The following is a 56,101-nucleotide window of genomic DNA, read 5'->3' as shown; positions in this document are numbered from 1 at the left end:
CCGCGGCCACCTCGTCCGGGAGCCCGCCCAGGGCGAGCGCCGTGCCGATCACCGCGTTCGCCTCGTTGGCGTCCGCGTAGGCGGAGATCCGCAGATCGGTCTTGGCGACCCGGCTCATGTCCCCGAGATGGGTGGTGCCCTTGTCGCCGGTCCGCGTGTAGATGCGTGTCAGGTTGACCATGAGGTCAGCCTAGTGACGCACCGGCGGCTTCAGGGCGCCCGTGTGCGCACTGTCACGGCGCGGGCGGCGGAGTGAGCAGCAGCACCATCAGGCCCTGGACGCGGGTGCCGTCCGCCGCCTCCCACGCCCCGGCGACGTGGCCCGCCGCCCCCGGCTCCGCCTGCGGGACGCCGTCCGGGGCGGGGTGCGGGGTGCGCAGCACGCGCAGCACCGTGCCGTCCGGCGCGGTGAGCTCGGTGTGCTCCTCGGTGTCCACGACCGTGGGGAACTCCGCCGGCACCGGTCCCTCGCCCGCCAGGGCACGGGTCACCTCATGGTCCGGGGTGTCGCTCACGCTCTGCGCCTGCGGCTGGGCGCGGCCCTCCACCAGCGCCGCCAACTCGGCGACGGCCACCGGGTCGTGGCAGGCGTCGTAGATCCAGCGGCGGCCCAGCACACCGTGCTCGGCGGTGCCGAGAAGGGCCGCGTCCGCCCCGTCGAGCGGCGCGCCGCGGTAGGTGAGCGGCACCAGGTAGACGGCCGGGGCGTCGCCGGAGTCGTCCCGGACCACCATGAGCTCGATGCCGACCTCGCCCTTGGGGTCGTCGAGCCGGAAGCCGCCCGCCCTGCTCAGCCGCGGCCCGCGCGGACCGCCGTGGTACCAGGGCCGGGTGGGCAGCCAGTCGGCCAGCAGCTCCAGCTTGGCCGGCCGGAGGGTGGTGCGGTGGATCACGGACATGCCGGGGTTCTCCTTCGACGGGCGGACACCGGGTCCCACCCTCGCACCGGCGGCGCCCCGGCGCGACGGCTTTCCGCCAGGCCCGGGCCCCCTCCGCCGTACGGGGCCCGGAGGCGGCGGGCGTACGTGACCTGACGGTCCGTCGGCTCCCGCCGCGTCTGCCGCCGGTGTGATGTCCGTCATGTGAGACGTGACGCGCGTTACTTACCGGTCACAGGGCCCCTCACGCCCGCTAATGTCCGCTCCTGGAGAACATGGACAGCGCGTATCAGGGGAGTCGCACAGTGGCACGCAAGCTCGCCGTCATCGGGGCCGGACTCATGGGGTCCGGTATCGCCCAGGTCTCCGCACAGGCGGGCTGGGACGTCGTCCTGCGCGACGTCACCGACGAGGCGCTGGCGCGGGGCACGGACGGGATCAAGGCGTCGTACGACAAGTTCGTCGCCAAGGGCAGGCTCGAGGCGCGGGACGCCGAGGCCGCCCTCGCCCGGATCACCACGACCACCGACCTCGACGCCTGCGCCGACGCGGACGTCGTGGTCGAGGCCGTGTTCGAGAAGCTCGAGGTCAAGCACGAGATCTTCCGCACGCTCGACAAGCTCGTGCGCGAGGACACCGTCCTCGCCTCCAACACCTCCGCCATCCCGATCACCAAGATCGCGGCCGTGACGGAGCGTCCCGAGCGGGTCGTCGGCACGCACTTCTTCTCGCCGGTGCCGATGATGCAGCTCTGCGAGCTGGTCCGCGGCCACAAGACCAGCGACGAAACCCTCGCCAAGGCGCGGGAGTTCGCCGAGTCGGTCGGCAAGACCTGCGTCGTCGTCAACCGCGACGTGGCCGGCTTCGTCACCACCCGCCTCATTTGCGCCCTCGTCGTCGAGGCCGCCAAGCTGTACGAGTCGGGCGTGGCGAGCGCCGAGGACATCGACCTCGCCTGCAAGCTGGGCTTCGGCCACGCCATGGGCCCGCTGGCCACCGCCGACCTCACCGGCGTGGACATCCTGCTGCACGCCACCGACAACATCTACACCGAGTCCCAGGACGAGAAGTTCGCGGCTCCCGAGCTGATGCGCCGGATGGTTGACGCCGGTGACATCGGGCGCAAGAGCGGGCAGGGCTTCTACGAGCACTGAGACCGCGCACCCCCCGGCGTGCATCACACGCCGGGGTGAATTCGGTATCGGTTCGCTCACAGCCGGCAACTTCCGCGGCCGTCACGCAGTCAGAGGGTGCGACACCGGCCGACAGGACACCGCGGAGCACACCACGCATCACGGGGAGCGCATATGCACATCAGGGGCGACCACGCCGAGCTGGTCGTCGGGGGCCGCCTCGACGTCCGCAGCGCGGCGGACGCCCGTACGGTCCTTCACTCGGCCGTCGACGACGGAGCCGGCGACCTGGTGCTGGACCTGTCCGAACTGGAGTCCTGGGACGCCACCGGACTCGGGGTGATCATGGGGGCCCACCGGCGGGCCGGCCGCTGCGGCCGGCGCCTGGTGCTGCGCGACGTACCACCGCAGATGCAGCGCCTCCTGGTGGCCACCCGGCTGCACCGCATCCTGGCGATCGAGGGGGGCATCGGGGTGGACACGCTGCCCCGCGTGTAAGGGCGTACGGGTGCACGGCGGACGAGCGGGAGAAGCCGGGCCCACGCCCGCGAACCCCGCGCCGCACGCACAATCCTCACGAGACCGTGACCACTCGGACGCCCCGGCACCCCGGGCTGTCGTGGATACTGACCGAAGGTTTAGGGTTCGGCTGCCCGCTGCCTTGAAACCCTCGAGCGGGCCCGGACCAGAAGCGACAGCGCGGTGTGCAGCGAGGCCGGCGAGGGCTTCAGCCACGACGCTTTTGGGGGCTAGGACCTATGGACCCGAACCACACGGGACCCGAGGAGTACGGCCACGGCGGCGACGCGCCGCGCCCGCGCCCTCCCAGGGAATCCCTCACCTCCGACTTCGGACAGCACACGCCCGTGCCCGCCCGCACGGTGCGACTCGTCTCCGGCGACTTCCTGCTGACCGTCAACCCCGTCGACGGCAGCGAGATCGAGCCCTGCCCGCCCGCCGAGCGGCCCGGCCGGCCCGCGAAGCTCACCGAGGCCGAGCGCGCCGAGGTGGAACGCGCCGCCGCCCCGTCCGTCCCCCCGGGCCCGGAGCGGCCCGCGCTGCCGCTGCTGGCCCGCCAGAACGAGCGGGAGCACCTGGTGCGGCTGCTCGCCCGCGGCCGCTCCGTGCGCCTGGTCGGGCCCGGAGGCTCCGGCCGCACCCGGCTGCTCGACATCGTCGCCGAGGACTGCGCCGACCTCGCCCCCGACGGCGTCGTCCGCCTCACCGGCCACCGCCGCTCCGCCGACGACCTCCTGCACGACCTCTTCCACGCCGTTCACGACGCGCCCCTGCACCGTCCCGACCGGGACGAACTGCTCGACCGCGTCCGCGAGATCGGCGCCGTCGTCGTCCTGGACGACCTGGAGTTCGGCGGGGCCGCCCTCGACGAGCTGCTGGACGCCACCCCCGAGTGCGCCTTCCTGTTCGCCGTCACCCCGGACGTGGCCGCCCCCTCCGCCGACGCCGGCGTCGAGGACGTCGAGCTGTCCGGCCTCGACCGCGCGGCCGGCCTCGACCTGCTCGGGCACGCCGTCGGCCGGAGCCTCACCGACGAGGAGGCCACCTGGGCGGGCGACCTGTGGTTCGAGTCCGAGGGCCTGCCGCTGCGCTTCGTCCAGGCCGGCGCCCTGCTCCGGCAGCGCGACCGGCTCCGGGCCGGCACCGGCGCCGTCGACGAGTTCGGCGTCTTCGAGGAGGTACGGCCCGACGAGGCGCCCTACGACCCCGCCGACGGCGACGAGGTACCGCTGCCCTCCCTCGGCGAGGCCGCCGCGCCCGCCCCGCTGCTCGCCTCCCGGCTCAGCGCCTCCGCCCGCGCCACCCTGGAGTTCGCCGTCGCGCTCGGCGGCGAGGTGCCCCACCAGGCGCACCTGCCCGCCCTGGTGGGCGACACCCACGCCGACGCCGCCCTCGGGGAACTGGTCGCCTGCGGCCTCGTCTCCCCGGTCGGCGCCCGCTACCGGCTCGCCGCCGGCGTTCCCGCCCAGCTGGAGGCCGCCGGTTACGCCGACGACGCCGGCACCCGGATCCGTGAGGCCGCGCAGCACTACGCCTGGTGGACCGGACACCCCTCGGTGACCCCGGAACGCGTCTGCGCCGAGTCCGACGCGGTCCTCGCCGCGCTCACCGCCCTGACGCCCCTCGGCCCCGTCGACGAGCCGAGCACCGCCGTGCAGCTCGCCCGCACCGCCGCGCCCGCCTTCGCCTCGGGACTCCACTGGAGCGCCTGGGAGCGGGCGCTGCGGGCCGGTGCGGAGGCCGCCCGCATCGCCGGGGACGTGGGCGAACAGGCCTACTTCCACCACGAGCTGGGCATCCACGCGCTGTGCGCCGGACAGCTCGACCGGGCGCGCGCCGAGCTGGAGGCGTCCATCGGCCTGCGCGGCGTCCTCGCCGACAAGCGCGGCACGGTCGCGGGCCGCAGGGCCCTGGCCCTCGTCGCCGACCGCTCCGGCGTGCCGCTCGCGCTCGCGCCGACCGTGGCCGAGGAGGTGCCCGCGGCGCACGTCGAGGAGCCGGCGTCCCCGCCCCGCGGGGCACCGATGGCCTTCCCCGACCTCCAGCCCCCGGCCGACACCGGTCTGTTCGTCTCCCACGCGGTACCGGCCGCGGCGGCCCCGCGGCCGGCCGAGGAGCGCGTCGCCGGCGGCCTCAGGGGCCTGGCCCGGCGCAACCTGGTCGCGGCGGGCGCGGGCGCCCTGCTCGTCGCCGTCCTGGGCACCGTGGTCACCCTCGGCGCGACGTCGGGCAGCGAGGCCGAGACGCCCTCGGAGAACATCGGGGTGAACCCCTCCGCGAGCCAGGGCGTCGACGACGGGAGCCTCGACGCGGATCCGGCGTCGGGCGACCAGGACGACACCGGGAAAGCCCCCGCCCGTCCCTCCGACCTCGGCCCGGACGGCACGCCCGGCACCGCGGACGATCCGACGCCGACGGCCACCGGGTCCGACGAGCCGTCGGACGAGGACACCGGCAGCACGGAGCCGGACGAGCCGACGAAGTCGGCGTCGCCGAGCACCGGGCCGTCCACGTCGCAGGAGCCGCCCGCGTCCCCCTCGCCGGACCCGACGGACACGGAGACCGACGAGCCCACGGAGGAGCCCGAGGAGCCCCCCACGGACACCCCCACCACGACGCCGGGGGAGCCGTCCACCAGCATCTCCGCCAGCGACACGGCCTCCTCCGCCCCCGTCGAGGCCTCCACGAGCACCGACCCGGGCGCCCCCGGCGACGCCGAGCCGCTCATCTGACCCGTCCGCACGCGGCAGGGGGCCGGGATCCGCGCGGATCCCGGCCCCCTGCCGCGTGCCGTCGAGGCCCGTCGTTCAGAACAGGCGCAGCTTGTCGTCCTCGATGCCCCGCAGCGCGTCGTAGTCGAGGATCTGGCAGCCGATGCCCCGGTCGGTGGCGAGCACCCGGGCCTGCGGCTTGATCTCCTGGGCGGCGAAGATGCCGCGCACCGGCGCGAGGTGCGGGTCGCGGTTGAGCAGTTCCAGGTAGCGGGTGAGCTGCTCCACGCCGTCGATCTCGCCGCGCCGCTTGATCTCCACCGCGACGGTCCGCCCCTCGGCGTCCCGGCACAGGATGTCGACCGGTCCGATCGCGGTCATGTACTCACGGCGGATCAGGGTGTAGCCCTCGCCGAGGGTCTCGATGCGGTCGGCGAGCAGCTCCTGAAGGTGTGCTTCCACGCCGTCCTTGATCAGGCCGGGATCGACGCCCAGTTCGTGCGACGAGTCGTGGAGGATCTCCTCCATCGTGATGATGAGCTTCTCGCCCGCCTTGTTGACGACGGTCCAGACGCCCTCCTGTTCGCCGGTGCCCTCCTTCAGGGTGCACGGCGGCGACATCCAGTTGAGGGGCTTGTAGGCCCGGTCGTCGGCATGGATCGAGACGCTGCCGTCCGCCTTGACCAGGATCAGACGAGGTGCGGACGGCAGGTGCGCGGTGAGCCGCCCGGCGTAGTCCACGGAGCAGCGGGCAATGACGAGACGCATGGTCGGCAACGCTACTCGACCGGCCGGGGTGGACGCGATCCGCCCTCACAGGGGCCCCTCGGGACCCGTGGGGCGCGTCCTGTATCTCCTGGAAAACGCGTGTTCCGCGATGGCCGATTACCGGCCCACAGGAAGTTCCGCATCCGCCCGTTCTCCTGGTGCGGTCACCGCCCGTTGCTTACGGTATTCAACGGGAGGTCGCGATCTGTGTACGCAGCGTGCCGTTTTCGCGCACTCCCTTATCTGTCAGGCAACCCCCGAGTGTTGGGGGTGCGAGAGGAGAACCCATGTCGCTCGACGTCTCACCGGCCCTACTCGAACAGGCCGAGCGAGGCGAGGTCGACGAAGCTGCCTTCGTCGACTGCGTCCGGACCTCCCTGCCCTACGCGTGGGAGATGATCAGCTCCCTGGTGGCCCAGCTGAAGGTGGACGGCGGAGCCTTCGCCGACAACCAGACGCCCCCGCCGGACGAGCAGGCACGCGGTCAGCTGCTGCGTGCGCTCGCGAGTGACGCGATACGCGGTGCGCTGCAACGGCACTTCGGTGTGCGGCTGGCCTTCCAGAACTGCCACCGGGTGGCCGTGTTCCCGCTTGACTCCTCGGTCGACGAGACGCTCGCCCGCTTCACCTCGGTGCGCGGCCAACTGCTCAACCAGTCGCCGGAACTGCGCGACTGCTGACGCTCCATCGATGGCTTGCCGCTCCGTACGCGGGAGGTGCAGTCTGTACCGGGGCGGCAAGCATCCCTGGAACGTCCCTGCCGGTCAGGTGAGTTGGGGGAGCACCTCGGCCCCGAGCCGCCGTACGTTCTCCTCCGTCGCGGCCAGGTCGCCGGAGCCCTCGACGAGCAGCGCGAAGCGGGAGATGCCGGTCCGCTCGCTGGTCGCGGCGAGCCGGTCGGCGCACAGCCGCGGGGTGCCCACCGGGTGCAGCCCGCACAGCAGCTCGGTGTAGGCCAGCGGGTCGCGCATCCGGCGCTCGCGGCCGTCCACCGTCACATGCGCCTCCAGCCCCTGTTTCAGCCAGCCGGGCATCGTCTTCAGCAGGGTCTCCGCCGCGTCCGAGCGCCGGTCCGCGATCTGGCAGACCCCGGCCGACACATGGGCCGCGCCGTCGATCTCCGCGGACGGCCGGCCGCCGGCGCGCGCGTGGCGCCGCCACAGGGCGACCATCTCGGCCTTCTCCTCGTCGCCGACGTGCATGCCGAGCAGCATCGGCAGCCCGCGCTCGGCGGCCAGCCGTACGCTCGCGGGGGAGGTGCACGCGACCACGACCTCCGGGCCCTCGGTCTCGGTGAGCGCCTCCGAGGGCCGGGGGACGACGGGCACCTCGCGGAACCGGTACCGCTCGCCGTCGGCGTCCACGGACGGCTCGCGCAGCCAGCGCAGCAGCAGGTCGAGCGCCTCCGGGAACCCCTTCTCGTAGGCCTCCAGGCCGGACCCGAAGACCTCCAGGTCCACCCACGGGCCGCCGCGGCCGAGGCCCAGCGAGAACCGCCCGCCGCTGGCGATGTGCAGCAGCGCGGCCTGTTCGCCGAGCGCGACCGGGTGGGCGGTGGGCAGCACGCTGACCGCCGTGCCGACGCGCAGCCGCCGGGTGCGGCCGAGCAGCATCGCCGCCAGGGTGACGGCGGACGGGCAGGTGCCGTAGGGCACGAAGTGGTGCTCGGCCAGCCAGGCCGTGTCGAGCCCCGCCTCCTCGGCCGCTTCGACCGAGCGGACCGCGCGGTGCAGCGCCTCCCCTTCGCCCTGCCCGGGGAACTGGGCGGCCAACACGAAACTTCCAACGCGCATTGCTCTTCCTGCTTCCTTGGCTCCGACGCGGAGCTCCCCCGCAGGGCATAACCCCCCGACACGTGCCGAGGACACGGGCGGTCGAGCGACTTTGCGGATTGTCTGCAGAATGGGCCGCTCACGAGGGGCCGTCCCGTGCCGCGGAGCGACGTGTGGCGCTCGGCGCCGTACGCGTGCCCCGGCCCGTGCCGCGTAGGCTGGACGCGGTACGTGCATCCTGTATAGCCCCGTGAGGTGTCCTGTGTCCCCGCGTCGCAACCGACCCAAGGGAGCCGGTTCTTCCGGCCGGAGCGCCGAGGACGACCGCTCCGGGCGCTACGGCGGCTGGCAGTCCACGGAGCCCTGGCGGGGCGAGGACTGGAGCGTGCGGCACGTGGCGGGCAGCAGCGCCCGCGGCAAGTCCTACCGGTGCCCGGGCTGCGACCAGCTGATCCCGGACGGGGTGCCGCACGTGGTGGCCTGGCCCGAGCACGCGGGCGCCGACGACCGCCGGCACTGGCACACCTCCTGCTGGAACGCGAAGGACCGCCGCACCACGCGGGTGCAGCGGTCCCGTAACGCGCCGAGGTTCTGAGCGGCCCCCCGCGTCGCTAGACGTCCCGCTTCCGCAGCAGGGCGAACGCCGCGGCGAGCGCGGCCGCCGTGACGGCCAGCATGATCCACAGCGGGTCCCAGCCGGACGGGCCGGACTGCGACAGGGAGTTGGCGTAGAAGATGCTCATCTGGTTCGGGATGGAGTACTCGAACAGCGCCTGCTGCACGTCCCTCAGCGATTCGGAGAACATGAACAGCGCGATCACCAGCGGGGCCAGCACCGCGGCGATCATGATCGTGATGGCGCCCGCCGAGTGCCGCACGACCGACCCGACCGCCAGCGACAGGGTGCCGAGCAGCGCCAGGTAGAGCGAGACGCCGAGCGTGCCCTTCAGCCACTCCTCGCCGGTGGGCTCCGCGGCGTTGTACTCCTCCAGCAGCGACACGTGCAGCAGGCCGACGAGCGTGGCGCACACCAAGGTCGTGACGAAGGCGACCAGGAAGAACACCACGGCCTTCGCCGCGAGCACCCGGCCGCGGCTGGGGCAGGCGACCATCGTCGTGCGGATCATGCCGGTGCCGTACTCGGAGGCGGTGGTCAGCACGCCGAGCGTGATGAGGCACATGGAGCCCAGCAGCAGTCCGAAGAAGCCCAGCGACAGCGGGCTCTCGCCGCCCAGGTCCGGGTCGGCGTTCATGATCAGCGCGCCGGTGAGCAGACCGATGCCGACCACGAGCGCGACGAACACGCCCAGCGTCCACAGGGTCGAGCGCACCGACTTGAGCTTCGTCCACTCGGAGGCGAGCGCGTGCCCGAGGTGGGCGCGCACCACCGGGATGGGCGAGGTGTAGGTGGGGTACGCCGGGCCGGGGGCGGAGGGTGCGGCGCCGGGTGCTGCCTGCCACTCGGGTGCGGCGCTCCGCGGCATCGGGGGCTGGGGCGTGCTCATCGGGCTTCCTCGGACTTCGTCGGCTCGGCGGTGGGGGCGGGCGGGGGAGCGGCGGCCGGGGGAACGGCCGGCGGGGCGCTCTGCGGCGCCTGCGGAGGCTGCGCGTACGGGGTCGGGGCGCCCGGAGCGGCCCCGGGGGCCGCGGGAGCTCCGTAGGGGCCCGCGGGGGCGGCCTGCGGCGGGGCGAAGGGCTGCCCGCCCTGCTGGGGCGGCGGCGGGGCGTACCAGCCGGGCTGGCCCTGGCCCGGCACCGGAACCGGCGGCTGCGCGCCCGGCGGCAGCGGCTGCTGCAGCCCTTCCTTCTGGTCGGTGGTCGAGCGGTAGTCGACGGCGCCCTGCGTCATCCGCATGTACGCCTCCTCCAGGGAGGCCTGGTGCGGCGACAGCTCCCACAGCCGTACGTCGTGCTCGTGGGCGATGTCGCTGATCCGGGGCAGCGGCAGTCCCGTCACCCGCAGCGCGCCGTCCTGCTCGGGCAGCACATGGCCGCCGGCCTCGGTGATCGCCGCGGACAGCTTCTCGCGCTGCTGGAGCTCCGTGTCCGGCGTGCGCACCCGGGCGAAGTCGGCGGAGTTGGCGGAGATGAAGTCCTTCACGCTCATGTCCGCCATGAGCCGACCGCGGCCGATCACGATGAGGTGGTCGGCGGTCAGCGCCATCTCGCTCATCAGGTGGGAGGAGACGAACACCGTGCGGCCCTCGGCGGCCAGCGACTTCATCAGGTTGCGCACCCAGAGGATGCCCTCGGGGTCGAGCCCGTTGACCGGCTCGTCGAACAGCAGCACCTGCGGGTCGCCCAGCAGCGCGGCGGCGATGCCCAGGCGCTGCCCCATGCCGAGGGAGAAGTCCTTGGAGCGCCGGCGGGCCACCTCGTGCAGGCCCACCACGCCCAGCACCTCGTCCACCCGGCGGGCCGGGATGCCCGACAGCTGGGCCAGGCTGAGCAGGTGGTTGCGGGCGGACCGGCCGCCGTGCACCGCCTTGGCGTCCAGCAGCGCGCCGACCTGACGGGGGGCGTTGGGCAGCTTGCCGTAGGGGTGGCCGCAGATCGTGACCCGGCCCGCCGTGGGGTTGTCCAGACCGAGGATCATCCGCATCGTCGTCGACTTGCCCGAGCCGTTGGGGCCCAGGAAGCCCGTGACGGCGCCGGGACGCACCTGGAAGGAAAGGTCGTACACAGCGGTCTTGTCGCCGTACCGCTTGGTCAGGCCGACTGCCTCGATCATGCTCCGCACCCATCGAAAGGTTCAGGACAGCGGGGCACACGCCCCCCGTAAGGGTTAGGAGCTTATCGGGACGCTGACGGTTCCGCCCAAGGGCGCGTCAGGGACGGACCGGAACGGATCCGGTCCGGTCGCTCACTGCGCGTCACGCCGCTTCAGCAGCACGTACCCGCCGATGACCGCCGCGATCACCCACAGCGCCATGATGCCCAGGCCGCCCCAGGGGCCGTACGGGGTGTCGTCGTCCACCGGGGTGACCACCTGCATGATCCTGCTGCCCGCCTGGTCGGGCAGGAACCGGCCGACCTTCTCGGTGGCGCTGACGTTGCCGAGGATGTTGGAGATCAGGAAGAAGAACGGCATCAGGACGCCCAGCGACAGCATGGGGGAGCGCAGCATCGCGGCGACGCCCATGGAGAACAGCGCGATCAGCGTCATGTACAGCCCGCCTCCGATCACCGCGCGCAGCACCCCCTCGTCGCCGATGGACGCCTTGAGGTCACCGAGCATCAGCTGGCCCAGGAAGAAGGTGGCGAAGCTGGTGGCCATGCCGACCACGAACGCCAGCGCGGTGGCCACGGCGAGCTTGCTGAACAGGAAGACGCCGCGCCTGGGCACGGCGGCCAGCGAGGCGCGGATCATCCCGGTGCTGTACTCGTTCGACACCACCAGCACACCGAACACGATCATCGCGAGCTGGCCCAGGCTGGTCCCGGCGAAGCTGATGAAGGTCGGGTCGAAGGCGAGCCTCTCCCGCTCACCGAGGTCGTCGAACTCGTTCCTCGCCAGCGCGGAGATCAGCATGCCGAGGGCGACGGTGACGATCACCGCGGTCGACAGCGTCCACACGGTGGACGCCACCGACCGGATCTTGGTCCACTCCGACCGTACGACCTGTGCCGTCGTCATGCTCGGCCCTTCCTCCAGCTCTCGCCCCACTGCTGCGGCGGCAGCGGCGCGCCGGTGTGCGCGTGGTACTCCACCGACTCCGCCGTCAACTGCATGAAGGCGTCCTCCAGGGAGGCCTGCTGCGGGCTCAGTTCGTGCAGCACCACACCGTTGCGGGCGGCCAGCTCGCCGATCCGCCCGGCGGGCGTCCCGTCCACCTCCAGCGTCCCGTCCGCGCCGTCCACCGCGGTGACACCGTCCCGGTGCAGCGCGTCCAGCAGCGCCTCCCGCTGCGGGGTGCGCACCCGGACGTAGGAGCGGGAGTTGCGCTCGATGAACTGGGCCATCGAGGTGTCGGCGAGCAGCCGGCCCTGCCCGATGACGACGAGGTGGTCCGCGGTCAGGGCCATCTCGCTCATCAGGTGGGAGGAGACGAACACCGTGCGGCCCTGCTCGGCCAGCGACTTCATCAGCGTGCGGATCCAGTGGATGCCCTCGGGGTCGAGGCCGTTGACCGGCTCGTCGAACATCAGGATCCGCGGGTCGCCGAGCAGCGCGGCGGCGATGCCGAGCCGCTGCCCCATGCCGAGCGAGAACCCCTTGGCCTTCTTCCGCGCCACCGCCGTCAGGCCGACGGTGTCCAGCACCTCGCCCACCCGCCGCTCGGGGATGCCGTTGCTCTGCGCGAGCCACAGCAGGTGGTGGTAGGCGCTGCGCCCCGGGTGCACCCCCTTGGCCTCCAGCAGGGCCCCGATGTCCGTGAGCGGATCCTGGAGCCGGTCGTAGGAGGTGCCGTCGATGCGCACGTCACCGGCCGTCGGGTGGTCGAGCCCCAGGATCATCCGCATGGTGGTCGACTTGCCGGCGCCGTTCGGGCCGAGGAAGCCCGTGACGATGCCCGGCCGGACGGTGAAGGTCAGGTTGTCCACCGCCACCTTCTCGCCGTACCGCTTGGTCAGCCCCTCCAGCTCGATCATGCGGCCACGCTAGAACGGGACGAAGCCCCCTGCCACCGCAGTGGCAGAGGGCTTCGCCGTGGTCCGGTCGCCCGTCCGGGTGTTACCGGGACTGCTGGGCCGGGACGCCCCGGGAGACCGGCTCGTCGTCGGTGGCGGGCGAGCCGGTGGCGGCGACCGCGGCACCCGTGAGGGTCGCCAGCATCTCGCGGACGTTGGTCAGCTGGGCGTTGATGGAGTCGCGGCGGTTGGTCAGCGCGGCGAGCTCACGCTCGGACTCCGAACGGATCCGGTCGGCCTTGGCGTTGGCGTCGGCCACGATGTCCTCGGCCTGGCGCTGGGCGGTCTCCACCGTCTGGCGGGCCCGGCGCTCGGCGTCGGTGCGCAGCTTCTCGGCCTCCAGACGGAGCTGCTCCGCACGGTGCTCGATCTCCGCGAGGCGCTTCTCGGCCTTGGCCTGACGCGAGGCCAGGTCGCGCTCGGACTGCTCGCGGCGCTTCGCCAGGTTCGTCTCGAAGTCCGCGGCGGCCTGCGCGGCCTTGGCGCGGGTCTCCTCGAAGAGGGCGTCCGCCTCCTCGCGCTTGGACTGGGCGTCCCTCTGCGCCTCGGAGCGCAGCTGGGCGGCCTCGCTCTGGGCCTTCTCGACGATCCGGACGCCCTCGTCCTCCGCCTTCGCCTTGCGCTCGGCGGCGTACGCCTCGGCGTCGTTGCGCACCTGCTGGGCGGCCGACTCGGCGAGCTCGCGGTGCTGCTCCGCGGCGCGCCGGGCCTCCTCGCGCAGCTCCTTGGCCTCCTCCTCGGCGAGGCGGAGGATCTTCTCCACACGCGCGCCGAGACCCGCGTACGACGGCTCGGCGTCGTTGATCTGGGCCTGGGCGTTCTGCGTCTCGAGGTGGAGCTCTTCGATGCGCTTTTCCAGGGCGGTGATGCGGGCGAGAGCGCTGTCACGGTCGGAGACGAGCTTGGAGATACGTTCGTCCACCTGAGCGCGGTCGTATCCACGCCGCACAAGCTCGAAGCCGTAGGGGGAAGTGTCGCTCATGGGGTTCCTGTCGAATGAGACCGGTGAGGTGATAGGGGAATCCTAGGGGCCGAAGCGCTGAGTCATCGAGCGGATGCACGTTTGATACGTAAGATGACACCCCTTTTGAGTGGCACGCCGCCGGAAGCCTTGCCAAACCCATGGTCAAAGCCCCCACTCTACACGGGATTTCGCCCGATTTCGCTAGCTGTCGGCTGACTTGCCACCCGTACGGGCAGCGCCTGCCGCGGCCCCCGCCTTGACGCCGTTGTCCTTGCCGCCCGCCGGGGCTTCGAAGGACTCCAGGGCCTCCAGGACGTCCTGGACGCGCGAGATCTCCGCGTTGATGTCCTCGCGGCGCCGGACGAGGACCTCCAGCTCGCGCTTGCCCTCCTCGACGGTGCGCCGTGCCTCGCGCACCGCCTCGGCCTTCAGTTCCTCGGCCTCCTTCACGAGCGTGGCCTTCTTCTGCTCCGCCTCCTTCAGAAGACCCTCGGCCTTCTTCACGGCGGCGATCCGCACCTTGCCCGCCTCGGAGTTGGCCTCGGAGACGATCTCCTTCGCCTTGGCCTCCGCCTTCGCCAGCTGCTCCTCCGCGGCCTTGACCAGCGCGTCGCAGCGGTCACCGGCGGACTTCATGGTGTCCGCCGCCTCGCGCCGGGCCCGCTCGTGCAGCTCCTCGATCTCGCTGGTGAGGCGGTCACGCAGCTCCTCGGCGCGCTCCCGGATCTGCGTCGCGTCCCGGCGCGCGCCGACCAGCAGCTCGTCGGCGTCCGCACGGGCCTTCTCCACCAGCGAGTTGCCCTCGACCCGCGCCTCGGCCACCAGCCGCTCGGCCTCGCTGCGCGCCGCGCCCACCATGGTGTCCGCCTGCGACTCGGCGTCGGCCTTCGTCTTCAGCGCCTGCTGCTGCGCCTCGGCGAGCAGCTTGTCCGCCTCGGCGGCGGTCTCCGTGATGAGCGTGTCGACCTGCTCGGCCGCCTCCGAACGCCGCTTGTTGGCCTCCTTGCGGGCCTCGTCCAGCGTCCGCTCGGCCTCCTCGCGCGCACCGGACACCAGCCGCTCCGCCTCCGACTCCGCGTCGGACCTGACCCGCTCGGCCTCCCGCCGGATCCGCTCCGCGTGCTGCTGCGCCGACCCCACCGTCTCCGCGGCCTCGGCGCGCAGCCGCTCCGCGTCGCCGGTGGCGTCCGCGATCAGCTTCTCCGCCTTGGCGGCCGACTCCGACCGCACCCGCTCGGCCTCGGCGACCGTCTCGGTGCGCAGCCGGTCGGTCTCCGCGACGGTCTCCTCGGTGAGCCGCTCCGCCTCGCCGCGCGCCTCGGTGATGAGCGTGTCCGCCTGCCTCGCCGCGTCCGAACGGATCCGGTTGGCGTCCTCACGGGCCTCCGCCCGGGTGCGCGCCGCGACCTGCTCGGCCTCGGCGACCGCGTCGGACGCCTCGGTGCGCAGCCGCTGCGCGTGCTCGGAGACCTCGGAGCGGATCCGGTCCGCCTCCGTGATCGCCTCCGACACCGTGCGCTCCGCGAGGGACTTGGCCTCCTCGGCCTCCTCCTGCGCCTCGCGCCGCAGCCGGCCCGCGTCCTCGCCGGCCCGCTCCCGCTCCGCGTAGGCGTCGGCGCGGACCCGGTCCGCCTCCTCCTCGGCCTCCGTGCGGGTGCGCTCCGCCGCGTGCTCGGCGGCGCTGCGCAGCCCGGCGATCTCCTCCTGCGCCTGCTCGTGCAGTCCCGCGACGGAGTCCCGCACCTGCTGGGCGTGGAGCTCGGACGCCGACACCATCTCCGTGGCGCGCCGGTCCGCCTCCTCGACCAGCCGTACGGCCTCGGCCTGCGCCTCCTCCACGCGGGTGCGCGCCGCCGACAGCAGCTCCTCGCTCTGCTCGCGGGCCCGCTCGCGCTCCTGGTCGGCCTCCTCGCGAGCCGCGCCGAGCAGCTCCTCCGCCTCCCGGCGCCGCCGGGCCGCCTCCTCCTGCGCGGCGGCCAGCGTCTCGGAGGCCTCCGTGCCGATCCGCTCGGCGGCCGCCTGGGCCTCCGCGCGCATCCGGTCCGCGCTGTCCTGCGCCTCCGACTTGAGCCGCTCCGCCTCGGCCGCGGCCTCCGACCGCAGCCGCACGGCGACGGCCTCGCCCTCCGCCCGGGACGCCGACGCGTCCGCCGCGGCCTCGGTGCGCAGCCGCTCGGCCTCCTGCTCGGCCTGCTGCTGGAGCGTACGGATCCGCTCGGCGGCCTCGGTGCGCAGCCGTTCGGCCTCCTCGGTCGCCTCGCGGCGGATCCGGTCGGCCTCCTCGCGCGCGTCGCTCAGCGCCTGCTCGGCCGCGGCGAGCCGCTCCTCGGCGTCGGCGTGCAGCCGGGTCAGCTCCTCGGCGGCCTCCGCGCGACGGGTCTCGACGGCCCGCTCGGTCTCCTCGCGCAGCTCGCGCGCGGCCCGCTCGGCGTCCTCCTTGAGCGCGTCGGCCTGCTCCACGGCCTCCGCACGGTGCCGCTCGGCCTCCTTGCGGGTGCGCTCCAGGGTCTCCTCGGCCTGCCGGCGCAGCGTCGTGGCGCGCTCGATGGCCTCCGTGCGGACCTTCTCGCTGTCCGTCTGCGCGGTGGAGCGCAGCTCGTCGGCGTCCGCCTTGGCCTTGGCGAGCAGCTCCTCGGCGGACTTGGCCGCCTCCTCGATCTGCGCCACGGCCTCCTTGCGGGCCTCCGCGCGGATCTTCTCGCCCTCGGCGACCGCGTCGGCACGCAGCTGCTCGGCCTCGCCGCGCAGCCGGCGCGCCTCCTCCTGCAGCTCGACCGTCTTGGCGCGGTACTCCTTGGTGTCGTCCTTCGCCGCGCCCTTGAGCTGCTCGGCGATGTCGTGCGCCTCCGCGCGCAGCCGGTCCGCCTCGGCCTCGGCCTCCCGGCGGATCCGCTCCGCCTCCTCGGCCGCGGCGCGCGTGGTCCGCTTGGCCTCCTCGGAGGCCTTGTTGAGCACGTCCTCGGCGGTCTTGGCCGCCTTGGACAGCTGGGTGGCGGACTCCTCCGCGGTGAGCGCGCGGGCCTTCTCCACGGCCTCCGCGACGATCTTCTCGGCCTCCGCGCGGGCGTCGGCGACCAGCTGCTCGGCGTCCGCCTTGGTGGCCTCCGCCTCCTTGGTCGCCTCGCCGACCAGCCGCGCCACCTGCTCCTTGGCGGTGCGCGTGCGCGTCTCGTTGGCGGCCTCGGCGGACGCGAGCGCCTTGGCGGCGGCCTCCTTCGCCTCGGCGAGGACCTTCTCGGCCTCGGAGCGCGCCTCGCGCAGCGCGGTCTCCGCCTCGGCGATCCGCTCCTCGGCGGCCCGGCTCAGCTCCTGCGCCCGGCGGCGCGCCGACTCCGACTCGGTGGCCGTGGAGGTGCGCAGCCGCTCGGCGTGCTCGGTGGCCTCCTGCGCCTGCGTGGAGGCGGCGTTCAGCAGCCGCTCGGCGTCCGCGCGGGCGCGGCGCAGCAGCTGCTCGGCCTCGCTGCGGGCCGCCTCCGCCTCGCTCTGCAGCCGGCGGCGGGCCTCGGAGGTCAGCCGCTCGGCCTCCTCGCGGGCGGCGGCCAGGGCCTGTTCCCGCTCGGCGCGGGTCTCCTCCATCAGGCGGCGGGCCTGCTCCTCGGTGCGGGCCCGCAGCTGCTCCGCCCACGCCACGTTCTCGTTGACGTGCGACTCGACGGTCCGGCGGCGCTCCGCCAGCTCCTGGTCGAGCTGCTGGCGCCGGGTCACCGCCTCCTGGTGCAGCTCCGCCTGGAGACGGGCGGCCTGCTCGGCGTGCTCCTGGAGGATGCGCTGGGTCTGGGCGCGGGCCTGGCTCAGCTCCCGCTCGGCGTCCGCGCGGATCTGGTCGGCCTGCATCTGCGCGTTGCGGAGCAACTGCTCGGCCTGGTAGCCGATGTCGCCGCCGTCGTAGGCGGGCCGGGACATGATGGTGCGCCGCGCCTCGTGCAGCTTGGCGCGCAGCACCTCGACCTGGTAGCCGAGGTCCTCGGCGTGCTGGATCGCCTTTTCCCGCTCGGTCTTCAGCCGTTTCATCTCGGCTTCGAACCGAGAGAGGTGGTCGACGTCAGCCGCCGGCTCTCGCTCCTGGCTCTCGTAGCCCCGCACTGCGCGGTCCCATCCGTCCCCTGGTCGCAAGTCTGGCCGAGCCCCGTCCATCCCGAACGGAGCCCCCGGGGAATGGTGTCAGATCAACGGCGGAGCATGGGCTGCCGCCCCGCGCTCGCCCCCCGCCACCCGGACCCCGGCGATCCCGTCGCCGAACACGACGGGACTCGGTCACCACGCTTTCAGCGGCGACCAGACCCAACCCTACCGGCCCCTATGTACGTGGGTCAGTGCTCGGACGACTCAACGGGCGCGGAAGTGACCAGTTCTGTCAGTACGCCGTGGCAGTCCTTCGGGTGCAGGAAGGTGATCCGTGACCCCATGGAACCGCGCCGGGGCTCTTCGTACAGAACGCGTACGCCCTTCTCCTTGATGCCGGCCGCCTCCGCGTCGACGTCCGCCGTGCCGAAAGCGATGTGGTGGACGCCCTCGCCGTTCTTCGCGAGCCACTTGGCGACGGTGGAGTCCTCGCGGGTCGGCTCGAGGAGCTGCAGGTAGGAGGCCCCGCCGTCGGAAGTCTCGTTGATCTTGAGCATGGCCTCACGGACGCCCTGCTCCTCGTTGACCTCCGAGTGGAACACCTCGAAGCCGTAGGTGGAGCGGTAGAACTCCACGGTCCTGTCGAGGTCGAAGCAGGCGATCCCGATGTGGTCGATTCGCGTCAGCATGGAACCAGTGCAGCGCCCGCGCGACGGTTACGCAACGTGCGCGCGATCACACCGAAAGGCCGATGACGGGGTCCACCGCGCGTCAGTACATTCGAAGTAAACCCTCGTTCACTCCTCGGCTGTGCAGCCGGAAGGGGACCGCAGCTCATGACTTCCGCATCATCTGCAACATCCGCAACGAACGGCACGACATCCGTCATCGTCGCGGGCGCCCGCACCCCGATGGGTCGGCTGCTCGGTTCGCTGAAGTCGTTCTCCGGAGCCGACCTCGGCGGCTTCGCGATCAAGGCCGCCCTCGACCGTGCGGGGATCGGCGGCGACCAGGTCCAGTACGTGATCATGGGGCAGGTGCTCCAGGCCGGGGCGGGGCAGATCCCGGCCCGCCAGGCCGCCGTGAAGGCCGGCATCCCGATGAACGTCCCGGCGCTCACCGTCAACAAGGTGTGCCTCTCCGGCCTCGACGCCATCGCGCTGGCCGACCAGCTCATCCGCGCGGGCGAGTTCGACGTGGTCGTGGCCGGCGGCCAGGAGTCCATGACCAACGCGCCGCACCTGCTGCCGAAGTCCCGCGAGGGCTACAAGTACGGCGCGGTGCAGATGCTCGACGCCATGGCGCACGACGGCCTGACCGACTCCTTCGAGGGCATCGCCATGGGCGAGTCCACGGAGAGGCACAACACCCGCCTCGGCATCGGCCGCGCCGAGCAGGACGAGATCGCCGCCCTGTCCCACCAGCGGGCCGCCGCCGCGCAGAAGAACGGCGTCTTCGAGGCCGAGATCACCCCGGTCGAGATCCCGCAGCGCAAGGGCGACCCGGTGCTCTTCAGCAAGGACGAGGGCATCCGCGGGGACACCACCGCCGAGTCCCTCGGCAAGCTGCGCCCGGCGTTCGCCAAGGACGGCACCATCACCGCCGGTTCGTCCTCACAGATCTCCGACGGCGCCGCGGCCGTGGTCGTGATGAGCAAGGCCAAGGCGCAGGAGCTGGGCCTGGAGTGGATCGCCGAGATCGGCGCCCACGGCAACGTGGCCGGCCCCGACAACTCGCTCCAGTCGCAGCCGTCGAACGCCATCCTGCACGCCCTCAAGAAGGAGGGCCTGGAGGTCTCCGACCTCGACCTGATCGAGATCAACGAGGCCTTCGCGGCGGTCGCCGTGCAGTCAATGAAGGACCTGGGCGTTTCCGCCGAAAAGGTGAACGTCAACGGTGGCGCCATCGCGCTCGGTCACCCGATCGGGATGTCCGGCGCCCGGCTGGTGCTGCACCTGGCGCTGGAGCTGAAGCGGCGCGGCGGCGGTGTCGGCGCCGCGGCGCTGTGCGGTGGCGGCGGCCAGGGTGACGCGCTCATCGTGCGGGTACCCAAGGCCTGACCCGGTTGTTGCCGACTTTCCTCACGTGAACGGAGCTGTGATGCAGGACGTCTCCACTCTGGTGGCCCAGGCCAGAGAGGGCAGGCCACGGGCCGTGGCCCGTTTGATCTCCCTGGTGGAGGGGGCGTCACCGCAGCTCAGGGAGGTCATGGCGGCCCTCGCGCCGCTCACCGGCAACGCCTACGTGGTCGGCCTCACCGGGTCCCCCGGCGTCGGCAAGTCGACGTCCACCTCGGCGCTGGTGACCGCGTACCGCAAACAGGGCAAGCGGGTCGGCGTCCTGGCTGTCGACCCGTCCTCCCCCTTCTCCGGGGGCGCCCTGCTGGGTGACCGCGTCCGGATGTCGGAGCACGCCTCCGACCCGGGCGTCTACATCCGTTCCATGGCCACCCGCGGCCACCTGGGCGGCCTCGCCTGGGCCGCGCCGCAGGCCATCCGCGTCCTGGACGCGGCCGGCTGCGACGTGGTCCTGGTCGAGACGGTGGGCGTCGGCCAGTCGGAGGTGGAGATCGCCTCCCAGGCCGACACCTCCGTGGTCCTGCTGGCCCCCGGCATGGGCGACGGCATCCAGGCCGCCAAGGCCGGAATCCTGGAGATCGGCGACGTCTACGTCGTCAACAAGGCCGACCGCGACGGCGCCGACGCCACCGCCCGCGAGCTGAACCACATGCTGGGCCTCGGCGAGTCCCGCGGCCCCGGCGACTGGCGCCCCCCGATCGTCAAGACGGTCGCCGCCCGCCAGGAGGGCGTCGACGAGGTCGTCGAGGCGCTGGAGAAGCACCGCGCCTGGATGGAGGAGCGCGGCGTCCTCGCGGAACGCCGCCTGGCCCGCGCCGCCCGCGAGGTCGAGACCATCGCCGTCACCGCCCTCCGCGAACGCATCGGCGACCTCCACGGCGACCGCCGCCTCGGCGCACTCGCCGAGCGCATCATCGCGGGGGATCTTGATCCGTACCGGGCGGCGGACGAACTGGTCGAGGGGCTGACGGGCAGCTGACCGCCCCTCCCTTCCCGCCCCGGGGCTCGGCCCCGGACCCCGCTCCTCAAACGCCGCAGGTGCCGATTCTCAGTCCGTCCGGCGATTGAGGACGAGGCCCGCCAGGGCCGGAGGGGGGTGGGGCGCAGCCTCAGGGACCGTCAGTCGTCGTCGGAGTCGTCGTCGCGGTCGGCCGTGACGGACGCCGTCCTCGGATCGACGTTCCAGTCCCGCTCGTCCCCGCCGGAGGCGCGCGTCTCCGCCTCCCAGCCCCGGTCGTCGCCGTCGTCGTCCAGGTCGACGGAGACGACCGTGCCCTGGGACGCGGCGGCCTTCGCGGCCTGTTCGGCCGTCACCGTGGCGTTCTTCAGCGCGGCGCGCGCCTCCGCGGCGTCGTCCTCGTCGTCCTTCTGGGCGTCCAGCACCTTGCCGCTGTCCGGGTCGATCCTGACGCTGTGCCAGGTGTCGCCCCTGCCGAGGACGTCGATCTCCCAGGAGCCGTCGTCCAGTTCGGCGGAGACCGCCGTGCCCGGGGTGTGCTTCAGCGCGGCGGCGATGGCCTCGGCGGCGGTCACCTCGCCGGGGGCGGCGGCACGGGCAGCGTCGTCGCTGTCGTCGTCGCGGTCGTCGGAGCCGTCGTCGGCGCGGTCGTCGCGCTCGTCCCTGTCGTCGTCCGTCCGCGTCACCGACGCCGTGTCGTCGTCGTCCCCCGCGACCGCGAGGGCCGTCGCCGTGCCTCCGCCCACCAGAGCCGCGGCCGTGACGACGGCGATCACGATGTTGCGCTTCATGTGCGTTCCTCCCGAGTCGGTGTGCTTCGCGCTGTACGACATCAATGTCGCCGACCGACGCTGAGCGGAAGCTGAAGCAGCCTGAAGTGATCTTCAGCTTCCCTTTGCGACCCTGGACCGCATGCGCCCACCCGTCTCCCACCACCGCCCTGATGGAGGCGCTTCGCGCCGCCCCTTTCGACTCCTGATCGTCGAGGACGAAAAGCGCCTCGCCCTCTCCCTCGCCAGGGGCCTCACCGCCGAGGGGTACGCGGTCGACGTCGTGCACGACGGCCGGGAAGGGCTGGACCGGGCCACGACGGAACCGTACGACCTGGTGATCCTCGACATCATGCTGCCCGGCCTCAACGGCTACCGGGTGTGCGCCGCCCTGCGCGCCGCCGGGCACGAGGTGCCGATCCTGATGCTCACCGCCAAGGACGGCGAGTACGACGAGGCCGAGGGCCTGGACACCGGCGCCGACGACTACCTCACCAAGCCGTTCTCCTACGTGGTGCTCGTCGCCCGGGTGAAGGCGCTGCTGCGCCGCCGGAGGGCCGCGGGCGCGTCCCCGGTCCATGTGCACGGCGACCTGAAGGTGGACACCGCCGCCCGCCGGGTGTGGCTCGGCGACGACGAGACCGAGCTGACGGCCAAGGAGTTCTCGGTCCTCGAACACCTGGTGCTGCGGGCCGGCGAGGTGGTGTCCAAGGCCGACATCCTCGAGCACGTCTGGGACTTCGCCTACGAGGGCGACCCCAACATCGTCGAGGTCTACGTCAGCGCCCTGCGCCGCAAACTGCGCGCGGACCTCATCCGCACGGTGCGCGGCGCCGGCTACCGGCTGGAGACGGCGCCGTGAGCCGGCTGTTCGGCTCGGTCCGCTCCCGGGCGACGCTCGGCGCCACGCTCGTCGTCGCCGTGGCCCTCGTCGCCGCCGGCACCGCCCTCCTGCTGTCCCTGCGCGCCAACCTGACCGGCGAGGCGGGCACCCGGGCGGAGCGCTCCGCGCAGGCCGTCGCCTCCGAACTGGCCGCCCGTACGCCCCTCGACAAGCTCTCCGGCCTCGGCGCCGAGGACACCCCCGTGCAGATCACCGACGAGGACGGCGTCCTGCTCGCCGTCTCCGAGGACCTGGAGCGGATCACCGGGACGGGCACCGCCGAGGTGACACCCGCGCCGACCCGGCCCGGCGCGGACGACGACCGCGACGACGACGGCGACGACGACCGGGACGACGACGGCGGTGACGACGACTCCGGCCGCTCGGACGACGACGAGTCCCTCGCCCCCGGCGAGATCGCGCAGAGGGCGAGCTTCACCAACGGCACCGCCACCATCGACGGCGACACCGAGGACTACCGCTTCGCCGCCGTGGAGGTGGAGACCCCCGACCGGGGCCGCCTCACCGTCCACGCGGGCTCCCCGCTGGCCGCCGAGCACAGCGCCGTGGGCACCGCGCTGACCTCCATGCTCATCGGCTTCCCGCTGCTGCTCGGCGTCGTCGCCTCGGTGACCTGGCTGGTCACCGGGCGGGCCCTGCGCCCGGTCGAGGGCATCCGCCGGGAGATGGCCGCGATCACCGCCTCCGAGGACCTGGGCCGCCGGGTCCCCGAACCGGCGACGCACGACGAGATCGCCCGGCTGGCCCGGACCACCAACGCCACGCTCGCCGCCCTGGAGACCTCCGTGGAGCGGCAGCGCAGGTTCGTCGCCGACGCCTCGCACGAGCTGCGCAGCCCCATCGCCTCCCTGCGCACCCAGCTGGAGGTCGCGGCGGCCCACCCCGGACTGCTCGACCTGGACGGCGCCGTCGAGGACACCGTGCGGCTGCAGAACCTCGCCGCCGACCTGCTGCTGCTCGCCCGGCTGGACGCGGGGGAGCGGCCCGCCGACACCCGGGTGGACCTGGCCGCGCTGGCCCGCGAGGAGGCCGCGGGGCGCGAGGGCGTCACGGTGGAGGCGGAGCCCGTCGAGGTCTCCGGGTCGCGCGGTCAGCTCGGGCGGGTGCTCGCCAACCTGCTGGACAACGCGGAGCGGCACGCCCGTGAGCGGATCACGGTGACCGTGCGCCGGGAGAACGGCTGGGCCGTGGTGGGCGTCGCCGACGACGGCGAGGGTGTGGCCGAGGCGGACCGCGAGCGGATCTTCGAGCGGTTCGTACGGCTGGACGCGGCGCGCAGCCGGGACGACGGCGGGGCCGGGCTGGGCCTGGCCATCGCGCGGGACGTGGCCGTACGGCACGGCGGCACGCTCACCGCGGGCGCGGCGCCGGCGGGCGGAGCCCTCTTCGCGCTCCGCCTGCCGCTCGCCGGCGCGGACCGGGGGACGCCCCCGCAGTAGGGGACGTCGGGGGGAACGTCAGAGGCGTCCCCGCTGCCCCCGCAGGTGCTCCGCGATGGGCTTGAGGGCCTTGTCGAGCTCGATCAGCGCCTCGGGGGGGAGCAGGTCGATGAAGTGCCGGCGCACCGACGCCACGTGGTGCGGGGCGACCTTCTGCATCGTCTCCATGCCGTGGTCGGTGAGGACGGCGTAGAGGCCGCGGCGGTCGGACTCGCAGTTCTCCCGGCGGACCAGGTGGGCGTTCTCCATCCGGGTGATCTGGTGGGAGAGGCGGCTCTTGGACTGCATCGTGGCGGAGGCGAGGTCGCTCATCCGCATCCGCCGGTCCTCCGATTCGGACAGGTTCACCAGGATCTCGTAGTCGTTCATTGTCAGGCCGAACGGCTGCAGATCCTTCTCGAGCTGGTAGGTCAGCAGCTTGTTGACCTCCAGGTGGGTGCGCCAGGCGCACTGCTCCGTATGGGTCAGCCAGCGGGTGGCCGTCTCGGTCTCCATGAATGAAGTCTACCTAAGGAAGTTGAAAGGCGAACTAATAGGGCTTCCGGGTGACATCACGTGCAGGCGTTCGATGTCACCGCCCGCACATTACCGCTCACAGCCCGAAGCGACGCTGGAGGTCTCCCAGCTGTCCGGGAAGGCGCGGTCCGCTTCCGGCCGGTCCGGACCCGCCCGGTCCGCCCCCTCCGGGTACCCCGGGCTCCTGCGGAGGCGCCCCCGTGGCCTGCTCCGTCATCAGCGCCTCGGACGACTGCAGCAGCACCGTGCCCGCCCCGACGAACTCGAACTGGTGCTCCTCGCCGGAGGCCCCGCCCAGGCCCGTCATCGCACGTAGACCGCCCAGCAGGCCGGTCATGTAGCCGTGGTCGTAGTGGTGGCACGGGGACGGGCAGTCCGCCCATCCGACCAGCGCCTGCGGGTCCACCCTGATCGGGGGTTCCATGAACACCACCGGACCGTTGGATGCCGCCACGAACTTTCCGGTTCCGATCAGTGTCAGGAAACCTGGCACGATCGACTGCTTCAGTGACAAGCTTGGCTGAAAAGCGAGCAAGTTGCCCGAGCGAATGGTCAGATTGCCATCGTCCAAGTCGTAGGAATTGACGTCGAAGGCCCGGTCGGCGAGGAGCATCCTGCCCGAGCCCTCCGCCACGACCCAGTCGGATGCGTGCAGTGGCGAATGGAACGAGGTACGGACAAGTCGGTCGAGTCGCCCGTGCCCGATGCCGTTGAACTCGACGGCGCCGTAGTAGGCGATCATCTTCCCCTTCTGCAGGAACCACTGGGTCCCCTTGAGCTCCACGCAGAAGGTGTAGTCGTTGACGTTGTCGTCGGAGGGCAGCGTCGTCGGGTCGAAGACCGCCGGCCCGGCGCCGGGCGTTCCGTACGTGCTCACAGCTTCTCCTCCGAGGCCTGGACGTAGACCGCGCCGCTGCCGCTCAGCTCCAGCTGGAAGGCCTCTCCGGAGCCGCGTCCCACCATGTCCCGCCAGCCGAGCGCCGTCGACAGCTTGTTGCGCACGTCGCCGTGGTGGGCGACGTACGCCTGCGGGTCGACGCGCACCGGGTGCTGCGGGGTGATCGGCACCTCGATCACCCCGCCGTGGGCCATCACGGCGACCGCGCCGTGCCCCTTGAGGGTGGTGGTGAACAGGCCCTGACCGGAGACCTGACCCCGGACCATGCCCATCACCCCGCCCTGCGAGCCCAGGAACACCGTGCCCTGCTCCAGCGTCCCCTCGAAGGCCAGCAGCCGGTCCGCCTCGACGTACAGGGTGTCCCCGGAAAGGTGGATCACCTGGATGTGGTGGCCGCCGTGCCCGAACAGCACCGTGCCGTCGCCCTCGACGGTCATCAGGGGCGTGTCCTCGTTCGCCACGCGCCGGCCGATCATCGACATCACCCCGCCCCGGCCGCCGCGCAGGTTCGGGGTGAAGCTGACCTCGCCCTTGTAGGCGAGCATCGCGCCGCGCTGGCTGAACAGCCGCCGGCCGGGGGCGACGGTCGCCTCGATCATCTTGGAGTTGATCTCCCGGAAGCCCATGTCAGACGTCTCCCGCGATCGTGTTGCGCTCACTGGGCTGGACGTAGACCACCCCGTCGCCCTCGAAGCGGATCTGGAAGGCCTCGCCGCCGCCCTCGCCCATCAGCGTGCGGAAGGTCACGCCCGACTGGAACGACTGCCGCAGGCTGCCCCGGTGCGCGACGTACGCGCCCGGGTCGACCGTCAGCGGGTACTGCGGGCTGACCCGCAGCAGCACGGCGGGGCCGTCCGACATGATCGCGGCCTGGCCGTGCCCCTCGATGGTGGTCGTGAACAGTCCGTTGCCCTGGGAGGCGCCGCGCAGGCCGGTGAAGGCGGTGCCCGTGCGCAGACCGCCGTCGGTCGCCAGCAGGTTGCTGGACTCGACGTACAGCTTCTCCCCGGTCAGGGCCACCAGGTTGATCTCGGAGGCGCGGTCGGCGAAGAAGCAGGTGCCATGGCCCTTCACCTCCATGAGCGTCATCTGCTCGCCCGTGAGCCGCCGGGTCACCATCCCCCGGACGCCCTCGCCGCCACCCGTGAGCTTCTTGAAGGCCATCTGCCCGTCGTACGCGACCATGGAGCCGTTCTTCGCCTTCACGGCGTCCCCGGTCATGTCGACGGCGAGCACCTTGCTGCTCTGAAGTCGGAACATCGCCACGCTGCGACGGTAACCGCCGCCGGACCCCGCCGACAGGCCCCGAAGGGGGGACCGGACCCTGATCCGGCCCTCATCCGACCCGTACGGACGCACCCGGACCCCTACGGGCCCGCCCCCGACCCCCTGCGGTGATCACTCACCGGGTTTGTCACAATGGACGCGCTTGTGCGCGCGTTCACAAGCCAACCGCACCATCGACACCGACGTCTCTCCCACCCGAAGGTGACCCGTGGACATCAAGACCGCCTCCGCACTCCGACGCCTCCGCCTGGTCTCGGGCCCCGAAGCGATCTCGTTCCTGCTGCTGCTCGTCTGCTCGGTCCTGAAGCGGACCACCGAGTTCAACGCCGTGCCGGTCATGGGCGCGGTCCACGGCTTCCTCTTCGTCCTCTACGCGATCTTCTGGGCCGACGCCTGGAACCGGGCGAAGTGGTCGCTGGGCACCGCGGCCTACTACTTCGTCATGTCGGTCCTGCCGGCCGGCGGCTTCTTCGCCGAGCGGCGGCTCAAGCGCGAGACCGAGGACGCGGTGATCGCGACGCGCGCCCGCAAGGAAGGGACCGTGAACGCGTGATCGTCGCCTTCTCCGTGACGCCGCTGGGCGTCGGCGAGGACGTGGGGGAGTACGTCGCCGACGCCGTCCGGGTGGTCCGCGAGTCCGGGCTGCCGAACCGCACCGACGCGATGTTCACCTCGGTCGAGGGGGAGTGGGACGAGGTCATGGACGTGGTGAAGCGCGCCGTGGCCGCCGTGGAAGCGCGTGCGCCGCGCGTCTCGCTGGTCCTCAAGGCGGACATCCGCCCGGGCGTGGTGGACGGCCTGACGTCCAAGGTGGAGACCGTCGAGCGCCACCTGGCCGACTGACGGGTGCCGGTCGCCCTGTCCCGCCGTCCGCCTCGCCGGACCGAAGGGCGAGACAGGGCTGACCGGCATCTGACCCGCCGGTAGGGTCTGGTCCGTGCCGAAGCCGCTCAGTCTCTCGTTCGATCCCATCGCCCGTGCCGACGAGCTCTGGAAGCAGCGCTGGGGAAGCGTGCCGTCGATGGCCGCGATCACCTCGATCATGCGGGCCCACCAGATCCTGCTCGCCCAGGTCGACGCCGTGGTCAAGCCCTACGGGCTCACGTTCGCACGGTACGAGGCGCTGGTCCTGCTGACCTTCTCCAAGTCCGGCGAGCTGCCGATGTCCAAGATCGGCGAGCGGCTCATGGTGCATCCGACGTCGGTGACCAACACCGTGGACCGGCTGGTCAGGTCGGGTCTGGTGGCCAAGCGCCCCAACCCCAACGACGGCCGCGGCACGCTCGCGTCCATCACCGACAAGGGCCGTGAGGTGGTCGAGTCGGCGACCCGCGACCTGATGGCGATGGACTTCGGCCTGAGCGCCTACGACGCGGAGGAGTGCGTCGAACTCTTCGCCATCCTCCGCCCCCTCCGCCTGGCGGCGGGGGACTTCCAGGAGGGGTGACCCCGGGGCCCGTGCACCGCCGTGCGGGAGTGACGAGGGGCACGCGACCCGGCCCCGGAGCGCGGGGAGCGGCCCGTTAGGCTCGACGGCATGAAGAAGAGCGTGCTGACCCGCTACCGGGTCATGGCCTACGTCACCGGTGTCCTCCTCGTCGCGCTGACGCTGGGCATGATCGGCAAGTACGTGCTCGACATGGGCGGCGCGGCCGACTTCACCCAGGTGGTCAGCATCGCTCACGGCTGGCTCTACGTCGTCTACCTGATCTTCGCCTTCGACCTCGGTTCCAAGGCGAAGTGGCCGGTCAAGAAGCAGCTCTGGGTGCTGCTCGCCGGCACCGTCCCCACCGCCGCGTTCTTCGTCGAGCGCGGGATCAGCCGCGAGCTGGCGGCCTCCGTCGAGGACGGGACCCCCGAGGCCGCCAAGGCCTGACGCCCCGCGTCGCACCGCCGTACGGACGAGCGTGCGGCGGTCTGCCATCGACATTTACTTGGACGTCCTAGTAAATTCGAGGGTATGGACGCTGACGCCATCGAGGAGGGCCGCCGTCGCTGGCAGGCCCGGTACGACGCCGCGCGCAAGCGCGACGCGGATTTCACCACGCTCTCCGGCGACCCCGTGGAGCCGGTGTACGGGCCGCGGCCCGGGGACCGCTACGACGGGTTCGAGCGGATCGGCTGGCCGGGGGAGTACCCGTTCACCCGCGGGCTGTACCCGACCGGCTACCGGGGGCGGACGTGGACCATCCGGCAGTTCGCCGGGTTCGGGAACGCCGAGCAGACCAACGAGCGCTACAAGATGATCCTCGGCAACGGCGGAGGCGGCCTGTCCGTCGCCTTCGACATGCCGACGCTCATGGGCCGCGACTCCGACGACCCCCGCTCGCTGGGCGAGGTCGGCCACTGCGGGGTGGCCATCGACTCGGCGGCCGACATGGAGGTCCTGTTCAAGGACATCCCTCTCGGCGACGTCACCACGTCGATGACCATCAGCGGGCCCGCCGTGCCCGTCTTCTGCATGTACCTCGTCGCCGCCGAGCGCCAGGGCGTCGACCCGGGCGTGCTGAACGGCACGCTGCAGACGGACATCTTCAAGGAGTACATCGCGCAGAAGGAGTGGCTCTTCCAGCCGGAGCCCCATCTGCGCCTCATCGGCGACCTGATGGAGTACACCAGCGCGCGCATCCCCGCGTACAAGCCGCTGTCGGTCTCCGGCTACCACATCCGCGAGGCCGGGGCGACGGCCGCGCAGGAGCTGGCGTACACGCTCGCCGACGGTTTCGGGTACGTCGAGCTGGGGCTCAGCCGCGGACTGGACGTCGACGTCTTCGCGCCGGGCCTGTCCTTCTTCTTCGACGCGCACGTCGACTTCTTCGAGGAGATCGCCAAGTTCCGCGCCGCGCGCCGCATCTGGGCGCGCTGGATGCGGGACGTCTACGGCGCGAAGAGCGAGAAGGCGCAGTGGCTGCGGTTCCACACCCAGACCGCCGGGGTCTCGCTCACCGCGCAGCAGCCGTACAACAACGTGGTGCGGACCGCCGTCGAGGCGCTCGCGGCGGTGCTCGGCGGGACGAACTCCCTCCACACCAACGCCCTCGACGAGACCCTCGCGCTCCCCAGCGAGCAGGCCGCCGAGATCGCCCTGCGCACCCAGCAGGTGCTGATGGAGGAGACCGGCGTCGCCAACGTCGCCGACCCGCTGGGCGGTTCCTGGTACGTCGAGCAGCTCACCGACCGCATCGAGGCGGACGCGGAGAAGATCTTCGAGCAGATCAAGGAGCGGGGCCTGCGGGCCCACCCGGACGGCGAGCACCCCATCGGGCCGATCACCTCCGGCATCCTGCGCGGCATCGAGGACGGCTGGTTCACCGGCGAGATCGCCGAGTCGGCCTTCCGCTACCAGCAGTCGCTGGAGAAGGGCGACAAGAAGGTCGTCGGCGTCAACGTCCACACCGGCTCCGTCACCGGCGACCTGGAGATCCTGCGGGTCAGCCACGAGGTGGAGCGCGAGCAGGTCCGCCTGCTGGGCGAGCGCAAGGCCGGACGCGACGACGCGGAGGTGCGCGGCGCGCTCGACGCCATGGTCGAGGCGGCCCGCTCCGGCGCCAACATGATCGAGCCGATGCTCGACGCCGTACGCGCCGAGGCGACGCTGGGCGAGATCTGTGACGCCCTGCGCGACGAGTGGGGCGTCTACACGGAGCCCGCCGGGTTCTGACCCGTCCTGGACGACGCGCCTCCGCCCCGGCGGGCCTCCCGCCCGCCGGGGCGGAGGCGCGTGCGCGGCCGGCCGGGCGACCGCCGCGTCCGGCGCCCGCGGCGGCTCAGCGGGCGCCCGCCGCCAGCCCCGACAGCAGCACCCGGGTCAGCCCGCGCACCCACTCCTCGTCGGCCGGCTGGTTGCTGACCAGGGTCCGGTGCACCACCGACCCCGCCACCATGTCGAAGATCAGGTCGGCCGTGCGGGCGGAGCGGACCGCGTCGGGCTCCGGCGGCAGCTCGCCGCGCTCCTGGGCGCGGGCGCGGCCCGCGGTCACCAGCCGCTTCTGGCGGTCCACGATCGAGGCGCGGATCCGCTCGCGCAGCGCCTCGTCACGGGTGGCCTCGGCGACCACCGCCATCAGCCCGCTGCGCGCCTCCGGACGGTCCAGGATCGCGGCGAACTGGAGCACCACGCCCTCGATGTCGGCGGCCAGCGAGCCGCGGTCGGGCAGGGTCAGTTCGTCGAAGAGCTCCGCGACGGCGTCCACGACGAGTTCGTTCTTGCCCGCCCAGCGCCGGTACAGCGTCGTCTTGGCCACCCCGGCGCGCACCGCGACGTCCGAGAGCGTGAGCTTGGACCACCCCAGGTCCACCAGCGCCTGCCGGGTCGCGGCGAGGATCGCGGCGTCGGCCGTGACGCTGCGCGGACGCCCGGTGCGACCGGCTGGGGTGCGGCTCTGCATGGCACGACGATAACGGCGGACCCCGTACGTCGGTGCGTGAGGGAGATCACCGGAGCACCCTGTTCAGCGGACCCCGGCCGGTATTACGCTACGACCCGTAGCGAAAGCACGCGTGACCGGCGTGCCCGAACGACGACCACCGCGCCGGGTGGGGACCCGGCGCACCCGCACCACACGTACGCCTGGGTTTCCCGGGGGCTTTTCACACTCACGCGGAGTACGGGGGAGGATAGGCGCATGCAGCCACGGAACATGTCCATGAGCGGAGTCGTCGACCTCGCCGCGGTGAAGGCGGCCCAGGAGGCCAAGGCGAAGGCGGAGCAGGCGCGCGCCGAAGCGGCCCGGAGGGGCGGCACGGGCGCCGTCTCGCCCGCCGATCTCGTCATCGACGTCGACGAGGCCGGATTCGAGAGCGACGTCCTGCAGCGCTCCACCGAGGTCCCGGTCGTCATCGACTTCTGGGCCGAGTGGTGCGAGCCCTGCAAGCAGCTGAGCCCCGTCCTGGAGCGGCTCGCCGTCGAGTACAACGGCCGTTTCCTCCTCGCCAAGATCGACGTCGACGCCAACCAGATGCTGATGCAGCAGTTCGGCATCCAGGGCATCCCCGCCGTCTTCGCGGTGGTGGCCGGCCAGGCCCTGCCGCTCTTCCAGGGCGCCGCGGGCGAGGCGCAGATCCGCCAGACCCTGGACCAGCTCGTACAGGTCGCCGAGCAGCGCTTCGGCCTGACCGGGCTGACCGTCGACCCCGAGGCCGAGCCGGGCGGCGGCGCGGCGGCCGACGAGGTCCCCGCCGGCCCCTACGACTCCCTCCTCGAGGCCGCCGCCCGCGCGCTGGACGCCGACGACCTGGACGGCGCGGTGCAGGCCTACAAGAACGTGCTCGCCGAGGACCCGGCCAACCCCGAGGCCACGCTGGGGCTCGCCCAGGCCGAACTGCTGCGCCGGGTGCGGGACATGGACCCGCAGCAGGTGCGCAAGGACGCCGCCGAGAGGCCGGGCGACGCGCAGGCCCAGATCGCCGCCGCCGACCTGGACATGGCGGGCGGCCACGTCGCCGACGCCTTCGGCCGGCTGGTCGACACGGTGGCCCGCACGGCGGGCGACGAGCGCGAGGCCGTACGCGTGCGGCTGCTGGAGCTGTTCGACGTGGTGGGCGCCGACCACCCCAGCGTGGTGACCGCGCGCCGGGCCCTGGCCCGCGCCCTGTTCTGAACCACCCGCACCCGGATGCCCGTTGTCGCCTCCTTCGCCTGTTATGGCGACGAACGGGACCCGAGGTGCCGCCTCGCCGGCAGAGGCCGAAGCGGCCGCGCTTTGCCAAATCTTGGCAAGCGCGGCCGCTGTTACTGCGAGTAAGTCGCGGGAGTTGGCCTGTCGGGTTTCGTTCGCAGATCAATGGTTTTGCCCACCCCGGTCGGTGCACCCAGCGTCGCCGATCGGGCCCGCCGGGTCGCGTCGCGGTGACCTGGCCGTTACTAGCCAGTAACGAACCCCCTTGTGCGGGCGGCGAGAATGCACCACGATCGGCGACGCTCGGTCCATTGCCCGTACACCCGACAGCCGGTCGGGCCGCGGGAACCCCTGGGTCCCCACCGAGCAGGAGCGTCGGCAGTGACGTCGCTCCTTGGACAGGGGGGTCTTCGTCCATCCGGCGAAGCCTGTCCAGCAGGGTTGTGCGTGATGCGTGTCAGGCGCGACCAGTGGTTGTCGCTCGGGGGTGGTCGCCGGCGAATCCGGGCGCGTCACCCGCGCCGCGGAATGCGGGCGCTCCCCTTCCCGAGGACGTAGCACTTCTCCCATCCCTGCCCGACTCGGCCGCCGGTCAAGGCGGTGAGCCAGGACAGGAGATGTACGTCCGAGAAGGAGGAAATATGGAGTCCCAGGTGCGTGGCGGGACCAGATGGAAGCGGTTCGCCGTGGTCATGGTGCCCAGCGTGGCCGCCACGGCTTGCATAGGTGTCGCTCTCGCGCAGGGCGCCCTCGCGGCGTCGTTCAGCGTTTCCGGCCAGTCGTTCAAGGTCACCACGAAGGAGCTCGTCGGCGAGGGCTTCTCGCAGTACGGCGCTCTGGACGAGGGGTACACCCTCGACGGCAAGAAGACGGCTCACCCCGTCGCGGTCTCGGCGTTCAAGTCCGCGACCATCAAGAGCCTGTGCCAGTCGGTCGTGACCCCGAACATTCCGGTGCTCGGGAACGTCAGCCTGATCCTGCGCGCCGGTGACGGTGCCCAGCCGGTCGAGGCCAAGAACCTGTACATCGACGTCGCCGAGCTGAACGCCGATGCGACGTTCACGAACATCGACATCGGTGTGGCCGCCAAGGACGCCAACAAGGGTCCGGGCATGAAGGGCGGCGGCGAGCAGGCCAACCCCTTCGGGTTCGCGCAGCAGGCCGACAAGGCCGTGCTGAGGGACGTGAAGCAGACGGCGTGGGCGACCACCGCCGGAACCTTCAAGCTCAGCGGCCTGAAGATGTCGCTCTCGACGGGCGTCAAGGAGTGCTACTAAGCACTCGCTGACGGGCGGGGGAGCCGGTGGCGCCCCCGCCCGTCCACCTCCCCGCCGCGCGTCCGCGCGCGGTGCACATCACCACCACAGCAACGCCATCCAGGGAGCTGTTTTCCATGAGCGCCGAGACCCCTGCCGCCTCCGGCCAGTTCACTCGCCGACGGCTGCAGTTCCGCGCCTGGCGTGGCCAGCGGCCCTTCTGGGCCGGTCTGTTCATCATCATCGGCGGACTCCCCATCGCCTACTTCCCGTACGCGAACCTGCGGATCGGTCACCTGACCCTGGCGATGGCCACCACCGCGGGCGCCGGGTCCCTGATCATCGGCGTGCTGCTCGTCGTCCTCGGCATCAGCCTCTGGTTCCAGAAGCACATCCGCGTCTTCGCGGGTGTCGCGGCGATCCTGCTGGCGTTGGTGTCCATCCCCGTGTCCAACCTCGGCGGCTTCCTGATCGGCTTCCTCTTCGCCCTCGTGGGCGGGGCGATGGCCGTGTCGTGGGTGCCGGGCGAGCCGCCCGAGCAGGAGCTGAGGGCGGACGAGGACGTGTACGGCGGCGCACCCGAGGGCGCCTTCCCCGAATCCACGGTCTCCGGCTCCGCGAAGGGCGCCGCGGCGACGGGTGAGCCGAACGATCTGTCAGGAACGAGCCCGGCGAACGGGGCGAACGGGAGGCACAGTGCCGGCTGACGAGGCGACCCGCGGGGCTGGTGTGGAGCCGTCCCGTGTGAGAACCGGGCCGCGTCACGCGGCGCCCAGGAAGCCGTTGTTCACCAGGTTCCACATGCCCGCGGGGAAGGCGATAGCCATCGCGGCGATGCCGACCGCGGTACTGATGGGGATGGGCTTCACGCCGACGCTCGCCCAGGCCGACGACCAGCCGTCGTCGAGGAGTCTCACGGCCGACGAGTTCAAGGAATGCCTGGAGGCCATCGAGCAGGCGGAGAAGGGGGACGCGAGCGCGTCGCCCACCCCGTCCGCCACCGCGAGCGAGAGCGCCTCCGAGGACGACGAGGAGACCTCGGCGGACCCGCCCGCCTCGGCCCCCGTCCAACAGGCCCCGGACAAGGACGCGGACAAGGGCTCGGACAAGGACGCGGACTCTTCGCCGGATTCAGGTTCCGGCGACGAGGCCGCCCCCGCGCCCACGCCCTCCGCGACCGCGGGCGGACAGGCGGCGGAGGCCGAGCCCGCCCCGTCCCCGTCGGAGACCGACCGGAACCTGCTGGAGCAGATCGGGGACGCCGTCAAGGACGTCTTCACGCCCGGCGACAAGAAGGACGAGGAGACGCCGAGCCCCGCCCCGTCCGCCTCCGCGTCGTCGTCCGCCCCCGCCGAGGAGACGGACGACAAGGGCGAGGGGACCCCGCAGGAGCCCGCGGGGAAGCCCGCCGAAAATGCCGGGGACACCGGCGAGCAGGCCGGCGACGCGGCGGAGGACGCCACGGAGCAGGCCGGGGAGCCCGCGGCTGAGGAGACCGGGGAGCCCGAGGCCACCGCCTCGCCCAGCCCCTCCGAGTCGTCCGGGATGGACCTGGAGGACTGCCCGGTCGCCACCGACGCCGAGGGCGGGGTCGACAACAACGTCCCGCTGCCCGACGAGCCGTGGTTCCTGAACGCCAGCTCGCTGCTGCTGAAGGGCGCCGACTACAAGGGCATCGTCGAGGTGCGCACCGCCGGCGGCGCCACGAAGAAGGTGCTGAAGTACGTCGTGTCCGACGGCACCGACATCGGCGACCTGCACCAGACGGTCAAGGACCCGCAGACCGGCAAGACGTACCACGTCCAGGCCGCCAAGGGATCGACGTCGACCATCCGCGACGGCGACACCCTGATGTACACGGAGCGCATCTCCGGCAAGCTGCTCGGGCTGATCCCGATCACCTTCGACCCGGAGCACCCCCCGCCGCTGAACATCCCGCTGATCTACTTCACCGACGTGACGGTCCAGCAGGCCGGCCAGTTCGGCGGAACCCTGCACATCCCGGGCCTGCGCCAGTACATCACCGACTGAGCGTCCGAAGGGACGGGCCACACACCGAGGGCGCCCTCTGCTCGCAGGAGGCGCCCTCGGGCACGTGCACCGGGCGTGCGGTCAGGAGGTCGCCTCGCCGAGGTGGTGGACGCGGACCATGTTGGTGGTGCCGGGGACGCCGGGCGGGGAGCCGGCGGTGATCACCACGATGTCGCCCTCGTTGAACCGGCTGAGCCGGACCAGCTCCTGCTCCACCAGCGCGACCATCTCGTCGGTGCTGTTGACGAACGGCACCACGTACGGCTCCACGCCCCAGCTCAGCGCGAGCTGGTTGCGGGTCGACTCGTCCGTGGTGAACGCCAGGATCGGCTGCGCGACGCGGTAACGGCACAGCCGGCGGGCCGTGTCGCCGGACTGGGTGAAGGCCACCAGGCCCTTGCCGCCGAGGAAGTCGGCGATCTCGCAGGCCGCGCGGGCCACCGAACCGCCCTGCGTGCGCGGCTTCTTGCCCGGCACCAGCGGCTGCAGGCCCTTGGACAGCAGCTCCTGCTCGGCCGCCTGGACGATCTTCGACATCGTCCGCACGGTCTCGATCGGGTACGCGCCCACGCTCGACTCGGCGGACAGCATGACCGCGTCCGCGCCGTCCAGGATCGCGTTGGCCACGTCGGAGGCCTCGGCGCGGGTCGGACGGGAGTTGGTGATCATCGACTCCATCATCTGGGTCGCCACGATCACCGGCTTGGCGTTGCGCCGGCACAGCTCGATCAGGCGCTTCTGCACCATGGGGACCTTCTCGAGCGGGTACTCGACGGCCAGGTCGCCGCGGGCGACCATCACGCCGTCGAACGCCATCACGACGTCCTCCATGTTCTCCACCGCCTGCGGCTTCTCCACCTTGGCGATGACGGGGACGCGGCGGCCCTCCTCGTCCATTACGCGGTGGACGTCGGCGACGTCCTTGGCGTCCCGGACGAAGGACAGGGCGACCAGGTCGCAGCCCATCCGCAGGGCGAACCGCAGGTCCTCGACGTCCTTCTCGGACAGCGCCGGCACGTTCACGGCCGTGCCGGGCAGGTTGATGCCCTTGTGGTCGGAGACGACGCCGCCCTCGATGACGATCGTCTTCACCCGGGCGCCCTCGACGTCGACCACCTTCAGCTCGACGTTGCCGTCGTTGATGAGGATCTGGTCGCCGCGGGAGACGTCGCCCGTGAGGCCCTTGTAGGTGGTCCCGCAGATCGTCCTGTCACCGGGGACGTCCTCGGTGGTGATGGTGAACTCGTCACCGCGCACCAGCTCGACGGGGCCCTCGGCGAAGGTCTCCAGGCGGATCTTCGGGCCCTGGAGGTCGGCGAGGACGCCGATGGCCCGGCCCGTCTCCTTGGCGGCGGCCCGGACCCGGTCGTACCGGCCCTGGTGCTCGGCGTGCGAGCCGTGGCTGAAGTTGAAGCGGGCCACGTTCATGCCGGCTTCGATCAGAGCGACGAGCTGCTCGTGGGAGTCGACCGCGGGGCCGAGAGTACAGACGATTTTCGAACGGCGCATGGGGCGATCCTATCGGTTTGTTTCGCTCCGGAATATTCCGTCTGGTGGAATGAACACATGAGGTTCCCGCTGCTCAGTTGTCCTTTCCGACCAGTGCGTAGGTCTGCTGTGCGATCTCCATTTCCTCGTCCGTGGGTACCACCGCGACCGCCACCCGTGCCCCCTCGGGCGAGATCAGCCGCGCCCCGCCGCCGCGGACGGCGTTGCGCTCGCCGTCCACCGCGAGGCCCAGCCCCTCCAGGCCCGCCACGGCGGCCTCGCGCACCTCGGCGGAGTTCTCGCCGATTCCGGCGGTGAAGGCCACCGCGTCCACCCGCCCGAGAACGGCGTAATAGGCGCCGATGTACTTCCTCAGACGGTGAATGTAGATGTCGAAGGCGAGACGCGCCCGTTCGTCGCCCGCGGAGATCCGGCGCCGGATCTCCCGCATGTCGTTGTCCCCGCACAGGCCGACCAGCCCGCTCTTCTTGTTCAGAAGAGTGTCGACGTCGTCGGCGGACATTCCGCCGACGCGCATCAGATGGAAGATGACGGCCGGGTCCATGTCACCGGACCGCGTACCCATCACGAGCCCCTCCAAGGGGGTGAGCCCCATGGAGGTGTCCACGCAGCGGCCCGCCCGCACGGCCGAGGCGGACGCCCCGTTGCCCAGGTGCAGCACGATCACGTTCACCTCCTCGGGCGCCTTCCCCAGCAGCCGCGCCGTGGCCCGGGAGACGTACGCGTGCGAGGTGCCGTGGAAGCCGTAGCGGCGCACCCGGTGCGCGTCGGCGGTCTCCACGTCGATCGCGTAGCGGGCCGCCGACTCCGGCATCGTGGTGTGGAACGCGGTGTCGAACACGGCGACCTGCGGCAGGTCCGGGCGCAGCGCCGTCGCGGTGCGGATGCCGGTGAGGTTGGCCGGGTTGTGCAGCGGCGCCACCGGGATCAGCCGCTCGATCTCGGCGAGCACCCGCTCGTCGATCACGGTCGGCTCGGTGAAGCGCTTGCCGCCGTGCACCACCCGGTGGCCGATCGCGAGCAGTTCGGGGGAGTCCAGGCCCAGCCCGTCCGCCGCCAGCTCCTCGGCCATCGCCTTCAGCGCGGCGTCGTGGTCGGCGACCGGGCCGGTGCGCTCCCGTGTCTCCCCGCCGGACACCAGCGGGGTGTGGCGCACCAGGGAGGTGCGCTCGCCGATCCGCTCCACGAGACCGGACGCCAGCCGGCTGCTGTCGCTCATGTCCAGCAGCTGGTACTTCACCGACGAGGAACCGGAGTTGAGGACGAGGACACGGGAGGGGATCACTGGGCGGCTGCCTTCTCGCTCGGGGCCGGGGACTGGGCCTGGATCGCGGTGATCGCGACGGTGTTGACGATGTCCTGCACCAGGGCGCCCCGGGACAGGTCGTTGACCGGCTTGCGCAGGCCCTGGAGGACCGGGCCGACGGCGATCGCGCCGGCCGAGCGCTGCACGGCCTTGTAGGTGTTGTTGCCGGTGTTCAGGTCGGGGAAGATCAGCACGGTCGCCTGCCCGGCCACCTCGGAGCCGGGCAGCTTGGTCGCCGCGACCGACGGCTCCACGGCCGCGTCGTACTGGATCGGCCCCTCGACGCGCAGGTCCGGCCGGCGCTCGCGCACCAGCCCGGTCGCGGTGCGCACCTTGTCCACGTCGGCGCCGGAGCCGGAGGTGCCCGTCGAGTACGACAGCATCGCGATCCGCGGCTCCACCCCGAACCGCGCCGCGGTGGCCGCCGACTGCACCGCGATGTCGGCGAGCTGCTCGGCGTCCGGATCCGGGTTGACCGCGCAGTCGCCGTACACCAGCACCTTGTCGGCGAGGCACATGAAGAACACCGACGAGACGATGTCCGCGTCCGGGCGGGTCTTGATGATCTCGAAGGCCGGGCGGATGGTCGCCGCCGTGGAGTGCACCGAGCCGGACACCATGCCGTCGGCGAGGCCCTCCTCGACCATCAGCGTGCCGAAGTAGTTCACGTCGGACACCACGTCGTACGCCAGCTCCACGGTGACGCCCCGGTGGGCGCGCAGCGCCGCGTACTTCTCCGCGAAGGAGTCGCGCAGCTCGGAGACGGCCGGGTCGATCAGCTGGGTGCCGCCCAGGTCGATGCCCAGATCGGCGGCCTTCTTGCGGATCTGGTCGACGTCGCCGAGCAGGGTCAGCTCGCACACGCCCCGGCGCAGCAGCACCTCCGCCGCGTGCAGCACCCGCTCCTCGGCGCCCTCCGGGAGCACCACCCGGCGCAGGTCGGAACGTGCCTGTTCGAGCAGCTTGTGCTCGAACATCATCGGGGTGACGCGGCCGCCGCTGGGCGCGGACACCTGGCGGGTGAGCTCGGCGGTGTCGGTGTACCGCTCGAACAGGCCGAGCGCCCGCTCCGCCTTGCGCGGGGTGGCCGCGTTCAGCTTGCCCTCCAGGGAGAACAGCTGCTCGGCGGTGGGGAAGCTGTTGCCCGGCACCGACAGCACCGGCGTGCCGGGCGCCAGCCGGTCGGCGAGGGTGAGGACGCGCTCGCCGGGCACCTCGTCCAGGGTCAGCAGCACCCCGGCTATCGGCGGGGTGCCGGCGCTGTGCGCGGCCAGCGCGCCCACCACCAGGTCGCCCCGGTCGCCCGGGGTCACCACCAGGCAGCCCGGGGTCAGCGCGGCGAGCAGGTTGGGCAGCATCGCGCCGCCGAAGACGAAGTCCAGGGCGTCGCGGGCGAGCCCGGAGTCGTCGCCGAGCACCACCTTCGCCCCCAGCGTGTGGGCGATCTGGGACACCGTGGGCGCGGACAGCGCGGGCTCGTCGGGCAGCACGTAGCAGGGCACGGGCAGCCGGGAGGCGAGCCGCTCGGCGATCTCGTCCCGGTCCTCGCGCGCCACCCGGTTGACCACCATCGCCAGCACGTCGCAGCCGAGGGTGTCGTAGGCGCGGTAGGCGTTGCGGGTCTCCGCGCGCACGGACTCGGCGGTCTGCCTCCGGCCGCCGACCACGGGGATCACCGAGGCGCCGAACTCGTTGGCGAGGCGGGCGTTCAGGGACAGCTCGTCGGGGAACTGCGTGTCCGCGTAGTCGGTGCCCAGCACCAGCACCACGTCGTAGTCGCGGGCCACCAGGTGGAACCGGTCGACCAGGGTGGACACCAGCTCGTCGGTGCCGCGCTCCGCCTGGAGCGCGGAGGCCTCGGCGTAGTCCATGCCGTAGACGGTCGCGGGGGCCTGGGAGAGCCGGTAGCGGGCGCGCAGCAGTTCGAAGAGCCGGTCGGGCCCGTCGTGCACCAGGGGACGGAACACTCCCACCCGGTCGACCTGCCGGGTCAGCAGCTCCATGACCCCGAGTTCGACGACCTGGCGGCCGTCGCCGCGGTCGATGCCGGTCACGTACACGCTGCGGGTCACGCGCGCTCTCCGTTTCGTCGGGGGGCCGCAAAGGCAACGGCGGGGCCTTGAAACCGCCCACACAGGTGAGTGGATCCCTCTTGACAATACCTGCGGCGCTGGTTTAGGTGCCCGCCCATCCGGCCGTCGGCGACGCTCCGGCGGACGTGAAACAATCGGCAGTGGCTCACCCGGTATCGACAGCGACCAGGAGACACAGCACGATGCGTATAGGAGTCCTCACCGCAGGCGGCGACTGCCCTGGGCTGAACGCAGTGATCCGGTCGGTCGTGCACCGGGCGGTGGACAACTACGGCGACGAGGTCATCGGCTTCGAGGACGGCTACTCCGGCCTGCTCGACGGCCGCTACCGCACGCTGGACCTCAACGCGGTCAGCGGCATCCTGGCCCGCGGCGGGACCATACTGGGCTCCTCCCGGCTGGAGCGCGACCGGCTGCGCGAGGCCTGCGAGAACGCCTCCGACATGATCCACCAGTTCGGCATCGACGCGCTGATCCCGATCGGCGGGGAGGGCACGCTGACGGCGGCGCGGATGCTGTCCGACGCCGGTCTGCCGGTGGTCGGCGTCCCGAAGACGATCGACAACGACATCTCCTCCACGGACCGCACCTTCGGCTTCGACACCGCCGTCGGCGTCGCCACCGAGGCGATGGACCGTCTGAAGACCACCGCCGAGTCGCACCAGCGGGTGATGGTCGTCGAGGTGATGGGACGGCACGCGGGCTGGATCGCCCTGGAGTCCGGCATGGCGGCCGGCGCCCACGGCATCTGCCTGCCGGAGCGGCCCTTCGACCCGGCCCAGTTGGTCAAGATGGTCGAGGAGCGCTTCGACCGGGGCAAGAAGTTCGCGGTCATCTGCGTCGCCGAGGGCGCCCACCCGGCCGAGGGCACCATGGACTACGGCAAGGGCGAGATCGACAAGTTCGGCCACGAGCGCTTCCAGGGCATCGGCACGGCCCTGGCGTACGAGCTGGAGCGGCGCCTCGGCAAGGAGGCCAAGCCGGTCATCCTGGGCCACGTCCAGCGCGGCGGCGTCCCGACGGCGTACGACCGCGTCCTCGCCACCCGCTTCGGCTGGCACGCGGTGGAGGCCGCCCACCGGGGCGACTTCGGCAGAATGACCGCCCTGCGCGGCACGGACATCGTGATGGTCCCGCTCGCGGAGGCGGTCACGGAACTGAAGACGGTCCCGAAGGACCGCATGGACGAGGCGGAGTCGGTCTTCTAGGCGGTCCCCTCACCGGCCGTCGTCCTCGCCCGCGTCGCCGTGGCCGCCGCTCCGGCCGGGGGCGGCGGCCACGTGGTCCCGGTGGTCCTGGCGCAGTCGGCGGAGGACCCCCTTACGGACGGCTGCCGCCGGCCCGTGGTCCGAAGCGCGGCGCTCTCGGCGGCGGAGAGGACCTTCCGGGCCGACCAGCCGTCGTCGCCGTGCCTGCCGTCGTACGGCGACGTGCGGAACCCGTACGCCTTGCCGTCGGCCTCGTCGCCGTCGGCGCCGCGACGGAAGCCCGCAAGCGGAACTGGTTCCGCCGGAGGATTGCGGTGATCTCCGTCGCTCCGCAGGCCGGTTCCGTGCTGTGCGTGACCGGTTTTCGATCTTCTCGTTCCGGCGCGTCAATGTTGTCGTACAACCTTCACCCCTTCGTGTGAGTCTCCTGAGCGCGACGCCCGTCCGGGCGACGGGTTTCCCGCTCCGCTCCTCACGCAGAAGGACCTTGCGAACTGACATGCGCACACCACGGCATTTCTGGAAGGCGTCCGCGGTCGTCGCGGCCGGCCTGTCCGGGGCACTCGTCCTGCAGACCGTGACGGGACAGGAGGGCGACGGCTCCCACGCCGGCGGTGCGCCGGCGCCCGTCACCAGCAAGGCGGAGACCACCGCGCTACGGGTCTCCGAGGACGGCACCTCCGCCTCCCTGGGCAAGCGGGACACGGGGCCGTTCAGCATGCTCGGCGTGACCTGGTCCGACCCGTCCGCCCGCGTCGGCGGCACGGTCGAGGTCCGCACCCGGGCCGCCGGTACGCAGGAGTGGTCACGGTGGCTGACCCTGGACGGCGACGGCGGCCAGGGCGAGAGCGTCGCCGTGCGCGGCGGTACCGAACCGGCGTGGGTGGGCCCGTCCGACGGCGTCGAAGTGCGGGTCGACGGAAAGGATTCGGCCAGGCTGCCCAAGGGCCTGCGCCTGGACATGGTCGACCCCGGCAGCGGCGAGGTCACCGCGCTGGAACCGGCGGCGTACGTGGCCGAAGGGGTCGAGGAGAGCGAGGAGCCCACTCCCTCGGCCACCGAGCCGGAGACCGGCACCGAGCCGCAGCCGGACGCCGCCACCCCGCAGACTCCCGCCTCCGGGACGCCGCCCGAGCCGTCCCCCTCCGAACCCTCGGCGCCGGAACCCTCGGTGACCGAGCCGTCGGCCCCCGTCACGCCGTCCGCCCCGGGCACCTCCTCGCCCACCGCCTCCCCCACCCCTTCGGCGAGCGCCCCGCCCGCGCCGCCGTCCACCGCGCCCCGCCCGCCGATCACCTCCCGCGCCGCCTGGGGCGCGGACGAGTCGATCAGCCCGGAGGAGCCGGGCTACCTGCCCGGCGGGAAGGTCAAGGCGGTCGTGGTGCACCACACCGCCGAGTCCAACGACTACACCTGCGCCCAGGCCCCGGCCGTGGTGCGCGGCATCTACGCGTACCACGTGAAGCAGCTGGGCTGGAAGGACGTCGGCTACAACTTCCTGGTCGACAAGTGCGGCACGGTCTACGAGGGACGCAAGGGCGGGGTCGACCGGCCGGTGATGGGCGCCCACGCCTACGGCTTCAACGCCGAGACCACCGGCATATCCGTGCTGGGCACCTACACCTCCACCGCGCCCTCCGCGGCCGCCATGACCTCCGTCGCCCGGATCGCCGCGTGGAAGCTCGGCCAGTACGGCGTCGCCCCCACCGGCACCGCCACCCTCACCGCCGGTGACAGCGGCCGCAGCTACTCCGGGAAGACCTGGGCCAAGGGCGCCCAGCTGACCCTGCCCGCGATCCACGGCCATCGCGACGGGTACAACACCCAGTGCCCCGGCGACGCCTTCCACGCCAAGCTCGCCACCATCCGCACCTGGGCGGGCGGACCGGTCTCCGGCCTCACCCTGAAGTCCGTCACCGGCAACAGCACCTCCGGCTCGACCACCTACACCAGGGCCGGCATCACGGTGAACTGGTCGGCCACCACCCCGGCCGCGCTCGTCTCGAAGTACGAACTCCTGGTGGACGGCAAGGCGGTGGCCACCGCCGCCGGCACCGCCACCTCCGCCAAGGCCACCCTGACCGCCGGCACCCACCAGGTGGCCGTCCGCGCCGTCCACCAGTCGGGCAGGACGACCACCACGGCGGCCGCGACCGTCGTCGCCGAGACCACCGCCCCCACCTTCACCACCAAGCCGAACCTGGCCCTGCGCACCGGCACCGTCAACACCGCCGCCGTTCCGCTGACGCTGAAGTGGAAGGCCGCCGACGGCGTCGCGCTGAAGGAGGTCCGGCTCACCGCCCCGACCGCCAAGACCTACGGCCCCACGGTCACCAGCGCCGGCCACACCGCCAAGTCCGGCGCCGCCACCACCTGGTCGATGAAGGCCTACGACCGGGCCGGCAACACCGCCACCGCCTCGGTCGCGGGGACCCCGGTCATCCTCCAGGAGAGCTCCGCCGTCAAGTCCGGCACGTGGACGACCAAGTCCTCCTCCAGCTACCTCGGCGGCAAGTCGTACACCAGCTCCTCCAAGAACGCCTCGCTGAGCTGGACCTTCACCGGCCGGTCCGTCGCCTGGACCGTCTCCCGCGCCGCCACCTCCGGCCAGGCCCACGTCTACGTGGACGGCAAGAAGGCCGCCACCGTGGACCTGAAGTCGTCCACCACCAAGTACCGTGACGCGATCTGGACCAGGACCTGGAGCGGCAGCGCCAAGCACACGATCAAGATCGTCGTCGTCGGGACCGAGGGCCGTCCGGCCATCACCACGGACGGCATCGTCTACCTCAGGTAGAGGCCCCTCCGCCCTCGGCGGACCACGACGGCCCGGGGCCCGACCGCGTGCGTGCGGTCGGGCCCCGGGCCGTCCAGGCCCGCGCCGCCTGGCTTCAGGCCGCCGACGCCCGCACCCGCGCCGCCGCTCCGGGCGCCCCCGCTCCCTAGCGCCCCTTCTCCGCTCCCCGGACCCACCGGTAGACCAACTCCGGCCGTCCCACCTGCCCGTAAACCGGAGCCCGCCCGGCCCTCCCCGTCTCCACCAGATGCTCCAGATACCGCCGGGCCGTGATCCGGGATATCCCCACGGCCTCGGCGACCCCCGCCGCGGTCAGCCCGTCCTCGACCTCGCGCAGCGCCCCCGTCACCCGCTCCAGCGTCGGCCCGCTCAGCCCCTTCGGCAGTGCGGCCGGTCCCGGTGCCCGCAGTGCCGCCAGTGCCCTGTCCACCTCGGCCTGCCCGCTGGCCTCGCCGGCCGCCGCGCGGAACTCGGCGTAGCGCACCAGCCGGTCGCGGAGCGTCGCGAAGGTGAAGGGCTTCAGCACGTACTGGACGACGCCCAGGGACACCCCCTCGCGCACCACCGCCAGGTCCCGTGCCGAGGTCACCGCGATCACGTCGGCGTGATGGCCCGCCGCCCGCAGCGAGCGGGCCAGCCGCAGGCCGTGCACGTCGGGCAGGTGCAGGTCGAGGAGCAGCAGGTCGACGGGGGTACGGTCCAGCGCCCGGCGGGCCTCGGCCCCGGTGTGCGCCGTGCCGACGGCGACGAAGCCGGGCACCCGCCCGACGTACATCACGTGCGCGTCGGCGGCGACCGGGTCGTCCTCGACGACCAGCACTCTGATGGGCTGCCCGGTCATCCGGCGCCGCCCGTGCCGTGCGCGACCGCATCGCCCGTGCCGTGCGCGACCGCACCGTCCGGGCCGCGCACGGCCGCACCGGCCGTCTCCCGCAGCGGGACGCGCACGTCGAACACCGCGCCGCCGTCCGTGCCGGAGGTCACCGAGAGGGTGCCGCCGTGCCGGGACACCGCCTGCCGGACCAGGGCGAGGCCCAGACCCCGGCCGCCCGGGCCGGACGGCTTGGTGCTGTAGCCGAGCCGGAACAGCTCCTCGGCGCGGTCCGGGTCGACGCCGGGGCCGGTGTCGCCGACCCGCAGGACCAGCTCCGAGCCGTCCTCCTCGGTCAGCGCCGTCACCGTCACCCGCGGCCGGACCCCGCCCTGTGCCGCGTCCACCGCGTTGTCGATCAGGTTGCCGAGGATGGTGACCAGGTCGCGGGAGGACAGGGCGTCCGGCAGCAGGCCGTCGTCCAGGCGGCTGTCCGGCGACACCACCAGCTCCACGCCCCGCTCGTTGGCCTGCGCGGTCTTGCCCAGCAGCAGCGCCGCCAGCACCGGCTCGCTCACCGCCGCCACCACCTGGTCGGTGAGCGCCTGCGCCAGCTCCAGCTCGGCGGTGGCGAACTCCACGGCCTCCTCGGCGCGGCCCAGCTCGATCAGCGACACCACGGTGTGCAGCCGGTTGGCCGCCTCGTGCGCCTGGGACCGCAGCGCCTGCGTGAAGCCCCGCTCCGAGTCCAGCTCGCCCATCAGCGACTGCAGCTCGGTCACGTCCCGCAGCGTCACCACCGACCCGCGCCGCTGGCCGCCGGTGACCGGGGAGGTGTTCACCACCAGCACCCGGTCGGCCGTCAGGTGCACCTCGTCGACCCGGGGTTCGGAGGCGAGCAGCGTGCCCGTCAGCGGGCCGGGCAGACCCAGCTCCGTGACCGACCGCCCCACCACGTCCTCCTCCTGGTCCACCCCGAGCAGCTCCCGGCCGCCGTCGTTGATCAGCGCCACCCGGTACTGCCCGTCCAGCATCAGCAGACCCTCGCGCACGGCGTGCAGCGCGGCCTGATGGTAGTCGTGCATGTGACTGAGCTCGGTCGCGTTCATCCCGTGCGTGTGCCGGCGCAGCCGGGCGTTGATCACGTACGTGCCGATCGCGCCGAGCCCGAGAGCGCCCGCCGCGACCGCCAGCAGCGCGGCGAGCTGCTCCTGCACGCGCCGGCCGATCTCCTCGACCCGTATGCCCGCGCTGACCAGGCCGACGATCCGGTCGCCGTCCCGCACCGGGGTGACGGCCCGCACCGACGGGCCGAGCGTGCCGGTGTAGGTCTCGGTGAAGGTGCGCCCCTCGAGGGCCGGGCCCGTGTGGCCCTGGAAGGGCAGGCCGATCTGGTCCGGGTCGGGGTGGGTCCAGCGGATGCCCCGGGGATCCATGACGGTGACGAAGTCCACGTCGGTGTCGCGCACCACCGCCAGCGCGTACGGCTGGAGCCCCGCCGACGGGTCGGCCGAGCGGATCGCCTCCCGCACGGACGGTGAGTCGGCGACCGAGCGGGCCACCGAGGCGGCCTGCCGCCCCGCGGCCTCCTCGGCCTCGCTGCGGTGGCTGAGGTAGGTGGCCAGCGCGTACCCCGCCACCACGACCGTGAGCAGCACGGCCTGCATGGCGAAGAGCTGTCCCGCGAGGCTGCGGGGCCGGGGGAGGGGGATACGCATCCCGCCAGTCTGCCTCGCACCCGTGCGGTGAACTAAATGAACGGAAGGGTGACCACGCTCACAAGGCGCGACATAGTCACCGCGTTCCCCCGAACCATCCCCCGGACGTGAGCCGCACGCCGGTGATGCCGACGACGACGTCAAGGAGGGCCGCCGTGACCAGCGCCGCCGATACGGCACCTGCCGCACCCAAGGTCAAACGGGACCGCACGCACTATCTCTACATCGCGGTGATCATCGCGGTGGCCCTCGGCATCGCCGTCGGTCTGGTCGCCCCGGACTTCGCGGTCGAGCTGAAGCCGATCGGCACCGGCTTCGTGAACCTGATCAAGATGATGATCTCGCCGATCATCTTCTGCACCATCGTGCTGGGCATCGGGTCCGTGCGGAAGGCCGCCAAGGTCGGCGCGGTGGGCGGCATCGCCCTCGGCTACTTCATGGTCATGTCGGTGGTGGCGCTCGCCATCGGCCTGGTCGTCGGCAACATCCTGGACCCGGGCACCGGCCTCGCGGTCACCGACGCCGTCAAGGAGACCGGCCACGCGCAGATCGACTCGGAGGCGAAGGACACCACCGAGTTCCTGCTCGGCATCATCCCGACCACCATCGTGTCCGCCTTCACCCAGGGCGAGGTGCTGCAGACCCTGCTGATCGCCCTGCTGTGCGGCTTCGCCCTGCAGGCCATGGGCAACGCCGGTCAGCCGGTCCTGCGCGGCATCGAGCACATCCAGCGGCTGGTCTTCCGCGTCCTCGCCATGATCATGTGGGCGGCCCCGGTCGGCGCCTTCGGCGCGATGGCCGCGGTCACCGGCTCGGCGGGCCTGGACGCGCTCAAGAGCCTCGCGGTGCTGATGCTCGGCTTCTACATCACCTGTGTGCTGTTCGTCTTCCTGGTGCTCGGCGCGATGCTGAAGCTCGTCGCGGGCCTGAACGTGTGGAGCCTGTTCAGGTACCTGGGCCGCGAGTTCCTGCTGATCCTGTCCACCTCCTCCTCCGAGTCCGCGCTGCCGCGGCTCATCGCGAAGATGGAGCACCTGGGCGTCAGCAAGCCGGTGGTCGGCATCACCGTCCCGACCGGCTACTCCTTCAACCTCGACGGCACCATGATCTACATGACCATGGCCTCACTGTTCATCGCCGACGCCATGGGCACGCCGATGTCGGTCGGCGAGCAGATCCCGCTGCTGCTGTTCCTGCTGGTCGCCTCGAAGGGCGCCGCCGGTGTCACCGGCGCCGGCCTGGCGACCCTGGCCGGCGGCCTGCAGTCGCACAAGCCCGCCCTGGTGGACGGCATCGGCCTGATCGTCGGCATCGACCGCTTCATGAGCGAGGCCCGCGCGCTGACCAACTTCGCCGGCAACGCGATCGCCACGGTGCTGATCGGCACCTGGACCAAGGAGATCGACAAGGAGCGGGTCGCCGAGGTGCTGGCCGGCCGTGCCCCGTTCGACGAGCGGACGCTGCTGGACGACCACGGCGCGGACGCCGGCCACGAGGACTCCGCCCCGGCGCTCGAGGCGGACGGCGAGAAGGAGCTGGCCAAGGCCTGACCGGGCCGGCGCCGCGCCCCGCACACCCCGGCCGGCCGGGACACACTTCCCCCGTCGCCCCGGCCGGCCGGTCACGGAGGCCCGTCCTGGTGACAGGGCCCCGTCGCCGGGCGGCTGGACTCCTCCCCCGTGAGTCCGCCGCCCGGCCTTCCTCCTGCCCGGATCCGCCCTTGCCCTGACGCCCGCGTCAAGCTCTACGTTCGACGGCATGCGAATCGGCGAGCTGGCCGCACGCGCCGGGACCACGACGCGGACGCTGCGGTACTACGAATCCCGCGGACTGTTGCCCGCGCGGCGGTCCGGGAACGGCTACCGGACCTACGACGAGTCCGACCTGAAACTGCTGCGGCAGATCCGCACGCTCCAGGACTTCGGGTTCGGTCTGGAGGAGACCCGGCCCTTCGTGGAGTGCCTGCGCGCCGGGCACCCCGAGGGCGACTCCTGCCCGGCCTCGCTCCAGGTCTACCGGCGCAAGCTCGACGAGCTCGACACGCTCATCGCCGAGCTGGGGGCGGTACGGGCGAAGGTCGGGCGGCAGCTGGCGCGGGCCGAGGCGGCCCGTGCGGCGCTGGCCGCCGACGCGGCGGTCCCGGGAGGTCCGGAACCGGAGTGCGAGCTGGGAGGGGGAGCGCTGTGAGGGGCGTGCCCGAGGTGACGGACGCGGATTTCGCGGAGGAGGTGTTGGGCGCCGGACTTCCGGTGCTGGTGGAGTTCACGGCCGACTGGTGCCCGCCGTGCCGGCAGATGGCGCCGGTGCTGCGCGAGCTGGCCGCGGCGGAGGAGGGCCGGCTGAAGGTCGTCCAGCTGAACGTGGACCTCAATCCCGCCACGACCAACGCGTACAAGGTGCTGTCGATGCCGACCTTCATGCTGTTCCGCGACGGCGAGCCGCTGCGGTCGATGGTGGGCGCGCGGCCGGGGCGGCGGCTGCGGGAGGAACTGCGGGACGTGCTCTGAGCAACGGGCTGCCTCCCGCGGGACCGCTGCCCGCACGGACACAGGAAAACCCCCGGGCAATTGCGCCCGGGGGTTTTCCTTGCGTATATTCGTGGGTTCGCGCCTTCATGATGGGAAGTCGCGAAAAAGTTCAGTGAGCATAGTATATCCGGGCGGGAGTGGAATTGTCAAACACCGAATTTCCGGACGATGAAATGCGGCGCGAACAGGAATTCATCGACGGACTGTACGCACGGGTGGACGCCCTGCGGGGCGATGCCGAGGCCGGTGTGGCGGACGCCCTCTCCCAGGGCCACACCCCCCGGCAGGCAAGGCTGGAGCGGGACATCCTGGTCGCCGAGCGCTCCGGGCTGCTCGCCGCGCTGAACGCGGTGGACGGCTCCCTCTGCTTCGGCCGGATCGACCTCGCCTCCGGACGGACCCACCACATCGGACGCATCGGCCTGCGCGCCGACGACGACGAGCGCACCCCGGTCCTCATCGACTGGCGGGCCGATGTGGCGCGCCCGTTCTACCTGGCCACCGGCCACACCCCGATGGGCCTGCGCCGCCGCCGGCACATCGCCACCGAGGGCCGCCGGGTCACCGGCCTGCACGACGAGATCCTCGACCTCGGCGACGAGACCCGCACCGGCCACGAGGACCCCACCGGCGACGCCGTGCTGCTCGCCGCCCTGAACTCCGCGCGGACCGGCCGCATGGGCGACATCGTCCGCACCATCCAGGCCGACCAGGACCGCATCATCCGCGCCCCGCACCGGGGCGTCATGGTGGTCGAGGGCGGCCCCGGCACCGGCAAGACCGCCGTCGCCCTGCACCGCGCCGCGTTCCTGCTCTACGAGCACCGTGAGCTGCTGGCCCGCCGCGCCGTGCTGATCGTCGGGCCCAACCCGGCCTTCCTCGGCTACATCGGCGAGGTGCTGCCCAGCCTCGGCGAGACCGGCGTGCTCCTCGCGACCGTCGGCGAGCTGTTCCCCGGGGTGAGGACGACCCGTACGGACACGCCGGAGGCCGCGGCCGTCAAGGGACGGGCGGAGATGGCCGGTGTGCTGGCGGAGTTCGTGCGCGACCGGCAGGCGCTGCCCGACCCGGTCATCGCGATCGAGCACGACCGCGAGGTCCTGATGCTCGACGACGGCCTGGTGAACGTCGCCCGGGAGCGCACCCGCGCCACGAAGCTGCCGCACAACGTGGCCCGCGAGCACTTCGAGGGGCACATCCTCAACACGCTCACCGACATGCTCGCCGAGCGCATCGGCACCGACCCGTACGACGGGTCCAACCTGCTCGACCCCAGCGACATCACCCAGATCCGCGACGAACTCGCCGAGAACCCCGAGGTGTGGTCCGCGATCGACCGGTTGTGGCCGAGGATCACCCCGCAGCGCCTGGTCGCCGACTTCCTCGCCGCCCCGGAGGGCTACCTCCCCGACGAGGACGCAGCCGCGATCCGCCGCCCGGTCACCCGGCACTGGACCGTCTCCGACGTGCCGCTGCTGGACGAGGCCGCCGAGCTCCTCGGCGAGGACGACCGGCTGGCCCGTGAGCGTGCCGAGCGTGAGCGGCAGCAGCAGATCGCCTACGCCCAGGGCGTGCTGGACGTCTCGTACGCCTCCCGGACCTTCGAGTTCGAGGACAAGGAGGAGGACGACCCCGAGTCGTCCGAGGTGCTGTCCGCGCACGACATCATCGACGCCGAGCGGTTCGCCGAGCGGCACGAGGAGGAGGACCACCGCAGCGCCGCCGAACGCGCCGCGGCCGACCGCACCTGGGCGTTCGGGCACATCATCGTGGACGAGGCACAAGAGCTGAGCCCGATGGCGTGGCGGCTGCTGATGCGGCGCAGTCCCACCCGGTCGATGACCCTCGTCGGCGACCCGGCGCAGACCTCGGAGGCGGGCGGCGTCGGCTCCTGGGAGGGCATCCTCGCCCCCTACGTCGAGGACCGCTGGGAGCACCACCGGCTGGGCGTCAACTACCGCACCCCGGCGGAGATCATGGAGGTCGCCGCAGCGGTGGTGCGCGCCGCGCACCCCGGCTTCGAGCCGCCCGGCTCGGTGCGCGCCACGGGGGTGCGGCCGTGGGCCCGCCACGCCGACGACCTGCCCGCCGCCACCGCCGAGGCGGTCGCGGAGCTGACCCCGGAGGAGGGCCGCCTCGCCGTCGTCGCCCCGCGGGAGCTGCACCGCGCCCTGGCCGCCCGGCTGGACGGGGTGACGGCCGGCGCCGAGCCGGACCTCACCCACCAGGTGGTGCTGCTGGACCCGCGCCAGGCCAAGGGGCTCGAGTTCGACTCGGTCCTGGTGGTCGAGCCGGGCCGCTACGGCACCAGCGACCTGTACGTGGCGCTCACCCGCGCCACCCAGCGGCTCGGCGTGCTGCACGCCGAGCCGCTGCCGGAGCCGCTCGCGAAGGCCCTCGCGTAGACCGCGCCCGGGTCAGGCCGGGCGCAGCCACACCGTCGCCAGGGGCGGCAGGGACAGCCGGATGCTCGCCGGCCGGCCGTGCCAGCCCTGCGGCTCCGGCTTCACCGGGTCGGGGTTGGTGACGTCGCTGCCGCCGTAGCGGGCCGCGTCGGTGTTCAGGACCTCGCGCCAGGCGGGCACGTCGTCCGGGACGCCGACGCGGTAGTCGTGCCGGACCACGGGGGCGAAGTGGGACACCGCGAGCAGCGGCGCGCCGTCGGCGTCGTACCGCAGGAAGGCCAGCACGTTGTCGTCGGCGGCGTCCCCGGTCACCCAGCGGAAGCCGGACGGCTCGGTGTCGTACTGCCACAGCGCCGGGGTGGCGCGGTAGACGGTGTTGAGGTCGCGCACCAGGTCCCGCACGCCGCGGTGGTCGGCCTCGGCGCCGTAGTGCGGGTCGAGCAGCCACCAGTCCGGGCCGTGCGCCTCCGACCACTCCGCGCCCTGCGCGAACTCCTGTCCCATGAAGAGGAGCTGCTTGCCCGGGTGGGCCCACATGAAGCCGAGGTAGGCGCGCAGGTCGGCGCGCTGCCGCCACCAGTCGCCGGGCATCTTCGACACCAGGGACCGCTTGCCGTGCACGACCTCGTCGTGGGAGATCGGCAGCACGTAGTTCTCGCTGTACGCGTACACCATCGAGAAGGTCATCTCGCCGTGGTGGTACGCGCGGTGCACCGGCTCGTGGCTCATGTACTGCAGCGAGTCGTGCATCCAGCCCATGTTCCACTTCAGCCCGAAGCCGAGCCCGCCGAAGCCGCTCGGGCCGCGGTGGTGGGTGGCGCGGGTGACGCCGTCCCAGGCGGTGGACTCCTCGGCGATCGTCACGACCCCCGGCACCCTGCGGTACACGGTCGCGTTCATCTCCTGCAGGAACGCCACCGCGTCCAGGTTCTCCCGGCCGCCGTGCTCGTTCGGCGTCCACTGGCCCGGCTCGCGCGAGTAGTCCAGGTAGAGCATGGAGGCGACCGCGTCGACCCGCAGCCCGTCGATGTGGAACTCCTCGCACCAGTACAGCGCGTTGGCCACCAGGAAGTTGCGCACCTCGCGGCGCCCGAAGTCGAACTCCAGGGTGCCCCAGTCGGGGTGCGCGGCGCGCAGCGGATCGGAGTGCTCGTACAGCGGGCGGCCGTCGAACTCGGCCAGCGCCCACTCGTCGCGCGGGAAGTGCGCGGGCACCCAGTCCATGATCACGCCGATGCCGGCCCGGTGCAGCGCGTCCACCAGGTACTTGAAGTCGTCCGGGGTGCCGAGCCGGGCCGTCGGCGCGTAGAACCCGGTGACCTGGTACCCCCAGGACCCGCCGAAGGGGTGCTCCGCGACCGGCATCAGCTCGACGTGCGTGAAGCCGAGGTCCTTCACGTAGGCGGGGAGCTGCTCGGCGAGCTGCCGGTAGGTGAGCCCCGGACGCCACGACGGCAGGTGCACCTCGTAGACGGAGAACGGCGCCTGGTGCGCGGGCACCTGCGCCCGCTGCGCCAGCCACTCCGCGTCGCCCCACGCGTACCGCGACGACGTGACGATCGACGAGGTGGCCGGGGGGACCTCGGTACGGCGGGCCATCGGGTCGGCGCGCAGCGTCTTCGAACCGTCGGGGCGGGTGATCTCGAACTTGTACAGCTCGCCCTCGCCGATCCCCGGCACGAACAGCTCCCACACCCCGGTCGATCCCAGCGAGCGCATCGGGAAGCCGGTGCCGTCCCAGAAGTTGAACGAGCCCGCCACCCGCACCCCGCGCGCGTTCGGCGCCCACACCGAGAAACGGGTGCCGGTCACCCCCTGGTGGGTCATCGGGTGCGCGCCCAGCACCGTCCACAGCTCCTCGTGCCGGCCCTCGCCGATCAGGTGCAGGTCCAGCTCGCCCAGCGTGGGCAGGAAGCGGTAGGCGTCCTCCGTCTCCAGCTCCGTCCCCTCGTACGCGACGCGCAGCCGGTACGCCGGGACCTCGCGCAGCGGCAGCAGCCCCGAGAAGAAGCCGTCGCCGTCGTCGTGCAGGGCGACGGTCATGCCGCCCGACACCACGGCCACCGCCCGCGCGTAGGGCCGGAACGCGCGGAAGGCCACCCCGCCGGGCACGGGGTGCGCCCCGAGCACGGAGTGCGGCGCGTGATGCGTCCCGTGCAGCAGCCGCTCCCGGTCGCCGGAGTCCACGGCGGGGGAGACGGCGATCTCCGCCTCCGGCGGCGCGGGCCGCTCGGCCACTTCCGGCACCGGTGCCGTCCGCGCGGTGTCCCGCCCGCGGGTCTCGGCGGGCGGGGCCCCGGAGGCCGCCGGCGCGGCGGGCGCCGTCGCCCCGCCCGGAGTCTTCTTCGCGGCCGGGCTCTTTCCGGGCGCCTTCTTCGCCGCCGTCTTCTTGAGGGCCGCCTTCTGGACCGTGGCCTTCGCGGTCGCGGCGGTCTTCGCCGCGGCGGCGGCCGTCCTCTTCGCGGGCGTCTTCCGCGCCGCGGCCTTCTTCGCCGCGGCTGCCGCGGGCTGCTGCTTCGCGGCCGGCTTCTTCCGCGCGGGCGCCGGTGGCTCGGTACGCCGCTGGTCGGCCGGCTGCTCCGGATGCGAACCGCTGGACTCGGGGCGGGGGGTCACGAGGGAAGCCTCCTGGACGCGGGTCGGGTGGATCAGGTCGGGTCGGCCGTGGCGAGCCGGTGCAGGGCCGCCAGCGGCACGGGCAGCCAGTCGGGGCGGTGCCGGGCCTCGTAGACCGCTTCGTAGACCGCCTTGTCGGTCTCGTAGGCGCGCAGCAGCACCGGCTCGGTGCGCGGGTCGCGGCCCGCGGCCTCGGCGTACCCGGTGCAGTACGCCGCCCGGCAGCGGGCGGCCCAGTCCGGCTGCGGCGGGGCCGCCGTACGCGCCGCGTAGTCGAAGGAACGCAGCATGCCCGCCACGTCCCGCACGGCCGGCTGCGGCATCCGGCGCTCGGCCAGCGGCCGGGCCGGCTCCCCCTCGAAGTCGATCAGCGACCAGGCGCCGGCCGGGGAGCGCAGGCACTGCCCGAGGTGCAGGTCGCCGTGGACCCGCTGGGCGGTCCAGGTGCGGCCCTCGGACGCGAGGTCGTCCAGCGCGGTGTACGCCGAGCGCAGATCGTCCGCGTACGGCCGCAGCGCGGGCACCGCGTGCACGGCCGCCTCCAGCCGCTCGGTCATGGCGTCGGCCAGGGCGCGCATCTGCACGTGACCCAGGGTGACCGTGGGCAGCGCACGCGCCAGCGCGGTGTGCACCTCGGCGGTGGCCCGCCCGAGGGCCCGCGCCTCGGCGATGAAGTCCTCCCCCTTGGCCAGCTCCCGCAGCGCCAGCTCCCAGCCGTCGGTGGCGCCCTGCACGAATGGCTGGAGCACCCCCAGGACGTAACGCTCGGCCGGATGCGGCGGGCCCGGTTCGCCCTCGGCGTCGGCGACCAGCCAGGCCGTCGGCGGCGGCACCCGGGAGCAGCCCTCGCGGGCCAGCGCCAGCGGCAGTTCCAGGTCGGGGTTGATGCCGGGCATCACCCGGCGCAGCAGCTTCAGGATGTAGGTGTCGCCGTAGACGACCGACGAGTTCGACTGCTCGGCGGTCATCAGGCGCGGCACCAGTCCCGGCCGGATCTCCTGGCGCGGGTCGCGCTCGAAACGAAGCCCGCCGATCCGGGCCCGGGTGCGCAGGGCCTCCAGGAGCAGGTCGGCGGGCCGGGTGTCGTGCAGGGCCTCGTAGACCGTCCGTCCGGCCAGGGGGCCCCGCGACACATGACCGATCAGCGCGGGCGCCAGCCGGGGCGGCAGCGCCTCGCGCACGCCTATGAACAGCTGGTAGCAGTCGCCCGGCTGCTCGGACCCGCCGTGGCCGGGCTGGAGCGGCTGACGGGCGCGCACCAGCAGGTGGTACAGGCCCAGCTTGGCGGTGGGCGGCAGCAGCTCGGTGGCCGCGACCAGGTCGAACCCGGTCACCGGGCGCCCCTTGCCCGCGAACCAGCGCTGTCTCGGCAGCCATTCCCGCAACAGTGGATCGAGTGACGCAAGGAGGCCGGGCGGGGTCGTGACAGTGCGTGTGACGGCTTCCGACATGGCGTCGCGTCCTTTCCCCTCTGTCGGCGCGCCACGGGGGCGCCGCCGGTGGGCGGGGTGCTACTCATGCGTGCCCCGGGCGGAGCGGGGGAAACCGCCCCGCCCCGGGTTCTAGGCGGCGTCCTTGCGGAGCCGGAACCAGTAGAATCCGTGCCCCCCGAGGGTCAGCAGGTACGGCAGTTCGCCGACGGCCGGGAAGCGCACCCCGCCGAACAGCTCCACCGGATGCCGCCCCTCGAAGGCGCTGAGATCCAGCTCGGTGGGCTGTGCGAAGCGGGAGAAGTTGTTGACGCACAGGACCAGGTCGTCCTCGTACTCGCGCAGGAAGGCGAGGACGGCGGGGTTGGAGGAGGGCAGTTCGGTGTAGGAACCGAGGCCGAACGCCGGGTTCTGCTTGCGGATCTCGATCATCCGCCGGGTCCAGTGCAGCAGGGAGGAGGGGGAGGCCATGGAGGCCTCGACGTT

At 72.5% G+C, this 56,101-nt stretch carries 49 protein-coding genes (1 of these 49 cut by a window edge); 24 read left to right on the top strand and 25 right to left on the bottom strand.

All coding sequences use genetic code 11. The features are described from left to right. Together ACIQ8B_RS05730 and ACIQ8B_RS05725 are read right to left on the bottom strand one after the other, a co-directional pair. A protein-coding gene (locus tag ACIQ8B_RS05730) for a cob(I)yrinic acid a,c-diamide adenosyltransferase (RefSeq protein WP_290006111.1) crosses the window boundary here: on the bottom strand, nucleotides 1-181 show its 5' portion. It extends 392 nt beyond the left edge of the window; the window shows 181 of its 573 coding nt (coding positions 1-181); the start codon lies at nucleotides 179-181; its stop codon lies beyond the left edge, outside the window. A gap of 52 nt (nucleotides 182-233) precedes the next feature. Continuing rightward, nucleotides 234-899, bottom strand: coding sequence for a maltokinase N-terminal cap-like domain-containing protein (locus ACIQ8B_RS05725; RefSeq protein WP_290006114.1), 666 nt, complete (start codon nucleotides 897-899; stop codon nucleotides 234-236). Between the two features lie 284 nt (nucleotides 900-1,183). On the opposite strand from ACIQ8B_RS05725, the gene ACIQ8B_RS05720 reads away from it, so the two are divergent. The 3 genes from ACIQ8B_RS05720 to ACIQ8B_RS05710 all read left to right on the top strand — a co-directional run bounded on the left by ACIQ8B_RS05720 (nucleotide 1,184) and on the right by ACIQ8B_RS05710 (nucleotide 5,262). Beyond that, nucleotides 1,184-2,032 (top strand): 3-hydroxyacyl-CoA dehydrogenase family protein, encoded by an 849-nt coding sequence (locus ACIQ8B_RS05720; RefSeq protein ID WP_403545534.1) that lies wholly within the window; start codon nucleotides 1,184-1,186, stop codon nucleotides 2,030-2,032. A 153-nt stretch (nucleotides 2,033-2,185) separates the two neighbouring features. Then, a complete protein-coding gene (locus tag ACIQ8B_RS05715) occupies nucleotides 2,186-2,509 on the top strand; it encodes an STAS domain-containing protein (RefSeq protein WP_403545532.1) in 324 nt (107 codons plus the stop codon). Nucleotides 2,510-2,769: 260 nt separating this feature from the next. Further along, on the top strand, nucleotides 2,770-5,262 hold the full coding sequence (locus ACIQ8B_RS05710; RefSeq protein WP_403545530.1) for an ATP-binding protein: 2,493 nt from the start codon (nucleotides 2,770-2,772) through the stop codon (nucleotides 5,260-5,262). 75 nt (nucleotides 5,263-5,337) lie between these two features. On the opposite strand, the gene nucS is transcribed toward ACIQ8B_RS05710, so the two are convergent. Next, complete coding sequence (gene nucS, locus ACIQ8B_RS05705; RefSeq protein ID WP_290006124.1) at nucleotides 5,338-6,009, bottom strand: endonuclease NucS; 672 nt, start codon at nucleotides 6,007-6,009, stop codon at nucleotides 5,338-5,340. Nucleotides 6,010-6,296: 287 nt separating this feature from the next. On the opposite strand from nucS, the gene ACIQ8B_RS05700 reads away from it, so the two are divergent. Beyond that, nucleotides 6,297-6,689, top strand: a complete 393-nt coding sequence (locus tag ACIQ8B_RS05700; protein WP_106412402.1) for an SCO5389 family protein — start codon at nucleotides 6,297-6,299, stop codon at nucleotides 6,687-6,689. 84 nt (nucleotides 6,690-6,773) lie between these two features. Here the strand turns inward: ACIQ8B_RS05700 and ACIQ8B_RS05695 are convergent, their stop codons facing one another. After that, nucleotides 6,774-7,802: an LLM class flavin-dependent oxidoreductase gene (locus tag ACIQ8B_RS05695; protein WP_403545527.1), complete on the bottom strand. Its 1,029-nt coding sequence runs from the start codon at nucleotides 7,800-7,802 to the stop codon at nucleotides 6,774-6,776. A 241-nt stretch (nucleotides 7,803-8,043) separates the two neighbouring features. Here ACIQ8B_RS05695 and ACIQ8B_RS05690 point away from each other — a divergent pair, with 241 nt between their 5' ends. Further along, complete coding sequence (locus ACIQ8B_RS05690) at nucleotides 8,044-8,376, top strand: ATP/GTP-binding protein (protein ID WP_106412400.1); 333 nt, start codon at nucleotides 8,044-8,046, stop codon at nucleotides 8,374-8,376. A 16-nt stretch (nucleotides 8,377-8,392) separates the two neighbouring features. Here the strand turns inward: ACIQ8B_RS05690 and ACIQ8B_RS05685 are convergent, their stop codons facing one another. The 7 genes from ACIQ8B_RS05685 to mce form a co-directional block, all read right to left on the bottom strand. Then, on the bottom strand, nucleotides 8,393-9,286 hold the full coding sequence (locus ACIQ8B_RS05685; RefSeq protein ID WP_403545525.1) for an ABC transporter permease subunit: 894 nt from the start codon (nucleotides 9,284-9,286) through the stop codon (nucleotides 8,393-8,395). Then, complete coding sequence (locus tag ACIQ8B_RS05680) at nucleotides 9,283-10,512, bottom strand: ABC transporter ATP-binding protein (RefSeq protein WP_403545523.1); 1,230 nt, start codon at nucleotides 10,510-10,512, stop codon at nucleotides 9,283-9,285. The genes ACIQ8B_RS05685 and ACIQ8B_RS05680 overlap by 4 nt, the downstream gene beginning before the upstream one ends. Nucleotides 10,513-10,644: 132 nt before the next feature. Beyond that, entirely contained in the window at nucleotides 10,645-11,418 is a 774-nt protein-coding gene (locus ACIQ8B_RS05675) for an ABC transporter permease (RefSeq protein ID WP_106412397.1), read from the bottom strand. Beyond that, complete coding sequence (locus ACIQ8B_RS05670; protein WP_403545520.1) at nucleotides 11,415-12,374, bottom strand: ABC transporter ATP-binding protein; 960 nt, start codon at nucleotides 12,372-12,374, stop codon at nucleotides 11,415-11,417. Before ACIQ8B_RS05670 ends, ACIQ8B_RS05675 begins: the two co-directional genes overlap by 4 nt. 82 nt (nucleotides 12,375-12,456) lie before the next feature. Continuing rightward, complete coding sequence (locus tag ACIQ8B_RS05665) at nucleotides 12,457-13,395, bottom strand: cellulose-binding protein (protein ID WP_106412395.1); 939 nt, start codon at nucleotides 13,393-13,395, stop codon at nucleotides 12,457-12,459. A 183-nt stretch (nucleotides 13,396-13,578) separates the two neighbouring features. Next, nucleotides 13,579-17,460, bottom strand: coding sequence for a polarized growth protein Scy (scy, locus tag ACIQ8B_RS05660; RefSeq protein WP_403545518.1), 3,882 nt, complete (start codon nucleotides 17,458-17,460; stop codon nucleotides 13,579-13,581). Between the two features lie 227 nt (nucleotides 17,461-17,687). Beyond that, nucleotides 17,688-18,128, bottom strand: a complete 441-nt coding sequence (mce, locus tag ACIQ8B_RS05655) for a methylmalonyl-CoA epimerase (protein ID WP_359599136.1) — start codon at nucleotides 18,126-18,128, stop codon at nucleotides 17,688-17,690. A gap of 147 nt (nucleotides 18,129-18,275) precedes the next feature. On the opposite strand from mce, the gene ACIQ8B_RS05650 reads away from it, so the two are divergent. After that, nucleotides 18,276-19,499, top strand: a complete 1,224-nt coding sequence (locus ACIQ8B_RS05650) for an acetyl-CoA C-acetyltransferase (protein WP_106412393.1) — start codon at nucleotides 18,276-18,278, stop codon at nucleotides 19,497-19,499. Between the two features lie 40 nt (nucleotides 19,500-19,539). Continuing rightward, the gene (gene meaB, locus ACIQ8B_RS05645; RefSeq protein WP_106412392.1) at nucleotides 19,540-20,496 is read left to right on the top strand and encodes a methylmalonyl Co-A mutase-associated GTPase MeaB; all 957 of its coding nucleotides are present in this window, start codon (nucleotides 19,540-19,542) and stop codon (nucleotides 20,494-20,496) included. A gap of 140 nt (nucleotides 20,497-20,636) precedes the next feature. Here meaB and ACIQ8B_RS05640 read toward each other — a convergent pair whose 3' ends face one another. After that, nucleotides 20,637-21,266, bottom strand: a complete 630-nt coding sequence (locus tag ACIQ8B_RS05640) for a PepSY domain-containing protein (protein ID WP_403545515.1) — start codon at nucleotides 21,264-21,266, stop codon at nucleotides 20,637-20,639. 121 nt (nucleotides 21,267-21,387) lie between these two features. Between ACIQ8B_RS05640 and ACIQ8B_RS05635 the strand changes: the two genes are divergently transcribed. Both ACIQ8B_RS05635 and ACIQ8B_RS05630 read left to right on the top strand, forming a co-directional pair. Next, on the top strand, nucleotides 21,388-22,107 hold the full coding sequence (locus ACIQ8B_RS05635; protein WP_290006164.1) for a response regulator transcription factor: 720 nt from the start codon (nucleotides 21,388-21,390) through the stop codon (nucleotides 22,105-22,107). Beyond that, on the top strand, nucleotides 22,104-23,588 hold the full coding sequence (locus ACIQ8B_RS05630; RefSeq protein ID WP_403545513.1) for an ATP-binding protein: 1,485 nt from the start codon (nucleotides 22,104-22,106) through the stop codon (nucleotides 23,586-23,588). The genes ACIQ8B_RS05635 and ACIQ8B_RS05630 overlap by 4 nt, the downstream gene beginning before the upstream one ends. 18 nt (nucleotides 23,589-23,606) lie before the next feature. Here the strand turns inward: ACIQ8B_RS05630 and ACIQ8B_RS05625 are convergent, their stop codons facing one another. The 4 genes from ACIQ8B_RS05625 to ACIQ8B_RS05610 all read right to left on the bottom strand — a co-directional run bounded on the left by ACIQ8B_RS05625 (nucleotide 23,607) and on the right by ACIQ8B_RS05610 (nucleotide 26,262). Then, entirely contained in the window at nucleotides 23,607-24,083 is a 477-nt protein-coding gene (locus ACIQ8B_RS05625) for a MarR family winged helix-turn-helix transcriptional regulator (protein ID WP_290006170.1), read from the bottom strand. A 97-nt stretch (nucleotides 24,084-24,180) separates the two neighbouring features. Then, nucleotides 24,181-24,981, bottom strand: a complete 801-nt coding sequence (locus tag ACIQ8B_RS05620; protein WP_290006173.1) for an AIM24 family protein — start codon at nucleotides 24,979-24,981, stop codon at nucleotides 24,181-24,183. Then, complete coding sequence (locus tag ACIQ8B_RS05615; RefSeq protein WP_403545510.1) at nucleotides 24,978-25,628, bottom strand: AIM24 family protein; 651 nt, start codon at nucleotides 25,626-25,628, stop codon at nucleotides 24,978-24,980. Before ACIQ8B_RS05615 ends, ACIQ8B_RS05620 begins: the two co-directional genes overlap by 4 nt. A gap of 1 nt (nucleotide 25,629) precedes the next feature. Then, complete coding sequence (locus ACIQ8B_RS05610; RefSeq protein ID WP_290006231.1) at nucleotides 25,630-26,262, bottom strand: AIM24 family protein; 633 nt, start codon at nucleotides 26,260-26,262, stop codon at nucleotides 25,630-25,632. A 235-nt stretch (nucleotides 26,263-26,497) separates the two neighbouring features. Between ACIQ8B_RS05610 and ACIQ8B_RS05605 the strand changes: the two genes are divergently transcribed. The 5 genes from ACIQ8B_RS05605 to ACIQ8B_RS05585 all read left to right on the top strand — a co-directional run bounded on the left by ACIQ8B_RS05605 (nucleotide 26,498) and on the right by ACIQ8B_RS05585 (nucleotide 29,950). Continuing rightward, a complete protein-coding gene (locus ACIQ8B_RS05605; RefSeq protein WP_290006176.1) occupies nucleotides 26,498-26,842 on the top strand; it encodes a DUF3817 domain-containing protein in 345 nt (114 codons plus the stop codon). Continuing rightward, entirely contained in the window at nucleotides 26,839-27,132 is a 294-nt protein-coding gene (locus ACIQ8B_RS05600; protein WP_290006179.1) for an MTH1187 family thiamine-binding protein, read from the top strand. The genes ACIQ8B_RS05605 and ACIQ8B_RS05600 overlap by 4 nt, the downstream gene beginning before the upstream one ends. A 94-nt stretch (nucleotides 27,133-27,226) precedes the next feature. Then, nucleotides 27,227-27,736, top strand: coding sequence for a MarR family winged helix-turn-helix transcriptional regulator (locus ACIQ8B_RS05595; protein WP_403545507.1), 510 nt, complete (start codon nucleotides 27,227-27,229; stop codon nucleotides 27,734-27,736). 90 nt (nucleotides 27,737-27,826) lie between these two features. Further along, nucleotides 27,827-28,165: a DUF3817 domain-containing protein gene (locus ACIQ8B_RS05590; RefSeq protein ID WP_290006183.1), complete on the top strand. Its 339-nt coding sequence runs from the start codon at nucleotides 27,827-27,829 to the stop codon at nucleotides 28,163-28,165. A gap of 84 nt (nucleotides 28,166-28,249) precedes the next feature. After that, nucleotides 28,250-29,950 (top strand): methylmalonyl-CoA mutase, encoded by a 1,701-nt coding sequence (locus ACIQ8B_RS05585; RefSeq protein ID WP_403545505.1) that lies wholly within the window; start codon nucleotides 28,250-28,252, stop codon nucleotides 29,948-29,950. Nucleotides 29,951-30,056: 106 nt separating this feature from the next. On the opposite strand, the gene ACIQ8B_RS05580 is transcribed toward ACIQ8B_RS05585, so the two are convergent. Further along, on the bottom strand, nucleotides 30,057-30,677 hold the full coding sequence (locus ACIQ8B_RS05580) for a TetR/AcrR family transcriptional regulator (RefSeq protein WP_403545503.1): 621 nt from the start codon (nucleotides 30,675-30,677) through the stop codon (nucleotides 30,057-30,059). Nucleotides 30,678-30,914: 237 nt separating this feature from the next. Between ACIQ8B_RS05580 and ACIQ8B_RS05575 the strand changes: the two genes are divergently transcribed. The 4 genes from ACIQ8B_RS05575 (at nucleotide 30,915) to ACIQ8B_RS05560 (ending at nucleotide 35,194) form a co-directional block, all read left to right on the top strand. Then, nucleotides 30,915-31,889 (top strand): tetratricopeptide repeat protein, encoded by a 975-nt coding sequence (locus ACIQ8B_RS05575; protein WP_403545501.1) that lies wholly within the window; start codon nucleotides 30,915-30,917, stop codon nucleotides 31,887-31,889. Nucleotides 31,890-32,548: 659 nt separating this feature from the next. Next, nucleotides 32,549-33,184 (top strand): DUF6230 family protein, encoded by a 636-nt coding sequence (locus ACIQ8B_RS05570; protein WP_403545499.1) that lies wholly within the window; start codon nucleotides 32,549-32,551, stop codon nucleotides 33,182-33,184. Nucleotides 33,185-33,300: 116 nt separating this feature from the next. Next, complete coding sequence (locus ACIQ8B_RS05565) at nucleotides 33,301-33,870, top strand: DUF6114 domain-containing protein (protein ID WP_403545497.1); 570 nt, start codon at nucleotides 33,301-33,303, stop codon at nucleotides 33,868-33,870. Then, nucleotides 33,860-35,194, top strand: a complete 1,335-nt coding sequence (locus tag ACIQ8B_RS05560; protein WP_403545495.1) for a hypothetical protein — start codon at nucleotides 33,860-33,862, stop codon at nucleotides 35,192-35,194. Before ACIQ8B_RS05565 ends, ACIQ8B_RS05560 begins: the two co-directional genes overlap by 11 nt. Nucleotides 35,195-35,275: 81 nt before the next feature. Here ACIQ8B_RS05560 and pyk read toward each other — a convergent pair whose 3' ends face one another. The 3 genes from pyk to pta form a co-directional block, all read right to left on the bottom strand. Then, nucleotides 35,276-36,703, bottom strand: a complete 1,428-nt coding sequence (gene pyk, locus ACIQ8B_RS05555; RefSeq protein ID WP_403545493.1) for a pyruvate kinase — start codon at nucleotides 36,701-36,703, stop codon at nucleotides 35,276-35,278. A 73-nt stretch (nucleotides 36,704-36,776) separates the two neighbouring features. Continuing rightward, on the bottom strand, nucleotides 36,777-37,988 hold the full coding sequence (locus ACIQ8B_RS05550; RefSeq protein ID WP_403545491.1) for an acetate kinase: 1,212 nt from the start codon (nucleotides 37,986-37,988) through the stop codon (nucleotides 36,777-36,779). Continuing rightward, complete coding sequence (pta, locus tag ACIQ8B_RS05545) at nucleotides 37,985-40,081, bottom strand: phosphate acetyltransferase (protein ID WP_290006201.1); 2,097 nt, start codon at nucleotides 40,079-40,081, stop codon at nucleotides 37,985-37,987. The genes ACIQ8B_RS05550 and pta overlap by 4 nt, the downstream gene beginning before the upstream one ends. Before the next feature lie 203 nt (nucleotides 40,082-40,284). Here pta and ACIQ8B_RS05540 point away from each other — a divergent pair, with 203 nt between their 5' ends. Further along, the gene (locus tag ACIQ8B_RS05540; RefSeq protein WP_106412372.1) at nucleotides 40,285-41,310 is read left to right on the top strand and encodes an ATP-dependent 6-phosphofructokinase; all 1,026 of its coding nucleotides are present in this window, start codon (nucleotides 40,285-40,287) and stop codon (nucleotides 41,308-41,310) included. Nucleotides 41,311-41,809: 499 nt separating this feature from the next. Next, a complete protein-coding gene (locus ACIQ8B_RS05535; protein WP_403545488.1) occupies nucleotides 41,810-44,107 on the top strand; it encodes a peptidoglycan recognition protein in 2,298 nt (765 codons plus the stop codon). Between the two features lie 145 nt (nucleotides 44,108-44,252). Here the strand turns inward: ACIQ8B_RS05535 and ACIQ8B_RS05530 are convergent, their stop codons facing one another. Beyond that, nucleotides 44,253-44,948: a response regulator gene (locus tag ACIQ8B_RS05530; RefSeq protein ID WP_290006205.1), complete on the bottom strand. Its 696-nt coding sequence runs from the start codon at nucleotides 44,946-44,948 to the stop codon at nucleotides 44,253-44,255. Next, on the bottom strand, nucleotides 44,945-46,636 hold the full coding sequence (locus ACIQ8B_RS05525; protein WP_403545485.1) for an ATP-binding protein: 1,692 nt from the start codon (nucleotides 46,634-46,636) through the stop codon (nucleotides 44,945-44,947). The genes ACIQ8B_RS05530 and ACIQ8B_RS05525 overlap by 4 nt, the downstream gene beginning before the upstream one ends. Nucleotides 46,637-46,791: 155 nt before the next feature. Between ACIQ8B_RS05525 and ACIQ8B_RS05520 the strand changes: the two genes are divergently transcribed. From ACIQ8B_RS05520 to ACIQ8B_RS05505, 4 genes are all read left to right on the top strand, one after another. Beyond that, nucleotides 46,792-48,186, top strand: a complete 1,395-nt coding sequence (locus ACIQ8B_RS05520; protein ID WP_106412370.1) for a cation:dicarboxylate symporter family transporter — start codon at nucleotides 46,792-46,794, stop codon at nucleotides 48,184-48,186. A 208-nt stretch (nucleotides 48,187-48,394) separates the two neighbouring features. Beyond that, nucleotides 48,395-48,823 (top strand): MerR family transcriptional regulator, encoded by a 429-nt coding sequence (locus ACIQ8B_RS05515; RefSeq protein WP_290006212.1) that lies wholly within the window; start codon nucleotides 48,395-48,397, stop codon nucleotides 48,821-48,823. Further along, nucleotides 48,820-49,143: a co-chaperone YbbN gene (locus ACIQ8B_RS05510; RefSeq protein ID WP_274543350.1), complete on the top strand. Its 324-nt coding sequence runs from the start codon at nucleotides 48,820-48,822 to the stop codon at nucleotides 49,141-49,143. Before ACIQ8B_RS05515 ends, ACIQ8B_RS05510 begins: the two co-directional genes overlap by 4 nt. A gap of 194 nt (nucleotides 49,144-49,337) precedes the next feature. Then, nucleotides 49,338-51,569 (top strand): HelD family protein, encoded by a 2,232-nt coding sequence (locus ACIQ8B_RS05505; protein WP_403545482.1) that lies wholly within the window; start codon nucleotides 49,338-49,340, stop codon nucleotides 51,567-51,569. 12 nt (nucleotides 51,570-51,581) lie between these two features. Here the strand turns inward: ACIQ8B_RS05505 and glgB are convergent, their stop codons facing one another. From glgB to ACIQ8B_RS05490, 3 genes are all read right to left on the bottom strand, one after another. Then, a complete protein-coding gene (glgB, locus tag ACIQ8B_RS05500; RefSeq protein WP_403545480.1) occupies nucleotides 51,582-54,185 on the bottom strand; it encodes a 1,4-alpha-glucan branching enzyme in 2,604 nt (867 codons plus the stop codon). A gap of 32 nt (nucleotides 54,186-54,217) precedes the next feature. Then, nucleotides 54,218-55,636 carry a maltokinase gene (locus tag ACIQ8B_RS05495; RefSeq protein WP_403545478.1) on the bottom strand — a complete coding sequence of 473 codons (1,419 nt, stop codon included), beginning with the start codon at nucleotides 55,634-55,636 and terminating at the stop codon, nucleotides 54,218-54,220. A gap of 111 nt (nucleotides 55,637-55,747) precedes the next feature. Next, on the bottom strand, nucleotides 55,748-56,101 hold a 354-nt coding region (locus tag ACIQ8B_RS05490), incomplete at its 5' end, for an alpha-glucosidase C-terminal domain-containing protein (protein ID WP_403545476.1).

The sequence above is a fragment of the Streptomyces sp. NPDC096105 genome (genome assembly GCF_044763335.1).
Taxonomy (GTDB): Bacteria; Actinomycetota; Actinomycetes; order Streptomycetales; family Streptomycetaceae; genus Streptomyces.
The sequence above is the reverse complement of the archived record's forward strand: the minus strand, read 5'-3'. Positions and strand labels throughout refer to the sequence as shown.

Bases quoted from the DNA above. Each gene is read 5' to 3' on its own strand.
- ACIQ8B_RS05725 (WP_290006114.1), bottom strand. From the start codon at position 899: ATGTCCGTGATCCACCGCACCACCCTCCGGCCGGCCAAGCTGGAGCTG.
- ACIQ8B_RS05715 (WP_403545532.1), top strand. From the start codon at position 2,186: ATGCACATCAGGGGCGACCACGCCGAGCTGGTCGTCGGGGGCCGCCTC.
- ACIQ8B_RS05710 (WP_403545530.1), top strand. From the start codon at position 2,770: ATGGACCCGAACCACACGGGACCCGAGGAGTACGGCCACGGCGGCGAC.
- nucS (WP_290006124.1), bottom strand. From the start codon at position 6,009: ATGCGTCTCGTCATTGCCCGCTGCTCCGTGGACTACGCCGGGCGGCTC.
- ACIQ8B_RS05700 (WP_106412402.1), top strand. From the start codon at position 6,297: ATGTCGCTCGACGTCTCACCGGCCCTACTCGAACAGGCCGAGCGAGGC.
- ACIQ8B_RS05695 (WP_403545527.1), bottom strand. From the start codon at position 7,802: ATGCGCGTTGGAAGTTTCGTGTTGGCCGCCCAGTTCCCCGGGCAGGGC.
- ACIQ8B_RS05685 (WP_403545525.1), bottom strand. From the start codon at position 9,286: ATGAGCACGCCCCAGCCCCCGATGCCGCGGAGCGCCGCACCCGAGTGG.
- ACIQ8B_RS05680 (WP_403545523.1), bottom strand. From the start codon at position 10,512: ATGATCGAGGCAGTCGGCCTGACCAAGCGGTACGGCGACAAGACCGCT.
- ACIQ8B_RS05675 (WP_106412397.1), bottom strand. From the start codon at position 11,418: ATGACGACGGCACAGGTCGTACGGTCGGAGTGGACCAAGATCCGGTCG.
- ACIQ8B_RS05670 (WP_403545520.1), bottom strand. From the start codon at position 12,374: ATGATCGAGCTGGAGGGGCTGACCAAGCGGTACGGCGAGAAGGTGGCG.
- ACIQ8B_RS05665 (WP_106412395.1), bottom strand. From the start codon at position 13,395: ATGAGCGACACTTCCCCCTACGGCTTCGAGCTTGTGCGGCGTGGATAC.
- mce (WP_359599136.1), bottom strand. From the start codon at position 18,128: ATGCTGACGCGAATCGACCACATCGGGATCGCCTGCTTCGACCTCGAC.
- ACIQ8B_RS05650 (WP_106412393.1), top strand. From the start codon at position 18,276: ATGACTTCCGCATCATCTGCAACATCCGCAACGAACGGCACGACATCC.
- meaB (WP_106412392.1), top strand. From the start codon at position 19,540: ATGCAGGACGTCTCCACTCTGGTGGCCCAGGCCAGAGAGGGCAGGCCA.
- ACIQ8B_RS05640 (WP_403545515.1), bottom strand. From the start codon at position 21,266: ATGAAGCGCAACATCGTGATCGCCGTCGTCACGGCCGCGGCTCTGGTG.
- ACIQ8B_RS05635 (WP_290006164.1), top strand. From the start codon at position 21,388: ATGCGCCCACCCGTCTCCCACCACCGCCCTGATGGAGGCGCTTCGCGC.
- ACIQ8B_RS05625 (WP_290006170.1), bottom strand. From the start codon at position 24,083: ATGGAGACCGAGACGGCCACCCGCTGGCTGACCCATACGGAGCAGTGC.
- ACIQ8B_RS05615 (WP_403545510.1), bottom strand. From the start codon at position 25,628: ATGGGCTTCCGGGAGATCAACTCCAAGATGATCGAGGCGACCGTCGCC.
- ACIQ8B_RS05610 (WP_290006231.1), bottom strand. From the start codon at position 26,262: ATGTTCCGACTTCAGAGCAGCAAGGTGCTCGCCGTCGACATGACCGGG.
- ACIQ8B_RS05590 (WP_290006183.1), top strand. From the start codon at position 27,827: ATGAAGAAGAGCGTGCTGACCCGCTACCGGGTCATGGCCTACGTCACC.
- ACIQ8B_RS05585 (WP_403545505.1), top strand. From the start codon at position 28,250: ATGGACGCTGACGCCATCGAGGAGGGCCGCCGTCGCTGGCAGGCCCGG.
- ACIQ8B_RS05580 (WP_403545503.1), bottom strand. From the start codon at position 30,677: ATGCAGAGCCGCACCCCAGCCGGTCGCACCGGGCGTCCGCGCAGCGTC.
- ACIQ8B_RS05575 (WP_403545501.1), top strand. From the start codon at position 30,915: ATGCAGCCACGGAACATGTCCATGAGCGGAGTCGTCGACCTCGCCGCG.
- ACIQ8B_RS05570 (WP_403545499.1), top strand. From the start codon at position 32,549: ATGGAGTCCCAGGTGCGTGGCGGGACCAGATGGAAGCGGTTCGCCGTG.
- ACIQ8B_RS05565 (WP_403545497.1), top strand. From the start codon at position 33,301: ATGAGCGCCGAGACCCCTGCCGCCTCCGGCCAGTTCACTCGCCGACGG.
- pyk (WP_403545493.1), bottom strand. From the start codon at position 36,703: ATGCGCCGTTCGAAAATCGTCTGTACTCTCGGCCCCGCGGTCGACTCC.
- ACIQ8B_RS05540 (WP_106412372.1), top strand. From the start codon at position 40,285: ATGCGTATAGGAGTCCTCACCGCAGGCGGCGACTGCCCTGGGCTGAAC.
- ACIQ8B_RS05535 (WP_403545488.1), top strand. From the start codon at position 41,810: ATGCGCACACCACGGCATTTCTGGAAGGCGTCCGCGGTCGTCGCGGCC.
- ACIQ8B_RS05530 (WP_290006205.1), bottom strand. From the start codon at position 44,948: ATGACCGGGCAGCCCATCAGAGTGCTGGTCGTCGAGGACGACCCGGTC.
- ACIQ8B_RS05525 (WP_403545485.1), bottom strand. From the start codon at position 46,636: ATGCGTATCCCCCTCCCCCGGCCCCGCAGCCTCGCGGGACAGCTCTTC.
- ACIQ8B_RS05515 (WP_290006212.1), top strand. From the start codon at position 48,395: ATGCGAATCGGCGAGCTGGCCGCACGCGCCGGGACCACGACGCGGACG.
- ACIQ8B_RS05505 (WP_403545482.1), top strand. From the start codon at position 49,338: ATGCGGCGCGAACAGGAATTCATCGACGGACTGTACGCACGGGTGGAC.
- ACIQ8B_RS05495 (WP_403545478.1), bottom strand. From the start codon at position 55,636: ATGTCGGAAGCCGTCACACGCACTGTCACGACCCCGCCCGGCCTCCTT.